The sequence below is a fragment of the Daejeonella sp. JGW-45 genome, assembly GCF_029360805.1.
GTDB lineage: Bacteria > Bacteroidota > Bacteroidia > Sphingobacteriales > Sphingobacteriaceae > Daejeonella.
In genome coordinates this window covers 232,885-290,112 of record NZ_JARKNC010000006.1, presented here as the reverse complement: position 1 = coordinate 290,112, position 57,228 = coordinate 232,885, and the positions used below count along the sequence as shown (strand labels likewise).

At 43.8% G+C, this 57,228-nt stretch carries 60 protein-coding genes and 5 tRNA genes (1 of these 65 only partly in view); 23 read left to right on the top strand and 42 right to left on the bottom strand.

Annotation, left to right across the window (positions count from 1 at the left end; all coding sequences use genetic code 11):
• Positions 1-50 precede the first annotated feature (50 nt).
• The 14 genes from rplJ to rpsU all read right to left on the bottom strand — a co-directional run bounded on the left by rplJ (position 51) and on the right by rpsU (position 6,305).
• Positions 51-569 (bottom strand): 50S ribosomal protein L10, encoded by a 519-nt coding sequence (gene rplJ, locus P2W76_RS08760; protein WP_276347357.1) that lies wholly within the window; start codon positions 567-569, stop codon positions 51-53.
• 2 nt (positions 570-571) lie between these two features.
• Entirely contained in the window at positions 572-1,270 is a 699-nt protein-coding gene (rplA, locus tag P2W76_RS08755) for a 50S ribosomal protein L1 (RefSeq protein ID WP_276347356.1), read from the bottom strand.
• Positions 1,271-1,291: 21 nt separating this feature from the next.
• Positions 1,292-1,735, bottom strand: a complete 444-nt coding sequence (rplK, locus tag P2W76_RS08750; RefSeq protein ID WP_276347355.1) for a 50S ribosomal protein L11 — start codon at positions 1,733-1,735, stop codon at positions 1,292-1,294.
• A gap of 133 nt (positions 1,736-1,868) precedes the next feature.
• Positions 1,869-2,411, bottom strand: coding sequence for a transcription termination/antitermination protein NusG (gene nusG / locus P2W76_RS08745; RefSeq protein ID WP_276347353.1), 543 nt, complete (start codon positions 2,409-2,411; stop codon positions 1,869-1,871).
• Between the two features lie 10 nt (positions 2,412-2,421).
• On the bottom strand, positions 2,422-2,616 hold the full coding sequence (gene secE, locus P2W76_RS08740; RefSeq protein ID WP_276347351.1) for a preprotein translocase subunit SecE: 195 nt from the start codon (positions 2,614-2,616) through the stop codon (positions 2,422-2,424).
• A 17-nt stretch (positions 2,617-2,633) separates the two neighbouring features.
• Positions 2,634-2,704 (bottom strand) — tRNA-Trp (locus P2W76_RS08735).
• A 110-nt stretch (positions 2,705-2,814) separates the two neighbouring features.
• On the bottom strand, positions 2,815-4,002 hold the full coding sequence (tuf, locus tag P2W76_RS08730) for an elongation factor Tu (RefSeq protein ID WP_276347350.1): 1,188 nt from the start codon (positions 4,000-4,002) through the stop codon (positions 2,815-2,817).
• A gap of 58 nt (positions 4,003-4,060) precedes the next feature.
• A tRNA-Thr gene (locus P2W76_RS08725) sits at positions 4,061-4,132 on the bottom strand.
• 55 nt (positions 4,133-4,187) lie between these two features.
• Positions 4,188-4,260 (bottom strand) — tRNA-Gly (locus P2W76_RS08720).
• Between the two features lie 78 nt (positions 4,261-4,338).
• A tRNA-Tyr gene (locus tag P2W76_RS08715) sits at positions 4,339-4,419 on the bottom strand.
• 11 nt (positions 4,420-4,430) lie between these two features.
• Positions 4,431-4,503, bottom strand: a tRNA-Thr gene (locus P2W76_RS08710).
• A gap of 218 nt (positions 4,504-4,721) precedes the next feature.
• Positions 4,722-5,063 carry a ribosome-associated translation inhibitor RaiA gene (raiA, locus tag P2W76_RS08705; protein WP_276347349.1) on the bottom strand — a complete coding sequence of 114 codons (342 nt, stop codon included), beginning with the start codon at positions 5,061-5,063 and terminating at the stop codon, positions 4,722-4,724.
• Positions 5,064-5,160: 97 nt separating this feature from the next.
• Positions 5,161-6,042 (bottom strand): tyrosine-type recombinase/integrase, encoded by an 882-nt coding sequence (locus P2W76_RS08700; protein WP_276347348.1) that lies wholly within the window; start codon positions 6,040-6,042, stop codon positions 5,161-5,163.
• 71 nt (positions 6,043-6,113) lie between these two features.
• Positions 6,114-6,305 carry a 30S ribosomal protein S21 gene (gene rpsU, locus P2W76_RS08695; RefSeq protein ID WP_079700624.1) on the bottom strand — a complete coding sequence of 64 codons (192 nt, stop codon included), beginning with the start codon at positions 6,303-6,305 and terminating at the stop codon, positions 6,114-6,116.
• A gap of 133 nt (positions 6,306-6,438) precedes the next feature.
• Between rpsU and P2W76_RS08690 the strand changes: the two genes are divergently transcribed.
• Positions 6,439-6,639, top strand: coding sequence for a hypothetical protein (locus P2W76_RS08690; RefSeq protein ID WP_276347345.1), 201 nt, complete (start codon positions 6,439-6,441; stop codon positions 6,637-6,639).
• Positions 6,632-6,892 (top strand): hypothetical protein, encoded by a 261-nt coding sequence (locus tag P2W76_RS08685; RefSeq protein ID WP_276347344.1) that lies wholly within the window; start codon positions 6,632-6,634, stop codon positions 6,890-6,892. Before P2W76_RS08690 ends, P2W76_RS08685 begins: the two co-directional genes overlap by 8 nt.
• 19 nt (positions 6,893-6,911) lie before the next feature.
• Here the strand turns inward: P2W76_RS08685 and P2W76_RS08680 are convergent, their stop codons facing one another.
• From P2W76_RS08680 to P2W76_RS08670, 3 genes are read right to left on the bottom strand one after another with little or no spacing between them, the layout of a single operon-like run.
• Entirely contained in the window at positions 6,912-8,099 is a 1,188-nt protein-coding gene (locus tag P2W76_RS08680; RefSeq protein ID WP_276347593.1) for an ATP-binding protein, read from the bottom strand.
• The gene (locus tag P2W76_RS08675) at positions 8,090-8,737 is read right to left on the bottom strand and encodes a hypothetical protein (protein WP_276347343.1); all 648 of its coding nucleotides are present in this window, start codon (positions 8,735-8,737) and stop codon (positions 8,090-8,092) included. Before P2W76_RS08675 ends, P2W76_RS08680 begins: the two co-directional genes overlap by 10 nt.
• A 60-nt stretch (positions 8,738-8,797) precedes the next feature.
• Positions 8,798-9,118 (bottom strand): hypothetical protein, encoded by a 321-nt coding sequence (locus tag P2W76_RS08670; RefSeq protein WP_276347341.1) that lies wholly within the window; start codon positions 9,116-9,118, stop codon positions 8,798-8,800.
• A 163-nt stretch (positions 9,119-9,281) separates the two neighbouring features.
• Here P2W76_RS08670 and P2W76_RS08665 point away from each other — a divergent pair, with 163 nt between their 5' ends.
• Entirely contained in the window at positions 9,282-10,253 is a 972-nt protein-coding gene (locus P2W76_RS08665) for a formylglycine-generating enzyme family protein (protein WP_276347340.1), read from the top strand.
• Positions 10,254-10,263: 10 nt separating this feature from the next.
• Entirely contained in the window at positions 10,264-11,598 is a 1,335-nt protein-coding gene (locus tag P2W76_RS08660) for a Gfo/Idh/MocA family oxidoreductase (protein WP_276347339.1), read from the top strand.
• Between the two features lie 69 nt (positions 11,599-11,667).
• Here the strand turns inward: P2W76_RS08660 and P2W76_RS08655 are convergent, their stop codons facing one another.
• From P2W76_RS08655 to P2W76_RS08645, 3 genes are all read right to left on the bottom strand, one after another.
• Positions 11,668-12,807 carry an acyl-CoA dehydrogenase gene (locus P2W76_RS08655; protein ID WP_346429829.1) on the bottom strand — a complete coding sequence of 380 codons (1,140 nt, stop codon included), beginning with the start codon at positions 12,805-12,807 and terminating at the stop codon, positions 11,668-11,670.
• Between the two features lie 217 nt (positions 12,808-13,024).
• The gene (locus P2W76_RS08650) at positions 13,025-13,552 is read right to left on the bottom strand and encodes an adenine phosphoribosyltransferase (RefSeq protein WP_276347335.1); all 528 of its coding nucleotides are present in this window, start codon (positions 13,550-13,552) and stop codon (positions 13,025-13,027) included.
• Positions 13,549-14,466, bottom strand: coding sequence for a helix-hairpin-helix domain-containing protein (locus tag P2W76_RS08645; protein WP_276347333.1), 918 nt, complete (start codon positions 14,464-14,466; stop codon positions 13,549-13,551). Before P2W76_RS08645 ends, P2W76_RS08650 begins: the two co-directional genes overlap by 4 nt.
• 145 nt (positions 14,467-14,611) lie before the next feature.
• Here P2W76_RS08645 and P2W76_RS08640 point away from each other — a divergent pair, with 145 nt between their 5' ends.
• Both P2W76_RS08640 and P2W76_RS08635 read left to right on the top strand, forming a co-directional pair.
• Positions 14,612-16,363 carry a GNAT family N-acyltransferase gene (locus P2W76_RS08640; RefSeq protein WP_276347332.1) on the top strand — a complete coding sequence of 584 codons (1,752 nt, stop codon included), beginning with the start codon at positions 14,612-14,614 and terminating at the stop codon, positions 16,361-16,363.
• Positions 16,364-16,904: 541 nt separating this feature from the next.
• Positions 16,905-18,059 carry a hypothetical protein gene (locus tag P2W76_RS08635; protein ID WP_276347330.1) on the top strand — a complete coding sequence of 385 codons (1,155 nt, stop codon included), beginning with the start codon at positions 16,905-16,907 and terminating at the stop codon, positions 18,057-18,059.
• A 50-nt stretch (positions 18,060-18,109) separates the two neighbouring features.
• On the opposite strand, the gene P2W76_RS08630 is transcribed toward P2W76_RS08635, so the two are convergent.
• From P2W76_RS08630 to rpsT, 10 genes are all read right to left on the bottom strand, one after another.
• Complete coding sequence (locus P2W76_RS08630) at positions 18,110-19,432, bottom strand: hypothetical protein (protein WP_276347329.1); 1,323 nt, start codon at positions 19,430-19,432, stop codon at positions 18,110-18,112.
• A gap of 102 nt (positions 19,433-19,534) precedes the next feature.
• Positions 19,535-22,375: a TonB-dependent receptor gene (locus P2W76_RS08625; protein WP_276347328.1), complete on the bottom strand. Its 2,841-nt coding sequence runs from the start codon at positions 22,373-22,375 to the stop codon at positions 19,535-19,537.
• Positions 22,376-22,566: 191 nt separating this feature from the next.
• Positions 22,567-23,073, bottom strand: a complete 507-nt coding sequence (locus tag P2W76_RS08620; RefSeq protein ID WP_276347327.1) for an Mpo1-like protein — start codon at positions 23,071-23,073, stop codon at positions 22,567-22,569.
• A 169-nt stretch (positions 23,074-23,242) separates the two neighbouring features.
• Positions 23,243-24,805 carry a ribonuclease Y gene (gene rny / locus P2W76_RS08615; protein ID WP_276347326.1) on the bottom strand — a complete coding sequence of 521 codons (1,563 nt, stop codon included), beginning with the start codon at positions 24,803-24,805 and terminating at the stop codon, positions 23,243-23,245.
• 207 nt (positions 24,806-25,012) lie between these two features.
• Positions 25,013-25,303, bottom strand: coding sequence for a cell division protein ZapA (locus tag P2W76_RS08610; protein ID WP_276347325.1), 291 nt, complete (start codon positions 25,301-25,303; stop codon positions 25,013-25,015).
• 22 nt (positions 25,304-25,325) lie between these two features.
• Positions 25,326-25,634, bottom strand: coding sequence for a hypothetical protein (locus P2W76_RS08605; protein ID WP_276347324.1), 309 nt, complete (start codon positions 25,632-25,634; stop codon positions 25,326-25,328).
• Between the two features lie 159 nt (positions 25,635-25,793).
• On the bottom strand, positions 25,794-28,193 hold the full coding sequence (gene pheT, locus P2W76_RS08600; protein ID WP_276347322.1) for a phenylalanine--tRNA ligase subunit beta: 2,400 nt from the start codon (positions 28,191-28,193) through the stop codon (positions 25,794-25,796).
• A gap of 74 nt (positions 28,194-28,267) precedes the next feature.
• Positions 28,268-29,110, bottom strand: a complete 843-nt coding sequence (locus tag P2W76_RS08595) for an endonuclease/exonuclease/phosphatase family protein (protein ID WP_276347321.1) — start codon at positions 29,108-29,110, stop codon at positions 28,268-28,270.
• Between the two features lie 8 nt (positions 29,111-29,118).
• Positions 29,119-29,823, bottom strand: a complete 705-nt coding sequence (gene radC / locus P2W76_RS08590) for a DNA repair protein RadC (protein WP_276347320.1) — start codon at positions 29,821-29,823, stop codon at positions 29,119-29,121.
• 87 nt (positions 29,824-29,910) lie between these two features.
• Positions 29,911-30,165, bottom strand: a complete 255-nt coding sequence (rpsT, locus tag P2W76_RS08585) for a 30S ribosomal protein S20 (protein ID WP_276347319.1) — start codon at positions 30,163-30,165, stop codon at positions 29,911-29,913.
• A 202-nt stretch (positions 30,166-30,367) separates the two neighbouring features.
• Between rpsT and P2W76_RS08580 the strand changes: the two genes are divergently transcribed.
• Positions 30,368-31,330 carry a zinc dependent phospholipase C family protein gene (locus P2W76_RS08580; protein ID WP_276347318.1) on the top strand — a complete coding sequence of 321 codons (963 nt, stop codon included), beginning with the start codon at positions 30,368-30,370 and terminating at the stop codon, positions 31,328-31,330.
• Here the strand turns inward: P2W76_RS08580 and P2W76_RS08575 are convergent.
• The 7 genes from P2W76_RS08575 to P2W76_RS08545 form a co-directional block, all read right to left on the bottom strand.
• Positions 31,327-31,983 (bottom strand): VTT domain-containing protein, encoded by a 657-nt coding sequence (locus P2W76_RS08575; RefSeq protein ID WP_276347317.1) that lies wholly within the window; start codon positions 31,981-31,983, stop codon positions 31,327-31,329. The genes P2W76_RS08580 and P2W76_RS08575 overlap by 4 nt on opposite strands.
• A gap of 38 nt (positions 31,984-32,021) precedes the next feature.
• On the bottom strand, positions 32,022-32,675 hold the full coding sequence (locus tag P2W76_RS08570; RefSeq protein WP_276347316.1) for a DedA family protein: 654 nt from the start codon (positions 32,673-32,675) through the stop codon (positions 32,022-32,024).
• 82 nt (positions 32,676-32,757) lie between these two features.
• The gene (locus P2W76_RS08565) at positions 32,758-33,462 is read right to left on the bottom strand and encodes a DUF4397 domain-containing protein (protein ID WP_276347315.1); all 705 of its coding nucleotides are present in this window, start codon (positions 33,460-33,462) and stop codon (positions 32,758-32,760) included.
• A 124-nt stretch (positions 33,463-33,586) separates the two neighbouring features.
• Positions 33,587-34,711: a DNA polymerase III subunit beta gene (gene dnaN, locus P2W76_RS08560; protein WP_276347314.1), complete on the bottom strand. Its 1,125-nt coding sequence runs from the start codon at positions 34,709-34,711 to the stop codon at positions 33,587-33,589.
• Between the two features lie 111 nt (positions 34,712-34,822).
• Entirely contained in the window at positions 34,823-36,472 is a 1,650-nt protein-coding gene (gene gldG, locus P2W76_RS08555; RefSeq protein ID WP_346429826.1) for a gliding motility-associated ABC transporter substrate-binding protein GldG, read from the bottom strand.
• 29 nt (positions 36,473-36,501) lie between these two features.
• Positions 36,502-37,230 (bottom strand): gliding motility-associated ABC transporter permease subunit GldF, encoded by a 729-nt coding sequence (gene gldF, locus P2W76_RS08550; RefSeq protein WP_276347312.1) that lies wholly within the window; start codon positions 37,228-37,230, stop codon positions 36,502-36,504.
• Between the two features lie 22 nt (positions 37,231-37,252).
• Entirely contained in the window at positions 37,253-37,966 is a 714-nt protein-coding gene (locus P2W76_RS08545) for an ATP-binding cassette domain-containing protein (protein ID WP_276347310.1), read from the bottom strand.
• Positions 37,967-38,118: 152 nt separating this feature from the next.
• Here P2W76_RS08545 and P2W76_RS08540 point away from each other — a divergent pair, with 152 nt between their 5' ends.
• The 6 genes from P2W76_RS08540 to P2W76_RS08515 all read left to right on the top strand — a co-directional run bounded on the left by P2W76_RS08540 (position 38,119) and on the right by P2W76_RS08515 (position 45,229).
• Positions 38,119-39,579, top strand: coding sequence for a glycine--tRNA ligase (locus P2W76_RS08540; protein WP_276347309.1), 1,461 nt, complete (start codon positions 38,119-38,121; stop codon positions 39,577-39,579).
• Between the two features lie 209 nt (positions 39,580-39,788).
• Positions 39,789-40,790 (top strand): NAD(P)-dependent oxidoreductase, encoded by a 1,002-nt coding sequence (locus tag P2W76_RS08535; protein WP_276347308.1) that lies wholly within the window; start codon positions 39,789-39,791, stop codon positions 40,788-40,790.
• 149 nt (positions 40,791-40,939) lie between these two features.
• Complete coding sequence (locus P2W76_RS08530; RefSeq protein WP_276347306.1) at positions 40,940-41,755, top strand: murein L,D-transpeptidase catalytic domain family protein; 816 nt, start codon at positions 40,940-40,942, stop codon at positions 41,753-41,755.
• Positions 41,756-41,830: 75 nt separating this feature from the next.
• The gene (locus P2W76_RS08525; RefSeq protein WP_276347305.1) at positions 41,831-43,426 is read left to right on the top strand and encodes a hypothetical protein; all 1,596 of its coding nucleotides are present in this window, start codon (positions 41,831-41,833) and stop codon (positions 43,424-43,426) included.
• A complete protein-coding gene (locus P2W76_RS08520) occupies positions 43,423-44,379 on the top strand; it encodes a glycosyltransferase family 2 protein (protein ID WP_276347304.1) in 957 nt (318 codons plus the stop codon). The genes P2W76_RS08525 and P2W76_RS08520 overlap by 4 nt, the downstream gene beginning before the upstream one ends.
• Positions 44,348-45,229, top strand: a complete 882-nt coding sequence (locus P2W76_RS08515; RefSeq protein ID WP_276347303.1) for a lysylphosphatidylglycerol synthase transmembrane domain-containing protein — start codon at positions 44,348-44,350, stop codon at positions 45,227-45,229. Before P2W76_RS08520 ends, P2W76_RS08515 begins: the two co-directional genes overlap by 32 nt.
• Position 45,230: 1 nt before the next feature.
• Here P2W76_RS08515 and P2W76_RS08510 read toward each other — a convergent pair whose 3' ends face one another.
• Positions 45,231-46,193: an NAD-dependent epimerase/dehydratase family protein gene (locus P2W76_RS08510; RefSeq protein ID WP_276347302.1), complete on the bottom strand. Its 963-nt coding sequence runs from the start codon at positions 46,191-46,193 to the stop codon at positions 45,231-45,233.
• Positions 46,194-46,309: 116 nt separating this feature from the next.
• On the opposite strand from P2W76_RS08510, the gene P2W76_RS08505 reads away from it, so the two are divergent.
• From P2W76_RS08505 to P2W76_RS08495, 3 genes are read left to right on the top strand one after another with little or no spacing between them, the layout of a single operon-like run.
• Complete coding sequence (locus P2W76_RS08505; protein WP_276347300.1) at positions 46,310-48,085, top strand: aromatic amino acid hydroxylase; 1,776 nt, start codon at positions 46,310-46,312, stop codon at positions 48,083-48,085.
• A gap of 4 nt (positions 48,086-48,089) precedes the next feature.
• Positions 48,090-48,794 (top strand): SDR family oxidoreductase, encoded by a 705-nt coding sequence (locus P2W76_RS08500; protein WP_276347299.1) that lies wholly within the window; start codon positions 48,090-48,092, stop codon positions 48,792-48,794.
• A 3-nt stretch (positions 48,795-48,797) separates the two neighbouring features.
• Positions 48,798-49,271, top strand: a complete 474-nt coding sequence (locus P2W76_RS08495; protein ID WP_276347297.1) for a hypothetical protein — start codon at positions 48,798-48,800, stop codon at positions 49,269-49,271.
• 69 nt (positions 49,272-49,340) lie between these two features.
• On the opposite strand, the gene P2W76_RS08490 is transcribed toward P2W76_RS08495, so the two are convergent.
• On the bottom strand, positions 49,341-49,676 hold the full coding sequence (locus P2W76_RS08490) for a single-stranded DNA-binding protein (protein ID WP_276347296.1): 336 nt from the start codon (positions 49,674-49,676) through the stop codon (positions 49,341-49,343).
• Between the two features lie 166 nt (positions 49,677-49,842).
• Here P2W76_RS08490 and P2W76_RS08485 point away from each other — a divergent pair, with 166 nt between their 5' ends.
• Both P2W76_RS08485 and P2W76_RS08480 read left to right on the top strand, forming a co-directional pair.
• Positions 49,843-50,205, top strand: a complete 363-nt coding sequence (locus tag P2W76_RS08485; protein ID WP_276347295.1) for a DUF2116 family Zn-ribbon domain-containing protein — start codon at positions 49,843-49,845, stop codon at positions 50,203-50,205.
• Between the two features lie 196 nt (positions 50,206-50,401).
• Positions 50,402-50,884, top strand: a complete 483-nt coding sequence (locus tag P2W76_RS08480; RefSeq protein WP_276347294.1) for a DUF6265 family protein — start codon at positions 50,402-50,404, stop codon at positions 50,882-50,884.
• Positions 50,885-50,895: 11 nt separating this feature from the next.
• On the opposite strand, the gene P2W76_RS08475 is transcribed toward P2W76_RS08480, so the two are convergent.
• Both P2W76_RS08475 and P2W76_RS08470 read right to left on the bottom strand, forming a co-directional pair.
• Positions 50,896-51,711: a hypothetical protein gene (locus P2W76_RS08475; protein WP_276347293.1), complete on the bottom strand. Its 816-nt coding sequence runs from the start codon at positions 51,709-51,711 to the stop codon at positions 50,896-50,898.
• A gap of 107 nt (positions 51,712-51,818) precedes the next feature.
• Positions 51,819-52,304, bottom strand: coding sequence for a CHRD domain-containing protein (locus P2W76_RS08470; protein WP_276347292.1), 486 nt, complete (start codon positions 52,302-52,304; stop codon positions 51,819-51,821).
• 165 nt (positions 52,305-52,469) lie between these two features.
• Between P2W76_RS08470 and P2W76_RS08465 the strand changes: the two genes are divergently transcribed.
• Entirely contained in the window at positions 52,470-53,561 is a 1,092-nt protein-coding gene (locus tag P2W76_RS08465; RefSeq protein ID WP_276347290.1) for a PAS domain-containing sensor histidine kinase, read from the top strand.
• A 66-nt stretch (positions 53,562-53,627) separates the two neighbouring features.
• On the opposite strand, the gene P2W76_RS08460 is transcribed toward P2W76_RS08465, so the two are convergent.
• Positions 53,628-54,089, bottom strand: coding sequence for a YciI family protein (locus tag P2W76_RS08460; RefSeq protein ID WP_276347289.1), 462 nt, complete (start codon positions 54,087-54,089; stop codon positions 53,628-53,630).
• A 139-nt stretch (positions 54,090-54,228) separates the two neighbouring features.
• Here P2W76_RS08460 and P2W76_RS08455 point away from each other — a divergent pair, with 139 nt between their 5' ends.
• The 4 genes in view from P2W76_RS08455 to glp are tightly spaced (at most 13 nt apart) and all read left to right on the top strand, a layout consistent with a single transcriptional unit that may run on beyond the window.
• Positions 54,229-55,344 carry an XdhC family protein gene (locus P2W76_RS08455; protein ID WP_276347288.1) on the top strand — a complete coding sequence of 372 codons (1,116 nt, stop codon included), beginning with the start codon at positions 54,229-54,231 and terminating at the stop codon, positions 55,342-55,344.
• A gap of 9 nt (positions 55,345-55,353) precedes the next feature.
• Positions 55,354-55,959 carry a nucleotidyltransferase family protein gene (locus P2W76_RS08450; RefSeq protein WP_276347287.1) on the top strand — a complete coding sequence of 202 codons (606 nt, stop codon included), beginning with the start codon at positions 55,354-55,356 and terminating at the stop codon, positions 55,957-55,959.
• Between the two features lie 13 nt (positions 55,960-55,972).
• The gene (moaA, locus tag P2W76_RS08445; RefSeq protein WP_276347285.1) at positions 55,973-56,953 is read left to right on the top strand and encodes a GTP 3',8-cyclase MoaA; all 981 of its coding nucleotides are present in this window, start codon (positions 55,973-55,975) and stop codon (positions 56,951-56,953) included.
• Between the two features lie 3 nt (positions 56,954-56,956).
• Positions 56,957-57,228, top strand: the start of a protein-coding gene (glp, locus tag P2W76_RS08440; RefSeq protein WP_276347284.1) for a gephyrin-like molybdotransferase Glp. 922 nt of this gene lie beyond the right edge of the window; the window shows 272 of its 1,194 coding nt (coding positions 1-272); its start codon is at positions 56,957-56,959; its stop codon lies off the right edge, out of view.

Here is a 57,228-nt window from a genome sequence, read left to right as displayed (position 1 = left end):
TTTTTAAAATTTCTGTACTTGAATAAATTACTTGAACTTTCAGGTAGTTCTTAACCTCTTTCTTGTAATGTTTTAACAATTCCTGCAAGCTTGTTTCCGCCTGACTGTAAGCCAGAGATAACATTCTTAGCCGGAGACTGAAGCAATGCAATGATGTCTGCCACCAATTGTTCCTTAGATTTAAGATTAACCAGGGCATCAAGCTGATTGTCGCCAATGAATACCGCCGAATCAATATATGCTGCCTTGAGTACTGGCTTATCACCTGTTTTTCTCAATTGTTTAATCAGCTTTGCCGGAGCATTTGCTGTTTTTGAGAACAATATAGATGAAGATCCTTTTAGCACATCAAAGATTTCGCTATAATCACCCTCAGAAGCTTCCATAGCTTTTCTGATCAGTGTATTTTTAGCGACCTGCATTTTGATACCGTTATCGAAACATTTGCGGCGAATATCATTTACTTTTGCTACAGACAGGTTTGCCGTATCGGTAATGTAGAAATTACCATACTCAGCAATCGTCTCTGTTAAAGCAAGAACAACGTCGTGTTTTTCTTCTTTTTTCATGATTAGATTCCCGCTACTGATTTAGTTTCAATTTCGATTCCCGGACTCATTGTCGAAGACATGTGTATGCTTTTAAAATAAGTTCCTTTTGCTGCTGATGGCTTTAGTTTTGAAATTACCTGAATAACTTCAAGTGCATTCTCATAAATCTTATCTGCGTCAAAGGATACTTTCCCAATAGAGGCATGGATAATTCCTGTTTTATCAACCTTGAAATCGATCTTACCACCTTTTACATCAGTTACTGCTTTGCCCACATCTGTGGTAACAGTTCCTGATTTAGGGTTAGGCATCAGGTTACGCGGACCTAAAACACGTCCGAGTTTACCTACCTTAGCCATAACACTAGGCATTGTAATAATGATATCAACGTCAGTCCAACCGCCTTCTATTTTGGCAATGTATTCATCTAAACCGACATAATCTGCACCTGCTGCCTTAGCCTCTGCTTCCTTATCGGGAGTACAAAGAACTAAAACACGGACAGTCTTTCCGGTTCCATGAGGAAGAGTTGCAATACCACGCACCATTTGATTCGCTTTACGAGGATCTACGCCTAAACGTACATCAAGGTCAACCGAAGCATCAAATTTGGTAGTAGTTATATCTTTAACTAAAGCCGCAGCTGCAGTTAATGAGTATGCCTTTCCAGCCTCAATTTTTGAATGTGCCAATTTTTGATTTTTTGTTAATCTAGCCACTTCTTAAACTGATTTGTATAATTAATTATTCCAGGGTGCATCACCGCTAACGGTAATTCCCATACTGCGTGCTGTACCAGCAACCATCTTCATGGCTGACTCGACAGTAAATGCATTCAAGTCGGTCATTTTATCCTTTGCGATAGTCTCAACCTGTTCCCAGCTCACACTGGAAACCTTCTTACGGTTAGGCTCTGCTGAACCACCTTTCAAACCTGTAGCATCCATTAACTGGATAGCCACCGGAGGTGTTTTGATGATAAAATCGAATGACTTGTCGACATAAACAGTAATTACAACCGGTAAAACTTTACCTGGCTTATCTTGGGTACGCGCATTGAATTGCTTGCAAAACTCCATGATGTTCACACCTTTCGCTCCCAACGCGGGACCTACTGGTGGAGATGGATTTGCAGCGCCGCCTTTGATCTGTAATTTTATTAAAGCACCGACTTCTTTTGCCATTTTAATTGATTTATTTGTAACTCAATGTTAGTAGTGGAAGCTATGTAACATTTAAGACCTTTTGTGAGTTGTACGTTTTACGTATTACGTTCTAAGTGTCGCATGCGACGTATAACTTAAAACGTATAACGTATTACTCCTTCTCGACTTGCATATAATTCAACTCAAGCGGTGTCCTTCTTCCGAAGATCTTAACCATAACCTTGAGTTTTTTCTTTTCTTCATTCACCTCTTCAATGACTCCGGTAAACCCGTTAAACGGACCATCCATCACTTTCACATTCTCTCCAACGTAGTAAGGAACATTCATAGACTCGCCCTGCTCAGCCATTTCATCTACCCTACCCAATATCCTGTTAACTTCTGCCGTTCTCATTGGAACAGCGTTCCCGCCTTTATCGCCAAGAAAACCAATAACACTATTGATTCCTTTAATAACGTGCTCGAGCTCCCCGTCTAATGCAGCCTCAATCAGTACATATCCGGGATAGAAATTACGTTCTTTAGCAATCTTTTTTCCATCCTTCATCTGATAGAACTTTTCCATAGGGATAAGCACCTGAGGTAAAAGATGTGAAATACCCAAACGGTTTATTTCCGCTTCGAGATATTGTTTAACTTTCTTCTCTTTGCCGCTAACCGCCCTAACCACATACCATTTTAATTGATCGCTCATAGTGCCCTAATTATCCAAGAGAATTATAAAACATTTTCAGTGCTCTACCAACGCTTTCATCCATAGCCAGGATCACAAGTGATATGATCACGGATGCGATTAATACCAATACAGCTGAATTTTGTAATTCTCCCCAAGTCGGCCAGGTAACCTTCTGGGTCATTTCGGTATATGATTCCTTTATAAATTCTACTACGTTAGCCATCTTCTATTTAGCGTGAGCACGGGAACAAGGATTCGAACCCTGATCAAAGGTTTTGGAGACCTCTATTCTACCATTGAACTATTCCCGTTAATAAGAACTGTATTCCCTGCTGAAATCCCAGTCCGTGTATTATAAGAAAACATAAGTCCGCAATAAAGGGACTTATGTTATCCAATTAACCTTTTATAAGAAATTGATTTACTTTACAATTTCAGTTACTTGTCCGGCACCTACCGTTCTGCCACCTTCACGGATAGCGAAACGAAGACCTTTCTCCATCGCGATAGCGTTGATCAACTTTACGTCGATAGTAACGTTATCACCCGGCATAACCATTTCTACTCCTTCTTGAAGACTGATCTCTCCGGTAACATCTGTTGTACGGAAGTAGAATTGAGGACGGTATTTGTTAAAGAATGGAGTGTGACGTCCACCTTCTGCTTTTGACAATACATAGATCTCTGCTTTGAAGTCAGTGTGCGGAGTTACCGAACCTGGTTTACAGATAACCATACCACGACGGATATCAGTTTTCTCTATACCACGTAACAATAAACCAACGTTATCTCCTGCTTCACCTCTATCTAATATCTTACGGAACATCTCAACACCAGTAACAACTGATTTCAAGTTCTCAGCACCCATACCCAAGATATCAACAGCCTCTCCTGAGTTAATAACTCCTCTTTCAATACGGCCTGTTGCTACAGTACCACGACCAGTGATCGAGAATACGTCTTCAACCGGCATAAGGAAAGGAAGATCAGTCAGACGTGGAGGGATTGGAACGTAGTTATCTACAGCCTCCATAAGCTCCATGATCTTGCCTACCCATTTTGGATCTCCATTTAATCCACCTAATGCAGAACCCTGAATTACAGGAATATCATCACCAGGGAATTCATAGAAGCTTAACAGTTCACGGATTTCCATTTCTACCAGTTCAAGTAGTTCAGGATCGTCAACCATATCCACCTTATTCATAAAAACAACCAATGAAGGTACACCTACCTGACGAGCAAGAAGGATGTGTTCACGAGTTTGTGGCATCGGACCATCGGTAGCAGCAACCACAATGATAGCACCATCCATTTGTGCAGCACCAGTAACCATGTTCTTCACATAATCCGCGTGACCTGGACAGTCAACGTGAGCGTAGTGACGGTTAGCCGTTGAATACTCCACGTGAGAAGTATTAATGGTGATACCTCTTTCCTTTTCTTCCGGTGCAGAGTCAATTGAATCAAATGAACGTGCCTCAGAAAGACCTGCATCAGCCAACACCTTAGTGATAGCAGCTGTAAGTGTAGTTTTACCGTGGTCAACGTGACCGATAGTACCGATATTCAAATGCGGCTTGCTCCGGTCAAATTTTTCTTTTGCCATTTTGTTTTATACTAATTATAGGTTAATTTTATTATTGTTCTATTCTAAATTAATCTTGAGCCAACGATGGGACTTGAACCCATGACCTCTTCCTTACCAAGGAAGTGCTCTACCGCTGAGCTACGTCGGCTAATTTGCTCTCCGGTTCATGCGTTCCATTTTGAAGCTAAACCAATGAACCTTTGAGCGGAAGACGAGGTTCGAACTCGCGACCTATAGCTTGGAAGGCTATCGCTCTACCAACTGAGCTACTTCCGCATATTCAATTACGTTTACGAATGATCAATTACGAATGCCGCGCACGTAATTCGTAACTTACAATTCGTAATTGAATTGTGGGGGGGGAAGGATTCGAACCTTCGAAACCGAAGTAACGGATTTACAGTCCGTCCCATTTGACCGCTCTGGAACCCCCCCAAACATTTCTGAGCCTCCTATCGGGATCGAACCAATGACCTACTGATTACAAGTCAGTTGCTCTACCAGCTGAGCTAAGGAGGCATTTGAGACTAAACCAGCTAATGCCGGGAAAGTCGAAATGTTTAATTAATTATTATAAGAACCTACCTTTTCAGAGTTAATTATCACCCAACGATAACCCCCTTCTGAAAGGGACTGCAAATCTACGAAAATTTAGAGTTGGACAAAATTTTTTAGCAAAAAAAATCGGCAGTCTTTTTGACTGCCGAAAAAGTGCCTTATTACTAAGTATTTATAGATTAAATTATTTCATCGGCTGCAAGTACCGTTTTATGATTACTCATTCGAGCCCTCACTTTTTCTTTGTGTTTGTCGATTTGGTGCTTTAATGATTCTATCGCCTTGTCTGTCGCTTCCTCAAAGGTTTTGCATTGCTCTTTTGCAAAGAGGTCGTTTCCCGGTATCAGAAGTTTAATTTCCGTTATCTTATTAGCTTCGTCTGCCGTGTTTTCGAGTTTTAGATAAACTTCACCACTAATTATCTGGTCAAAAAACTGATCCAGTTTGTCGGCCTTCCTTTGGATAAAATCCAATAATTTAACATCTGCTGAAAAATGGATCGATTGCACTCGGATTTTCATGTTTCCTCCTTTTAAAAATTTAGAAATTAATTTATCCCCGTAGGCCGGAGATCTTACATTGGTAAGCGTAGAGTTAGTTCATAGTCCTGGGGTTTATTTATGCTTTAGGGTGTGCCTGTTTATAAACAGCCTTTAATTTCTCCACTGAATTGTGAGTATATACCTGGGTCGCTGCAAGACTTGCATGACCAAGAAGTTCCTTAATTGCGTTCAGGTCAGCACCGTTGTTTAACAAAGCGGTTGCAAAGGTATGCCTTAAAACGTGCGGGCTCTTTTTATCCTGGGTAGTTATGTTCGACAAACTTGACTTCACAATCCGGTAGATGAACTGGGGATATGCATTCTTCCCTTCATTTGTAACAATTAAGGCCGTTGCTTTGTTGTCGAAATTCTGACTTAATTTTTCTTGTAAATAATCTTTGATAAGTTTCACGAGCGGCGCCGCTACCGGAATAATACGCTCTTTGTTTCGCTTGCCCAACACTTTAATATATTGCTCGTAGAGATTAACATCCTGGTCCTTAAGACCTACCAGTTCGGCGAGACGCATACCTGTACCATACAGCAATTCAAGGATAAGCCTGTTTCTGATACCGCTAAACCCTGTATCAAATATAAGCTTGCTGTCTAGTAACTGATCCATTTTCTGTTCCTCGATTACTACCGGTAAACGCTTTGGAATCTTGGGCGCCTGAATATGCGTCATAGGACTAGCATTCACCAGCCCCTCGCGTTGAAGGAACTTATAAAACGATCGAAGTACCGATAACTTCCGGTTGACGGTCTTTGGTGTAAAACCCTGTTCCGTAAGCTCCAGCATCCAACCGCGAACATCCTGGCGCGTGATTAGCAGCAGGTCAAGGTTTAGAGGAACTAAGAAATCAGTAAATTGGTGAAGGTCTCGCCGGTAGGCGGCGACAGTATGCGGCGAGAACCGCTTTTCAAACTGAAGGTATTGTGTGAATCTCTCTATAAACATCAAAAAACCATTTGCACATCAATAAATTGAATATACAAATAGTTTTAAGATTTTATATGCTTAAAGAAAAATTAAACAGATTCGATGTTTAATCCTTGCTTGTAGATAGCTTTTTTTACTTCTGTACGGCGGGTAATAGATTTCTTCTCGTAGGCCTGACGGCTTCTGAGTTCTCTTAATACACCGGTTTTTTCGAATTTCTTTTTGAAGCGTTTTAGTGCTTTGTCTAATGATTCGCCGTCTTTTACATTAATAATGATCATAATATACAGATACCCCCTTTCAGAATTGGATTGCAAATGTACAAAAAATATTAAAGATCAAAAGATCAGATAAATAAAATTCTGAACATTTACGTCTGCGTGGTGTTTAATTCATGTACCACTTATTAATATTATGAACACTACCAAGAGCAAAGGACGAAAAGCTTCGGATACTGATAAGGCAATTGCCCGGGCAGGACTTGAAGCTCCGAAAAAGACGGGTAACATCACATCTGACATATCGCCTGATACAATCATCGCAGAAAAAGACGAGGTAAAGAAAGCTGAGGAAAAGCTCAGACAAAGAACAAATAAAAAACGCAATAATGGCTAAATGTAATATATCAATAGACTTCAGCGGCGACCCGGAGCAACTGATCAGATCGGCAGAACAGGCAATATCTGGTGCAGGGGGAGCATTTACCGGAAACAATTCGGATGGCAAGTTCTCCATTAATTCACCGCTTGGGAAAGTTTCAGGCACGTATATAGTTCAAGGGCAATCCTTCAACATCAGCATAACCGATAAACCTTTCCTTGTTAGCTGCAGTCGTATTGAAGATGAATTGAGAAAACAGATACGCTGACTTTGTCAGGAAGTTGATATCAATCCTTTAATTCCTGATTATACGACCTGGCTTTTAGGTTTGACAGGGTAGCCAGCCTGTTTTTGAGATCAAGTGGATTAAAGGGCTTAGAAACGTAGTCGTCCAATCCGGCAGAAGCTATTTTGTTATATATATCGTTGGCAACAGATGCTGTAAGGGCGATTATCCAGGGTTTCTCGTCGTTATTTTTATAAATATCCAAAATACGTTTTGAGGCTTCATAGCCATCCATAACAGGCATATGTATATCCATGAGGATCACGTCGTATAAATTCTGTTCGGCCTTATCTACTGCTTCCCTGCCATTGACAACAAAATCAGCATCAACTTCCCAACTTGAAAAGAGTTTCTTCATTAGCAATACGTTCATGGCATTATCCTCAGCAACAAGTATTCTCAAATCAGACAAATCTGAGTTTGCAGACTGGAACTGGGGAGTGAAGCTGTCCATGGTTTGTCCCTTTCCTGCACTCCGGTATTTTATCTGAAATTCAAATGTAGTTCCCCTGCCCACTTCACTATCCATCCGGATGCTACTGTTATGCAGATCCAACAGTTGTTTCGTTATAGCAAGCCCGAGACCCGTTCCGCCGAACTTCCTGGTGATATTGCTCGATGCCTGCGAGAAAGGTTCAAATATAACATCACGCTGATCGCTCGAAATCCCTATCCCTGTGTCCTGAATAGTGAATTTGAGTTCAGAAAAGTCGCCCGGCTTCCCGACAATATGCACCATCAGTGTAACCTTACCTTTGGAAGTGAACTTAATTGCATTCCCGATAAGGTTAAATAATACTTGCAGTAAACGGGTAGAATCTCCGATCAGGTTGGTAGTATGCAACCTATCGTCAAGCTGTAAAGTAAAGTCCAGCCCTTTTTCTTCAGCCTGGAATTTCAAGCCGGAGTAAATACTGGTGATCAGCTCTGCAGGATTAAACGCGATAGACTCCAGTTCAAGTTTGCCATATTCAAGCTTATTAAAATCAAGAATGTCATTGATTAGCGAAAGTAAGCTCTCTGCAGAGAAATGAAGCACCTTCATATTCTCTTCCTGGTCTGCACGAGGGTTATCAGCCAGCAATACGTAACTCATTCCGATCACGGAATTAAGGGGAGTCCTCAATTCATGAGACATCGTAGAAAGAAAATCTGATTTAGCCCTGGAGGATGCCTCGGCTACCGAAATAGCTTCTTGAGCTTCTCATTTAGTAGTTTCTCATCCTTCTGCGATTCCTTCATCAGATTTATCGCAAAATGAAAAGCTCTCAGAAAATGATAATTAATGAAGATAAGCAGGAAGAAGTTAAACATCATCACAGTAACAAACACCGGATCACTGGCCTGCTGGGAACTTACTGATACTTGGATATTATTTGTTCCGCTTAATACAACATGCAGTATCACCGGGGCCATGACAACTATTGAGTATATCATCCCAGCCCGGCCATTAAGCATGTAGAAACTACAGGTTATGGTCATCAATACATACTGGATAGTGACAATATTAATGGCGTGAATTATCAGGAAAATATTAGACCAGACCAACATAGCCAGGAGCAGGATCGCAATATGTGCTGCCGGTTTGTAATCGTGCGAAGCAAATATCTTATACACCCCGTATACCATGGCGGCGCAAATAAAAGCCGATCTTATGAGCTGGAAGAGGGGACCATTAAGCGCATAGGCAACCACCAGTCCTGCTGTAAACACAGATGTAATGGTCATGGTGTAAAACAGGATGTGCATCCTCGCCCTGTTGATAGGGTCCGAATCAGCATTTAACACGCTTTTTATATAATTCAGGATGCCCGAGATGACCTTCATTTCGGAAATGAAGATGCATAAATTTTCTTGAAATAAAGACTGATTCTTTTAAAGAACCTGTTATTCAGAGACGCTTCCGGTGAGCGCGTCTGTGCGCGGATCAGTCCTAAGTATCTCCATGTCAGGTTTTTCAATGTGTCCGGCATACCAACGTATAGCATCGTCCATATACGCGTATGAAAGCTCGTCATCAAGGCTCACCTCAAAAGCATACAATCCCGGGTGGCCGTTACCATATAACTCGATACAATTCTCAGCAACGATATAATCCGTATCAGTAAGAGAATAAACCTTTAACTCAAAATCGGTTCCCCACATTTTTATTACGTCCAGGCAGTTGTATTTAATTTCAGCCGACAGGTAAAATTCTTTGTCTTTCATGTTATGTTAACAGGTCCGGTTTATGGGCAGTGCCCGGAAGTATCCTACAAAACATATTCCATTCTTATCAGAACTGCTGTGAATAGTAAAAAAAACTTCCAATTGCAGATTATTCACCATGAAAGACTAAATTTATTCCGAATCGCAAATACCTATTAGATTAATGAATTATAAAATATCCATCTTACTATCTGCAGCTACACTATTTATACCCGCAATTGTTACCGCACAGGAAAAGAAGATTGAAACCTACACTCAACGAATCCCCGGTGTAGAAGTAAAGTTTGACATGAAAGCCATCCCGGGAGGAGAATTTAAAATGGGGAGCCCTTCTACAGAACCCGGCTATAAAGAAGACGAAGGCCCTCTTCACCCGGTAAAGATCAGTCCGTTTTGGATGAGTACTCATGAAATAACCTGGGATATCTACGAGCTTTTTGTATATGAAGACTATGACCGGACCAAAAGCCTGGGTGTGGATGCGATAAGCCGGCCTTCGAAGCCGTACCTGGATATGACCTTTGGGATGGGCAAAGAGGGCCACCCTGCCGTGGGCATGACCCAATACAATGCCCTGCAATTCTGCAAATGGCTTTACACCCGTACCGGTATATTCTACAGGTTGCCCACAGAAGCTGAATGGGAATACGCCTGCAGGGCCGGTACACAAACCTCCTATTCTTTTGGAAACGATGCCAGCCTGCTGAACGACTTTGCATGGTCAGCTTCTAACAGCCAGGAAAAAACACATCCTGTCGGCAGCAAGAAGCCTAACCCGTGGGGCCTTTATGACATGCACGGGAACATCGCCGAATGGACATTGGATCAATACTTCCCAAGCTTTTACTCACAGTACGGCGGCAAGGTGGTAAGTGATCCCCTGGCCAGGCCGGAAAAACTATACCCCCATTCCGTACGCGGAGGATCATTTGAAGATGGTGCCCAATTGTTAAGGTCAGCGGCCCGGCGCGGGTCAGACCCTGAATGGAAGAGGATCGACCCTCAGATACCAAAAAGTAACTGGTGGTTCCCTGAAGCCCGTTTCGTGGGGATCAGGCTGGTCAGGCCCGCCACACCTCCATCAAAAGAAGAGATAGAGGCATTTTATAATCAACAACCTATTGCAGACTTTTAAACTGAAGATAATGAGTGCAAACAAAAAAGACGTAGCTCTATCGCCGCGCAGAGACTTCCTTAAAACCTCAGCTATTATTGCCGGCGGCGCCATGCTGAGCAACATCCCCTTCTCAGGCGTTTATGCCAACGAAGGCGGAACCATAAAGATCGCCCTGGTAGGGTGCGGCAGCCGGGGAACCGGGGCATTGTTCCAGGCCTTGAGCACGAAATATAATATTAAAGTTGTGGCCATGGCAGATGCCTTTCGTGACCGGCTTGATAAGAGCTATAACGATGCCCTTGCAAAATTCGGCAAGGACAAGGTGGATGTACCCGAAGAGCGAAAGTTTGTAGGGTTTGACGGTTATAAACATGCCATTGCCGCAGCAGATGTTGTTCTGCTGGTAACCCCTCCGGGCTTCCGCCCTGTTCACTTCGAGGAAGCTATTAAACAGAACAAACATGTGTTCATGGAAAAGCCGGTAGCTACCGACTCTCCAGGTATACGGAGTGTATTGGCTACTGCGGAAGAGGCGAAGCGTAAAAAGCTGAATGTTGTTGTTGGCCTGCAGCGGCGTTATCAGAATGCATACCTTGAAACCATTAAGCGTATTGAAGATGGTGTCGCAGGAGATATTGTATCCGGACAGGTTTATTGGAACAGCGGCGGTGTGTGGGTAAAACCGCGTGTTGCCGGGCAGACAGAAATGGAATACCAGATGCGTAACTGGTATTATTTCAACTGGCTCTGCGGCGATCATATCACCGAGCAGCATGTTCACAACATCGACGTGGCTAACTGGGTTAAGAATGCCTACCCGGTCTCTGCACAGGGAACCGGCAGCCGCTTCCTTCGCACAGGCAAAGATTATGGGGAGATATTCGACAACCATACGGTAGAGTTTATCTACGCCGATGGCACCGTTATCCAGAGCCAGTGCCGGCATCATGAAGGAACCCTGAACCGGGTAGATGAAAGCTTCCAGGGCACAAAGGGCAGGGCTTATCTGAATGCCAATAACAATTCAGGTAAATTGTGGGACACCAAAGGAAACCTGCTTTTTAACCATGATGGTAAAGGAAACCCCAACCCCTATCAAACCGAACATGATGAGCTGTTTGCTGCAATAGACAAGGGCGAATATAAGTTTGCCGATGCCGAGCGTGTAGCTAAAAGTACATTGAGTTCCCTGCTTGGAAGATACGCCACGTATTCTGGCAAAGAAGTGAAGTGGGAAGAAGCATTGAACTCACAGATCAACCTGATGCCTGAGAAATTGGCCTGGGATGCCCTGCCTAAGATCTTGCCTGACGCTAACGGGATGTATCCTTTTGCGATACCTGGTAAAACGAAAGCCGTTTAATTTCTAAATAATAAAGCCCCGCTTGATCGCGGGGCTTTAATTATTATCCGGGTCAGGAGGTAAACGATACTATCGCATAATCTCTCTGGCAATAACAATCTTCTGGATCTCTGAAGTGCCCTCTCCTATTGTACATAACTTGGAATCGCGATAGAACTTCTCAACCGGAAAATCCTTGGTATAGCCGTAGCCGCCAAAGATCTGCACGGCTTCTGTTGCAGTTCTGACACATACCTCCGAAGCAAAATACTTAGCCATTGCCGACTGCTTTGTCACGCTTTTCCCCTGGTTCTTCACGTCTGCTGCGCTCATGATCAGTAATTCGGCGGCTTCTATCTCGGTGGCCATATCCGCTATCTTAAATGATATCCCCTGGAAATTAGAGATCGGCTGCCCAAACTGAAAGCGTTGCTTTGAATATTCTACTGATGCCGCCAGTGCTCCTTTAGCCATGCCCAGGGACAATGCCGCTATAGAGATCCGCCCACCATCAAGCACATACATAGCCTGTTTAAAACCCTCTCCCTCTTTCCCCAGCAGATTCTCTTTGGGCACGCGACAGTTGTCAAAGATCAGTTCTGTCGTCTCTGACGCCCGCATTCCCAGTTTGTTTTCTTTTTTACCGTGCGTAAATCCTGGTGTACCTTTCTCTATCACGATGGCGGAGATACCTTTGGAATCGCCTTTCTCTCCGGTACGCACCATAACCACCGCCACATTGCCCGACTTCCCATGAGTGATCCAGTTCTTGGAACCGTTAATCACATAATGGTCGCCGTCCTGGACGGCCGTAGTGTTCATACCCAGGGCATCCGAGCCAGTATTGGCTTCCGTCAGTCCCCAGGCTCCTATCCACTCGGCAGTAGCCAGTTTAGGCAGCCACCTGCTTTTCTGCTCATCATTGGCAAAAGCCAGGATATGCCCGGTACAGAGCGAATTGTGCGCTGCTACCGATAAGCCTATTGAGCCGCATACTTTTGAGATCTCAGCTATCACATGAACATACTCCTGGTAGCCGAGGCCTGCTCCTCCATACTCCTCGGGAACAAGGACGCCCATCAGTCCCAGTTCTCCAAGCTTCTTAAAGGTTTCCACAGGAAAAGTCTGTGCTTCATCCCACTCCATCACATGCGGCCGGACGTGCTTTTCAGCGAAATCGCGCACCATACGGATGATCATCTGTTGGTTTTCGGATAAATGAAAGTTTATCCCCCCTTGCTCAGGGGCTAATGTTGATTGCATAATATTATAATTGGTTATATGCAAGGTAGTAATATTAGGTTGTACGTTGTACGTTTTACGTTATAAGTTTCTAAACGCTGTGCTATCCACCCAGACGTATAACGTAAAACGTACAACATACAACTCTAAACGCTGTGCTATCCGCCCAGACGTATAACGTATAACGTACAACGTAAAGCCTAACTCAGTACGAAGCGAGAATAATGATATTTTCAGATACAGCTTTAAGTTTCTCCTTTCCGTTTAGGAAGTCGAGACTGATGACGAATGAGTAACCGGCAACTGTTCCGCCAAGTTTCTGCACCAGGCGGGTAGCTGCTGATACGGTCCCGCCGGTTGCCAGTAGATCGTCATGGATCATTACACGCTGGCCTGCCTGCAAGGCGTCCGCATGCAGTTCCAGGATAGCTGAGCCATACTCCAGTTCGCAGGGCTCCTGTATAGTTTTGGCAGGCAGCTTGCCCTGCTTTCTGATAGGTACAAAAGGGATCTGCAGACGGTTGGCCAGCATCAGTCCGAAAAGGAAACCCCGGCTCTCGATACCCGCGACCACGTCTATCTTATTTGTCCCCATACGGCTGACAAATGCCTCGATCACTTCCGAACAGAGCTTAGCATCCTTAAGGATGGGAGTAATGTCCTTAAATATAATACCCGGCTTGGGGAAGTCGGGAATATCCCTGACAGCGTTTTTCAGTTCCGTACTGATCATAGATCAAATGCTAAATAAGGCTCAATTTTACGGATAATTTCTTCATCCAGAATAAGAACTTTCCTTAAATCGGCCGGGCTTGAATAATAACCATGTTGCCTGCGATACTGAATAATAGCGTTTATTTGTTTATAAGTAAGATAGGGATGAGCTTTCAGTTGCCCGAACGTTGCTGTATTTACATTGAGCTTAACAAGCAAAGCCTGGTTAACAGACACCTGACCGGCAAGCTGCGAATACCTTAACGAGTCCATGCCGTATACCTCCCTGAGCTGTTCCTCATGATGAAAGCCACCCAGCCTGGTCCGGTAGCGGATGATCCGTGAGGCAAAAGCCGGCCCAATACCACGCAAGCGCTCTAACTCTGTTGAGTCGGCAGAGTTGAGCTCCACCACCAGCACTTCTGGTTTCTTGCTGTAACTGGTCTGGCCTGGTTCAGGTTGCCGGTATGCCCGGTCTTCTCCCCCATCCGGAGCGATCCTGATATAAGGCTTCAGGTTGTTATACTGCTTCTCTGTGATCGAGTAAATCTTTCTGAGATCTTCATCCCGGTAGAACTTCCCACCCTTGCTGATATAGTTACGAATAACCCCTGCCTGTCTTGATGAAAGCCCGAGACGCTGCCATCCCGGTTGGGGCAACGTGTTAGGATCAAATGTGAAATAAGTTGGCTGCTGTTCGCTTTCTTCCATTTTTTTCTTGACTGAGCGGTAGCTACCCTTTGTCCGGACGGCTGATGCCCTGAACTCAGCGATCTCCTTTTGGTAGCTTTCCAGGTCGTAAGTTTCCGGTTCATCAAACAGTCTGTAAGCAAAGGGGAAGCCCAGGGTAAGGACGATGATGATGAAGAGGACAAGCATCCCATTCAGCTCCTTTTTGCTGAACGATAAGTAGGATTGTATCTGTTTTCTCATGGCAGTGGTATTAAACTCTGCCAGGCATCAGTAAGAATGTAATCAATATGTACTAAAACATATAATTAAGCGAATAGATCAGATGATTGTCTAAATTTAACGGAATATTAGCAAATTTACATAATCATTATTCTGCCCGCCTGGTATGAAGATCATTACTAAAGAAGATTTCTCTAAAGCTGCCAGGATCGACCGGCTGCATCTGCCGGGACTCGCTTCCCTGCTTATGGAAGTGATGAAGATTAACGAAGTTAACGAGGTTTTTCAGAAAGCAGAACACCTCAAAGGTCCTACCTTTGTAGATAAGATCCTGCAGATCATCGGCATTACTGTGGAGTTCGATGAGAAGGATCTCAGGAATATACCCAAGGACGGTGCGTTTATCGCGATAGCAAATCATCCCTATGGCGGCATTGAGGGGCTGGTATTACTGAAGCTTTTGTGTATGGTCAGGCCCGATGCAAAGCTGATGGCAAACTTCCTGCTCAAAAAGATACCCAATCTCAGCGATTACTTTATTGCGGTAAACCCATTCGAGAATATAGAGCATTCGTCGAGTATTAGCGGCATTAAGAATACGCTTGAGCTTTTACGCTTAGGTACCCCGATCGGCATATTCCCCGCGGGCGAGGTATCTACATTTAAGTTTGAGACCCAGCAGATCACTGATAAATTATGGCACCCGGTAGTGGGCAAGATCATCGCCAAAGCGAATGTACCGGTAGTTCCGGTGTATTTCCACGGCAATAACGGCCTGCTGTTTAACCTGCTGAGCCTTATTCACCCGGCTTTGAGAACCGCCAAGCTCCCCTCCGAACTGTTTAACAAGCATGGCCACAAGATCCGTGTCCGCATTGGAAAACCTATCTTGCCTGCCGACGTATCCTACCAGAACAATACCACCCGGCTGCTCGACTTCCTCCGCGCCAAAACCTATGCGCTTGGCACCGGCCTGGAAGACGAGAAGAAGATATTCGATCCGCGCAACCTGTTTAAGATCCGTAAAAAGCCAAAACCGATAATAAGCGCTACCCCGGCGAGCATTCTTGAAAAGGAGATCAGCACCCTGGAAGAATTTAAGGTATGGACCGAAAAGGATTACGAAGTTTATATATGCCCCACTTCCAGCATCCCTAACATCATGAAAGAGATAGGCAGGCTGCGTGAAATCACCTTCCGCGAAGTGGGAGAAGGGACCAATAATGCTACTGACCTGGATGAATACGATATCTACTATAACCATTTGTTTATCTGGGATGCCGAAACGAAAATGATCGTCGGCGCATACCGCATAGGCAAGGGCGATGAGATCTTTTACAGCATGGGCAAGCGTGGCTTTTATATCGCCGAGCTGTTTAAGATCAAAGACCAGTTTTACCCGGTGCTGAGACAAAGCCTGGAGCTGGGGCGTTCATGGATCAGAAAAGAATATCAGTTGAAACCGCTCCCGCTTTTCCTGCTATGGAAAGGCATACTGAAATATCTGATGGAGAACCCGCATTACCGCTACCTTATCGGACCGGTGAGCATCAGCAACAACTTCTCGAGGTTTTCCAAGTCCCTGATAGTGGATTACATTAGCACCAACCATTTCGACCATGAACTGGCACAATACGTAAAGCCGAGGAAGGAGTTCAAGATCGACTTCTCAAAGATCGACAAAGACTTGCTTCTGGAACCAGGGGATAGCCTCAAAGACCTCGACGGCCTGATCTCTGAAATAGAAACCACGCACATGAAGGTACCTGTTCTGCTTCGCCAGTACCTGGCGCTGAATGCCAAGATCATCTGCTTCAATATCGATCCAAAGTTCTCGGATAGCCTGGACGGATTCCTGGTGGTCGACCTGGAAAAGATCCCCGCAGAGATGCTCGAAAAGATCGGGAAGAACTTCTAAGTGTTGAAGCCGTAGCTTCCCGGTGTCTCTATAGGGCTTAGGTACAGTTTGGGATGCATCATCCTACGCTCATCCTACGTTTATCCTACGTTTATTCTACGTTTATCCTACGTTTTAGCAATAGCTTAGGAAGGTCTTTTATATAACTTCCTCATACGTACCAACCGAAACTTAAACGCAGAGGACGCAAAGTACAACGCCCGCCCGGCTGAATCGTTCGGACAGGCAGAGTTCGCAAAGGTTTGCAAAAATGTGCTTGCCCTAAAACTTCGTTTTAAGCCATACTCGGCGTCCTTTGCGCGGGACTTTGCGGCCTTTGCGTTAAAAATAGACGCCTGACCAGTTCTTTAAGTATACAAGATAGGGCTGCCCTATATCATACTCTGCAAGTACCACCACAATAACCCGCTTACGAATTTGCTTCTTACATTATCTTTCCGTATATTTAATATTAAGTTAATGTTAACAAGTGCCTCCAGCCATTAAGTACACGTATAAATTAGTCCTGATACTTTTCCTCACGGTATCACCGGACTCTCTCATGGCTCAGAATTTCAGTTTCGAATTCTATGATGGCACCTTCAATTTCGAGCTGGATAAAACAACAGATATAGCTATTCCCGAAGAGCTTTCCAGAGAGACTGTCGCCGGCTTTTATGCGGCTATGGAGTCGGGCAGGTACCAACCCTTAATGGACAGGCTGCTTAATTACAAGGAAAAGTACGGCCTTAACGATTGGATCTACTACCAGCTGGTACGGAAAACGGCCCAGCAGATCAGCCCGAAAGCAGACAACTATCACCGGTACACTTTATATAAGTGGTTCCTGATGGCCAAATCTGGCTATGATACCCGCCTGGGTATTGCCAAAGACCGGCTGATATTCTATATCCGCAACGATGAGAACATCAATGATATTCCATTTTTTATGGAAGACGGGCGGAAATATATGTGCCTCAACGTCCATGATTACGGGTACCCGGACCTCACATCAGAATCTATGATCCCGCTGGGCATACCGGTGCCGGGTGCTAAAAATTCCTTTTCTTACAAGGTTACCCGCATGCCCGACTTCAAGCCCGAGACCTATACCCAGAAGGATATCAGCTTTCAATACGGACAGAAATCGTATCATTTCCAGGTAAAGCTGAATAACGCGGTTGAGGGTATATTTGCCAATTACCCCGGAGTTGATTTTGAAACCTACTTCAATATACCGCTGAGCAAGGAGACTTATGGCTCGCTTATCCCTTTGCTGAAGAAAAACGTGAACGGTATGAGCCAGAAAAAAGGTGTGGACTACCTGATGCGTTTTACCCGGTATGCCTTTCTTTACGAAAATGATGAGAATAATTTTGGCCGGGAAAAGCGCCTGTCGCCGGAGCAGACCTTACTTTCGAGGTATAGCGATTGCGATGACCGGGCGGCATTGTTCTTTTATCTTGTCAGGGAGATCTACGACCTGCCAATGATCGCGCTGATGTATCCTACCCATATCAGTATGGCGGTGCAGTTCGACAAGCCTACCGGGAAGTCTATTTTGTATAACGGAGCCCGGTATTCTGTATGCGAAGCAACGCCACAGAAAGAGGATTTAAAAGTGGGTCAGATCGCTGCTGATTTTAAGAATGTGGCTTATGATATTGTTTATCAGTATAAACCGTTGGGCAGGTCAGGCAAGAATAGTATAAACTGAAAAGGCCCCTTGCTCGCGCAAGGGGCCTTTCTCATAGACAGATAGACGAATTAATATGCTTTGTTATTTGGGTCCCAGTTGGTCCAGTCTTTGGTCCAGTCAGTTGTACCAAATGCTCCGCGGTAAGTTGTTGAGCTGGCGCCGGTAACAGCAGCGAAAGTACCTTGTAAAGCTGGCGAACCAGTAGCAGGCAGGAAATTCGGAGCCGTTAATTTAAACGGATCAGTTAATTTAACATCAGCAGGGTTAACTCCAAGAGTCACATTACCTTCCGCCTCTGCTTTTAACTTCATAGCTGCAGCTGCATTAGCTATGTCGCTATTATAAGGCTTATCTAAAGCTTGAACAATATTATTTTTGAACTGTGATACACCAGTGGTATAATCGCTGTATGAGCTTGCTGATTCAATTGAGAAACCAGCTTTCGGCCACGCCATTATGATGGAGTTGTTAAAAGTAAAGTTAGTAGCTCTTCTCCAACGGTTTCCGAACCCTATAATACCTTTTTCCGGAGTAGCTGTATTCGGACCTATCAGTGTAAAGTTCGATAACTTAGGGTGAGTTCTTAAAGTGGTCACTGTACCCTCACCATTGTTATCGCATTCGATACCATTGTTTTGGTCTGTATCTCCGATTTTTTGATTACGAAGTGAAACAGCATATTGGATAGAACCTGTATAACCAAAGTCGAAATCATAATCATCATCAGCAGTTGCAAATGCTATCAGGTTTTTACCGTTAACGGTTCCGCCAAAGAACTCATAGGCGTCATCATTTGCGTAGGACACCTGGATGTTCTCCAGCACAGTGCCGCTACCAACCGCACCCAGAGTCAATGCATTGATCTCAGAGTTCTGGAAAGCAGATATACCTGCAAATTCAATACGAACATACTTTAAGGATCCTGAATTATCTGTATCGCTTTCGCCACCATAGTATTTGTCAATACCGCCTTCTATAAGTACCTCAGCCCCTTTATTGGTTTTAGCTTTTCCCAGAAGAACAATTCCACCCCAATCACCGGGAGCACGTTCGCCAACAGGCTTGCCGGACGTAAAGACAATTGGTTTGGCAGCAGTACCATTAGCTATTAATTTAGAGCCTCTTTCAATAATCAGGGCACCCTTATTGGTAAGATCGCCCTTGATTACAGTACCCGCTTCAATAGTTAATGTTGCATTACTATTTACAAAAACATAGCCTTTTAAAATCCAAACCCGATCAGCTGTTAATGTTTTATTTGCTGTTATAACGCCTGTAACAGTCTCAGGAGCTTGTGGAATGATAGGATCGTCATCATTATTATCTTTCCGGCACGCGCTTATTGCCAACACGCTACATAGCAGAAGAGCTACTAATTTCAGTTTTTTCATTTTAATCTGTTTTGTTTATTTATTACAAAAGTAGAATGGCACAATTACCTCTTGATCAACTCTATGTTAAGTTATCCTTAAGTTACCCCGGTAATTTCCGGATTATCTTGTCCTTGAATTCAGATTGTAGGAAAATGAAAGCGAGACAGATGTTCCGGGCTTATAGGTATTCAGATGATTATCTATGTTGGACTCATACGTCTTTTTGCCGTTCTGGTTTTGATAGAACACAATGTTCTGATTTAACAGATCCGAAAAGTTAAGTTTAATCTCAGCCCTTGATTTCAGGACTTTCTTACTTACCTGAGCATCAATCAGATCTCTTGAGTTTTCATAGATCGATGGATAACCTTCAAATCCTACGTCAGAGATACGCTGACCAATACGGTTGTACATCAAACTTAGGCCAAAGTCGCCCCTGGTATTATTGTATTGAAGACCGGCATTGATAAGGTAAGGTGATTGGCCTTGCAACGGACGTTTTCTCTCGGACGCTGAAGTTGTAGTATTCGATAGATCCACATCCGAAACGATATAAGAGTAGTTAGCAAAGAGGATCAGATTCTTTAACCATTCCGAAGAATCGTCAAGGAAATTCAATCGCTTGCGCATTTCGACCTCGAAGCCGTAGTTGCTCGCCGAGTTGGCATTCGCGTAAGTTCTCAGGCGGTTATTAGCATTACTCCCCGCCGGGATAACCTGCTCTATTGGATTATTAAATTGCTTATAAAATATTCCACCGGATAATAACTCTCCTCCCTGCGGATAATACTCAAACTTGATATCTCCGTTATAAATATTCGTACGGATCAGGTTAGGGTTTCCGGAAGTAGTACTGTTTGAAATAAAATCATAATACTGGAACGGAGCCAATTCCCTTAATTCCGGGCGTGCAACAGTTTTCGAGCCTGAGAAACGGAAATTTGACTTATCGGTTACGTTGTAAGTTAAATTAAATGACGGCAAGATGTCCAGGTTACTTACGTCAGCATTCACCTTCTCATTAGAGAACCCTCTGGCATCCAGATCCTGGTTATAATACTCTAAACGGGTACCCCATGATAAGCGCAATTTGTTGCTTAAACGGTTGTCCATCAATAGATAACCTGCATATAGATCGGCTAACGCCTTGTATCTGTCATTATTATTGGTGATCTCATTTAATACAAATCCATTCTCATTAATATTCTCCGGAGAAAATATCATATCAGGAGCCAAATTGCGTAGAGAGTTATCGAATTGGCTGGAAGCACCTACGTAACCTAAAACCCTGGCACTAAATGTACGGTCCTTTAGCAGCGCTGAACCTCCGACTTTAAAGATGCTCTTCTCCTTGTTGAAATTGAACGGTATAGCTAAAGACGCTGACGCTCCGTAAGCATAGTCGTCCAGGCGTGAAAAGAAACGGCTCAACGGACGGCTTGCAGAAGAACCACTTGGCATCTCTGCCCGAAAAGGTACGGATGCATCGTTCGCAGCATCCAGCGGCTTTGCGTAAGATTGAACTCGCAGATCCGGTTGATCACGGTATGTGAACGTGTAATTAGCATTCCAGTTTAATTTCCAGTCGTTCTTGCCAATCGCGTGTTCGCCATCTACCTGACTATTCACCAGGGCCTTATCAGTCAGGTCGATAGTGTTACTTCTTCTCGCAACGGCATTATCATTGTTTATTCCGTTACGGAAAGTATACACATCGTCGAAAGACTTATTGATGATATTTCTGAAAGAGAACCTGCTCCGGTTTTTCTTATAGGAGAAGTTAGCTAAAAGACCAACGTTAGTTGAATACTTGTAAATATCATCTCTGAAATCGTACGCCGCATGCCCGTCAGTCTCGTAGTCAAGCCTGTGAGAATTGTTGATACTCTCTGAGTTCCTGTATGAAAGAGAGATGATGCTTCCAAATGTGGATAAATTCTTAAACTCCTTAACGGCACCCCAGGTCAACTGATAATTCTGAACCGGAGAGGATGTTCCGTTATTAATATTAAATGAGTTTGAGAATAATTTAGTTTGTGCAAGCTTTTGCGATAAAGACAATGTATTAAAACGTGAGCTGCTTGCAAATCCGTTGGGAATTTGTCTGTCACCGTTGTCGAATCCTAAGATATCTAAACCACCTCTGCTGCCAGATTTAAAATCTTTAAATGTAGACTGGCTATTATAGCCGAAACCCACACTAAAATTTAAAAAGCTTTGCTCAGGAAAATCTTTGGTATTTATCGTTACCAATCCGCCTGTAAAATCACCCGGGAGATCCGCACTGGCAGTTTTATTAATGATTACATTGTCGATCAGGTTAGACGGAACGATATCAAAAGAAAATGCTTTACGGTCTGGCTCTGAACTTGGCAGGGTTGCGTTATTTAACCTGGCAGAGTTATATCTATCGCTCAAGCCTCTGACCACTACAAACTTATTATCCTGAATACTCGTACCGCTGACGCGTTTTAGTACCTCCGACGTATTTCTATCCGAAGATCTGCGTATTTGTTCAGACGATATTCCGCTTGAAATACTAATACTGTTCTTCTGTTGGGCATATAAAGCGTTCAGGCTTTCCTGTCTGAGCGTCGCGGTAATTACAACCTCCTGTAATGTCTGTGAGGTCGCCTCATCCATAATCACATCCAGGTTCGTAGTCTTGCCCGCCCCAACCTCTATATCAGTGATATTCTTTGACTGGTAGCCTATATAGGAAAAGGTAAGGCTATACTTTCCCGGATTCAAATTACCGAGCGTGTAGCGGCCTTCAACATCAGTCGAAGCGCCCATGGTGCTGCCGGTAATTTTAACCGTTAAACCTATTAGCGTTTCACCGGTTTTTGTATCAGTTACCTTTCCGGCTATTTTACCGGTTTGCTGGCTGAATGCCGAATGTGAAATTAATAAGAATGATAGGAAGAAGCCTAGATTTAAAAGAAATAGCTTGTGTTTCACTTTGTTGAGTTTTAATTTCAACAAAAGTATTACCACAATATTAACTCATGGTATTATTAGAGTTAAGTAACATTTACCAAAATGTGAAGGATAGGTTAATAATGTTAAGGGAATGTTAAGGCTTTAGGGGTTAGGTATTAGGCATTAGGACCGACCCTGACTTCTAAAGCCTAACCCCTAATACCTAATACCTAATACCTGATCCCTACCCTCTTAAACACAAAATGAACCAGCCAGATGGGACCTATGAGCAGAAATTTAACATCATCAAGGAATGACGGCTTCTTACCTTCAATCTTATGCCCGATGAATTGCCCCATCCAGGCTACGACGAATATAACCAGGCATACATGCCACATCTCAGGCCAGCCGTTAAGGCGATGTGCCTTTTCAAGTGATACAACACCGGCGCTGAAAACCATGATGATCAGCAGCATTACGTAGGATAAAACAGGCGATAGCTTATAATAGTAATAGACTGCAAAGGCGATCAAAAAAGAAGCCCAGTTTACATAGCCGTTATACTTGCCCAGGAATTCAAGATGGGGAAAAGGAATAGCCCATATCAGTCCGAATAAACTGAAAACGATCAAAGGTACGCAGATCCAGTGGATCAGTTTATTGGTTGGGTTCTCATGGCTTTCGGCGTATTTATCAAAGTATACGTCGACGAGCCGTCTTGTGGGTTGGCTTTTCATATAGTTATACGTTGTACGTTTTACGTTTTCTAAACGCTGTGTTATATATTGTATTCTATGTGGTACGCTTCCAAACGCTGAATTATCAGTATAATGGAGTTATAGGTTTTTTTAACCACCATACTATCCGCCCAGACGTACAACGTAAAACGTACAACGTATAACTAATTTACTTCGCGTACGATACCGACCTCGTCTCCCTGATCACCGTCACCTTGATCTGTCCCGGGTAGGTCATTTCAGTTTGTATCCTGTTAGAGATATCGGCTGCTAGTATTTCTGCGGCAGCATCAGTGATCCTCTCACTTTCCACAACTACACGGAGTTCGCGCCCGGCCTGGATGGCGAATGTCTTCTCAACTCCAGGGTACGACAGTGCAAGGGCTTCGAGCTCTTTTAACCTGCGGATATAGCTTTCCACAACCTCACGTCTTGCTCCCGGGCGGGCGCCTGAAATAGCATCACACGCCTGTATTATCGGAGAAATCATCGAAGTCATTTCCACTTCATCGTGGTGAGCGCCGATCGCGTTGCATACTTCAGGGTGCTCCTTATACTTTTCAGCAAGTTGCATACCTAAAATTGCGTGAGGCAATTCCGGGTTATCATCAGGCACCTTGCCTATATCATGTAACAGTCCGGCACGCTTAGCCATTTTTACATTCAGCCCAAGCTCTGCGGCCATAGTGGCACAGAAGTTAGCAACCTCGCGTGAGTGCTGCAGCAGGTTCTGGCCGTATGATGAACGGTAACGCATTCTCCCCACCATGCGGATCAACTCGGGATGCAGACCATGGATACCCAGATCAATCACCGTACGCTCCCCGATCTCTACGATCTCATCTTCGATCTGCTTCTTGGTCTTGGCAACAACCTCCTCAATCCGGGCCGGATGGATCCTGCCGTCCGTAACAAGGCGGTGCAAGGCTAATCGGGCAATCTCCCGTCTTACCGGGTCAAAACCGGAAAGTATTATTGCTTCAGGAGTATCATCCACAATGATCTCTATACCGGTAGCTGCTTCAAGCGCCCTGATATTACGCCCTTCACGGCCAATAACACGTCCTTTAATCTCGTCATTCTCGATATTGAATATCGATACAGTATTTTCAATCGCGCTTTCGGTAGCGGTCCGCTGGATAGTCTGGATAACTACTTTCTTCGCTTCTTTACTCGCTGTTAGCTTAGCCTCATCTACAATATCCTTGATCTGGATCATCGCCTGGGTACGCGCTTCTTCCCGTAGGGAATCAATCAACTGGTTCTTCGCATCCTCAGCAGACAAACCGGCGATAGCCTCCATTTGCTGAATATGTTGGTTTTTTAAGGCGTCAACTTCGTCCTGCTTATTGCGGGCAATTTCAATCTGCTTCTCAAGACTGGCTTTAACTCCATCCAGTTCCTGCTCCTTTTTAGTCAGGTTGTCAAGTTTCTGATTGATAGACTGCTCCTTTTGCTTTACCGAGTTCTCACGCTGGTTTATCGTATTGTTTCTATTGTTGATCTCCTGTTCGTGATCAGCTTTCATCTGAAGGAACTTTTCCTTTGCTTCCAGAAGCTTATCCTTCTTTAAGATCTCTGCGTTGGTCTCTGCGTCTTTAAGTATCTTTTTTGCTTTATTCTGTGCACCTGCTTCCTGGTTCTTCAGCAGCTTTCGAAGGAGAAACCTCCCTATCACTATGCCGCCGGCAAGTCCGAGTAAAACATAAAGTAGTATTTGTAATATGTCCATAATTCTTTAGGTATAAAAAAACCGCAACTAAATTTAAGCATCATGTATTATAAGCTTCGTTCTTGAAGTAGGGTTAAACCTTTAGCCAGATGCCCGAGCAAATGACCGGCTTTATGCCCTTCAATATTGAAGTGTTAAGCTTTAAATAGTGAAACCTAAAATTTAACTGCGGTTAAATCTTTAGTGCTCTATGTATAAAGAACGATATTACTTTGCAAAAAAATCAGTTAACAGCTGGTCTAATTCATAAACTTTCTCGGCCACGTCCGTATCTACATTCATTACCTTTTTCTCTGCCTTCAGCGTAGCTGTAGCATAATGTAGTACACACATGGATAACAAATCCTGTTTATCCCGAACCGCATAATTGTCCTGGTATTCCTTTATGCGGTCATTTATTATCTTCGCTGCCCTTCTAATAACCTCTTCTTCTTCCATGTTTACCTTTAAGGGGTAAACTCTGTCAGCAATATTTATTTTTATGGAGATTTCTCCCATTTGAGCTTGATTTCACTATGTATTACTTCTTGAGCAACACAATACACTTATCTATTTCGCGTACAAATTCGGTAATTTTTTGCTTTATGTCAAGAGTTTTTTCATTCACTCCCAAATCTGCAGCAGGTATACCTTCCAATGAGCGCGCAAGGGTAAGAACACGCAGCTTTTCTTCCAGATCTTTATTCTTGCTATCCGTGTTCTGAATAACTTTCTTCTGCGACTCGTTCTCTAATTTCAACAACTCGTTTTCTTCCTGCAGGGCCGCGCAGAGGTCGATCAACCTGCTGGTTTTATCTATTACTTTGCTGAGCTGATCGGCGACATTCATGAGTTGTACGTTATAAGTTGTACGTTATACGTTATAATTTAGGGTTAACTAATAATTTAAATCGCAAGAAGAAAAATACGTTATGCGTTCTAATTCAAACTAAACTATCCATTTCAATATTAGGAGGAAAGAAACTTACAACGTATAACTTACAACGTACTACTTCCTGATCTCCGCGCCCGCCTGCTTCTCGAAATTAAGAATTAATTTTTGCATGATAGCGTCAATCTGCTTATCTGCAAGAGTTTTTTCTTCATCCTGAAGTACAAAACTTAAAGCGTATGATTTCTTTCCTTCAGGAAGCTTGTCGCCGACATACACGTCAAAAACGTTAACTTCCCGGAGTATACTCTTTTCTGTCTTCAGAGCAATTTGCTTTAACTGTTCAAACGATACTTCCTGATTAAGAAGCATAGACAGATCGCGCCGTACCGATGGGAACCTGGAAACCTCCTTATGAGATATCTTGTTGTTTCTTACCGACCGGATAACGAGATCCCAGTCGAAGTCGGCATAAAATACCGGTCCCGAAATATCAAGCTGCTTTAGGGCTGGCTTTGAAACTGCACCGAATTCAACTAATGTCTTCTCACCTTTACGGTAGGCTATCCCTGAAGAAAAATTGCCGGCAGTGGCATCATCAGAAATAAGACCCTTGATGTTTAACCTGGCAATGATCATATCTACCGCTGACTTCAATTGATAGAACCCAGCCGCTGAAGGCTTCGCGTTCCAGTTCTCAGGCTCAATGGAGCCCGTCAGGAAAACGGACAAACGCTGGCTCTCTTTGTAATTTTCGCCATCCAGACTATACACTTTACCGAATTCATACAACTTAAGGTCGGCGTTCCTGCGATTCTGATTGTAGGAGATAGCTTCAAGTCCTGAAAACAACAGGTTCTGCCGCATAACATCGAGGTCGCTGCTTAAGGGATTGAGTATTTTTACCGCCAGTTCCGGCTTCGAAGAATAGCTAAGCTTAGTCAGTGAATTACTTAATATTTCTATAAAGCCATTCCCCGTAAGCATATCTGCAACCTGGTTCTGCAAAACCTCCTTGTCTGGTTTGGCAGTGTAGTTTAAGGAAGCTTTTATCTGGGTCGGAATATCAATATTATTGTAGCCATGGATACGGAGGATCTCCTCGATGATATCCACCTCCCGGGTTACATCCACTTTATAAGGCGGCACCTTCAACGACATTCCCTCGCTTGTTTCAGCACTAATGGCAATACCCAGGCCGGTTAAGGTTGCCCGGATCTCTTCCGGAGAGATATCTTTACCGATTAGCCTGTTAACATTCTTAAAAAAGATCTCAATATCAAATGGCCTGGCCGGAACCGGATAAATATCCGATACTTCCGAAGAAATGTACCCTCCTGCCAGCTCCGTGATCAGGATCGCCGCTTTTTTAAGTGCTGTCACAGTCATATCAGGATCTGTTCCGCGCTCAAACCGGAATGAAGCATCCGTTTTAAGACCATGCCGTTTAGATGTCTTCCGGACAGATACTGCATTGAACCAGGCGCTTTCCAGGAAAATGCTGGTAGTAGACGAAGTCACTCCTGAAGAAATACCTCCAAACACACCAGCGATGCACATTGGCTCTTCGGCATTACAGATCATCAGGTCGTCGGCCGACAACTGGCGGTCAACTTCATCAAGAGTTGTGAAAACTGTCGCTGAAGGACAGGTCCTGACAAACACTTTGTTGCCTTTTATCGCTGCTGCGTCAAAGGCATGTAACGGCTGACCAAGATCGTGAAGGATATAATTGGTCGCATCCACCACATTATTTATGGGGCGTACTCCAATTGCATTCAGTTTGTCCTTAAGCCAATCCGGTGACTGGCCGACGGTGATATTGCTTATTGTGACCGATGAATAGCGAGGGCAGGCCTCTTTATCTTCTACGCTTACTGGAATATTCAGGGACTGTTCCTGCACATTAAAAGCTGAAATATCGGGCAATGTCAATGGGATCCGGAGATATGCCGCCAGGTCGCGCGCAACTCCCAGGTGCGACGCCGCATCGGCACGGTTTGGTGTGAGCCCTATCTCAAACACGAAATCATCTTCAAGCTTAAAGTACTCCTTCGCTGCTGCCCCGATCCGCGCATTCTTATCAAGAACCATAATCCCATCATGATCATGTCCCAGGCCGATCTCGTCCTCGGCACAGATCATTCCTTCAGATACCTCACCCCTGATCTTTGATTTATTGATCTTAAAAGGTTCGCCACTTACAGGATAGACCGTAGTATTGACCGTTGCGACCACAACTTTCTGCCCGGCGGCAACATTGTTGGCACCACAAACAACCTGAAGGTCCTCGGCCTGTCCTACATCAACTTTTGTGACCTTTAAACGATCTGCATTAGGGTGCTGCACGCATTCCTTTACATAACCTATCACCAACCCCTCCAACCCACCGGGTACTCCCTCAACTTTCTCAAGACTCTCAACTTCTAATCCAATATTGGTTAAAATGAGTGAAAGTTCATCCGGCGTCTTATCGGTTTGAATAAATTGCTGCAGCCACTTGTACGAGATCTTCATGTTCTAAAAATGATGAACGACAAAGATAGAAAGAGATGTGAGAATTGAGACGCGGCAAGCGAGAATTTCCTCGGTTAATCAATCCTGATCCGTGCCAGAACAGGTAGATGATCTGAGGGATAACGCTGATCTTTCGAATCCGACAAGATGCCAAATTTAAGTACTGAAAAATGCTTGCTTGTAAAGATGTAGTCTATCCTGTCTTTCAGAGGAGCGTCAAACTTAAACCCATTGAACGAACCTGCCGGGCCGTAGGCAGGCTCCCTGGAGACTTCACGCGCATCTTTTAAGAATGTCTTTATAAGGTCCACTGCCCCGGTTCCAGGAGTCACATTAAGATCGCCGGCAAGGATCACGGGAAATTCGCCGGCTATAAGCGGGATCTGTGTTTGCAGAAGCTGGCTTGACTTGTACCTCGCGACTGTTCCCAGATGATCATAATGTGTATTGAATACATAGAACTCATGCTTACGTACCTTATCAAATAAGCGGATCCAGGTACAGATACGGGTTATTGCTGCATCCCAGCCTTTGGATGGTACCTCAGGACTTTCTGATAACCAAAAGTTCCCCGAGGCCCTTTTCACGAAGCGTGAGGGATTGTAGTATATCGCAGTGAACTCACCGGCCCGCTGACCGTCATCGCGGCCCACACCCTCAACTGCAAAACCTATAGCTGTTTTAAGATAATCTACCTGGTCTGCCAGACCCTCCTGAATACAAAGTATATCGGTATCGTGGAACTTAATAAGAGAGGCAACCCATTCTTTTCTGTTAGGCCATGCGTTCACGCTGTCAGCAGGATTATTATATCTTATGTTGTACGACATCACGTTTAGTGAGCCATAGTTTACTTGCTGTGCCTTCAGTACCGGGCCGGTACTTATAAGGGCAAGCAGGATTAAAATCTTCTTCATAGGTACCATCAGGTTAGGATGCCTTCATCCGCGAAGCTCAGAAAGCCTTGGTCTGTAATTATCAGGTGATCTAATACCGGCAGGTCCAGAAACTGGCCCGCGGACCTGAGCTTCCTCGTTAATTCGAGGTCAGCATGGCTTGGTTTCAAATTACCAGACGGATGATTGTGAGCTAATATAATGGAAGCTGCATGATTTTCAAGGGCTATATTGAAAATGATCTTCGGATCTGCTATAGTCCCTGCCTGTCCGCCTTTGCTTACCAAATGTTTTGATGTGATCCTGTTTGCCCGGTTTAGCAATAGTATCCAGAATTCTTCGTGATTGAGATCTTTAAACTGGGAAGATATCACTTCATAAACATCTATACTGGTGGCTATCTGGGTGAGTTCAGGTGAAGCCTGGACCTTCCGGCGCCTGCCCAGCTCGAGGGCAGCAATGATGCTGATTGCCTTTGCTTCACCGATCCCTTTAAATCTTGATAATTCTGCGATACCTAACCTGGCTAATTGGTTCAGATTATTATTGCAGTTATAAAGAATTCGCTTGCTTAATTCAACGGCACTTTCGTTCTGGCTGCCTGAGCCGATCAGGATCGCCAGGAGCTCTGCATCACTGAGGCTTCGCCTGCCTTGTGTACTCAGTTTCTCCCGTGGACGGTCTTCTTCCGACCAGGATTTGATGCTTATTTTGTGTTCATATGTTGTCTCCATAACTAAACGTAGTCCAAAACATATAAAAACAAGAAAGGGGTACCGATATGCTCGGAACCCCTTAGTTAAAGGTCATTATAAAAGCTCTTACTTTAAACCGTTAACGAACTTCGTCAATTTCGATTTATTATTTGATGCTTTGTTTTTGTGTATGATGTTCTTTTTAGCCAAACGATCAAGCATAGAGATCACTTTACTCAAAAGCGGAGTTGCTTCTGATTTTTCAGTTGCAGTACGTAATCTTTTTATAGCGGTTCTTGTAGTTTTCGCCTGATAGCGATTACGTAAACGCTTAGCTGCGTTTGATCTTATTCTTTTTATCGATGATTTATGATTTGCCATTTGTTAAGCTGTTTTTTCCGTCCCTCTTTTAAGGACTGCAAATATATGGCGATTTTTTTAAACTACAAAGTGAAATTCAAAAAAACCTAATGTCGTATCTATTGTTGGTAAATCCAGTAAATAGGACTTCCCGGCTATAACCGATGCATAAGTGCTTTGCTCCAAACACCCGGGGCTAGCACAAACTGGCTATTTTTAATGAATGCAACGCAATCTATATTTTCTGATGCTGATCCTGCCATGCCTGCTGAGTTTCAGCTGGGGCTTCTTCGCCCACCAGAGCATTAACCGCCTTGCTGCCTATACCCTCCCCTCGGGGATGATGCGTTTTTATAAAAATAATATCCTGTTCATTACAGAACACTCAGTCGATCCGGATAAACGAAGGTATGCAGACACCTCAGAAGCGGCAAAGCATTTTATTGATATAGACCGTTATGGTACTTCACCGTTCGACAGTATCCCACTGAAATGGAAAGATGCCGCCGGAAAATATGGTGAGCAGGTATTGCTGGAGAATGGCATAGTGCCCTGGCAAATAGAACGGGCATATTATTCCCTGACTGAGGCTTTCCGGCTGAGAGATTCACTGAGAATCCTCAGGGCCTCTGCAGATCTTGGGCATTATGTTTCCGATGCCCATGTTCCCCTTCATACCACTGCTAACTATAACGGCCAGCTGACCGGCCAGATTGGAATTCATGGCTTCTGGGAAAGCAGGCTTCCGGAACTATTCCATACGGAATACGACTTCGTAGTTGGCCGGGCCCAATACATCAGCGATCCGCTGAAAGCAGCCTGGGAAATCGTTAAGATCGCACAAAACTACACAGATTCTGTACTGCTAATAGAAGCCAGGCTAAGCAGGTCATTCCCTTCAGGCCGCAGGTTTACGTTCAGTGAGCGCAACGGTCGCATTGAACGGCAATATTCGGAGGAGTACTCAAAGGCTTACCATACGGCCATGAAAGGCATGGTTGAAAAGCAGATGCGCTCATCCATCCTCAAAACGGGAAGTTACTGGTATTCTGCATGGATAGATGCCGGCCAGCCTAACCTTAAAAACCTGGCAAAGGCGGAACTAACTACCGAAGAGCGATTAAAACAGGAAACGATAGAAGGCCTTTACGGGAAAGGGGCAATTATAGGAAGAAATGAAAATTAAACTTCTTTCTCGCCCATAGTTCTGCGCGCTTTGATTGCCGCAAATACTGCCGGCATGATCGTCAGCACGATGATCACGAGCATCACGTAGGTAAAGTTATCCTTAATGAACGGTATATTACCGAATATAAAGCCTAGCCCCAGAAAGCTGACTATCCAAAGGACACCTCCAACAACGTTGTAATAAGTAAACTGGCCAAAGTTCATTTTACCAACGCCGGCTACAAAAGGGGTTACTGTTCTGAAAATAGGCATGAAGCGACTAATAATAAGCATACTACCGCCTTTTTTATCAAAATAGTCCTGCGTCTTATTATAGTAATCGACCTTAAGAACGCGGTTATTCGGCTTAAACACCTTAGGACCGAAATAATTTCCCAGAAAGTAGTTAACAGTGTTTCCCATTATGGCCCCGGCAATTAAAAGTAAGCCCATTATATAAATATCCAGGCCGGTACCCCCTTTAGCGATAAGCGCCCCTACGGCGAAGAGCAGTGAGTCGCCGGGAAGAAAAGGCGTTACTACAAATCCAGTCTCGGCAAATATGATAAGAAAGATTATCAGATAGGTCCAGGTCTGGTAATCGTTAACTATTTTAACAAGGTACTTATCAATATTAAGAATGATATCAAAAAGCTCGATTATAAATTCCAAGGATTCGGGTGATTAATGATTAACAGAAATGTGAGGTGCTATATCCCGGCAGACTTCCTGCGTCGTTCCCGGAATATTTCTACGATCGGCGGCAGAATAGATAAGATAATAATTCCGAATATGACATAAGTAAAATTGTCCTTTATTACAGGAAGTCCACCGAAAAAGTATCCGATAAATAAAAATGATACAACCCATATCACTCCTCCTACCACGTTATAGGAGGCGAAGCGGCTGTAACTCATAGTTCCGATACCGGCTACAAACGGTGCAAAAGTCCGCACTATCGGGATAAAGCGGGCATATATGATAGTTTTGCCGCCATGCTTGATATAAAACTTTTGGGTTTTCTCAAGATATTCGGTTTTAAGCCATTTGTACTTACCGCTAAAGGCCTTCGGGCCAATGTAATTACCAATGTGGTAGTTCACAAGATCTCCCAAAATGGCAGCTACAATTAAAAGCAGGCACATAATGAAAATATTCAGTCCGCTTTCAGGCTTTGCAATTATTGCGCCCGCAGCAAAAAGGAGCGAATCGCCCGGCAAAAAGGGCGTCACCACAAAGCCCGTTTCTGCAAAGATTATAAGGAAAAGTATGAGGTAAGTCCAGGTTTGGTATTCCCGAACAATTTCAATTAAATGCTGGTCGATATGGAGAATAAAATCGAGAAGCTGTTGAATTAGTTCCAAGAGTCGTTTTTAAATTTTGACAAAAATAGAAAACTCAGGCTAAAAGACCTGAGTTTTCTGTTTTATTGCAATTTGATTATAATTAGTTATGTGTAATCAGGGAGGCAGTTACGCTGCTTGTCAGCGAACCCGACGTATAGATCGTATATATCTTACCGGGTTGCAATGTAAAGCTTCCAAGATTGACGGCTGCTGTTCCTCCTGCCGCCAGACCAGTTTGCAGGCTAAGGGTCCCCGGATCTACATCGCTAAAACTTGACGCTGTACCAAATGCTATATTTGAAGCGATCGTAGCTCCGTTTGCAATAAGCAGGTTAGCTGTCGTTAGCCCGGAAGCGGCGTTTACAAATCGAACCCGGGCCTTGCTCGGAGAAGGGCTGGTTGTTTCATCTCTGAACACGGCGCTGCTGTTCCCTGTTCCATCAGCTGAGGCAGTATAGAAAAATGTGTAGTTTTGATTAGGTAAGATGTCCACATAGCCGGTAAAGTTTGCTGTGGTCGACCCTGTATTTCTAAATTCTGCCTTACGATCGTAGCCAACAGGCACAGAAATGTAGGCCGTACTTTGTGAATATGCTACCGCTTCGGTATTTACTTTAGTACCTTCAAGATAAAAATCCTGGGCCGCGGAACCGGATGCTGAGTTAACGATCATAACTTTGGCCTGTCCTGTAAGCACCTCATCGTCATCATTTTTACTGCATGATGTTAAAAAAACTGTCAGGGCCGTTAGGGCTATAAAGAAAATACTTGCCCGTTTCATTCTGCTTAAAATTGATGTTTTCATAATTTGATTTATTAATAGATTATCTAACTAGTACGCGTTAGATGCATAGATTATTACAAACGCGCACAAACAAAAAAGGCCTGATTCAAAAATCAGGCCCGTTTTAAGTCAAGTTAAATTCTCTTTATGCGTAGGTATTAAGCATTACCGGCATAACCAGCATCAGGACATCTTCCTGTTCATCATGGGTCTGCGGCATTAATAGTCCGGCACGGTTAGGGCTGCTCATCTCAAGAAGAACTTCCTCACCACTCAGGTTATTTAACATCTCAATAAGAAATTTCGCATTAAATCCGATCTCCATATCCTCTCCCTCATACTGGCAGCTCAGGCGTTCATGGGCTTCATTCGCAAAGTCGATATCTTCGGAAGATATATTGAGCTCGCTGCCGGTGATCTTCAACCTTACCTGGTGAGTTGTCTTATTTGCAAAAATAACAACCCTTCTCAGGCAATTCAGGAAAAGTGACCTGTCTATCACTAATTTATTCGGATTGTCTTTAGGAATTACAGCTTCATAGTCAGGATACCTTTCATCTATCAGACGGCAAATAAGATTAATGTTACCAAATCTAAAGAAAGCACTTGTGCTGTTATACTCCACGGAAACAATGACATCGTCAGAAGGCAGTGACGACTTTAGTAAAGTCAGCGCTTTTTTGGGTAAAATAAAAGTTGTAGCCGAATCAGATTTTGTATCCAGTCGACGGTAGCGGACAAGCTTATGCGCATCGGTTGCTACGAAAGTAATATGCTCAGGACTCAGTTGACAGTAAACGCCAGTCATAGCCGGGCGGAGCTCATCACTACTCACGGCAAAAAGCGTTTTATTAATAGCCTCTGCAAGTACAGAGGCAGGCATAGTAACAGATGAGGCATTTTCCACAACCGGTATTTTAGGGAAGTCCTCACCATTTTCGCCGCTCAGTTTATACTTACCATCGCCAGCACTTATTTCAATCGAGAAAGTTTTATCATCGACAGAGAAAGAGATGGGCTGATCGGGCAATGTTTTCAGGGTTTCCAGGAGGATCTTTGAAGGAATCGCAACCTTCCCGTCTTCTTTAGATTCTACCGTCAGCGAGGTCGTCATGCTGGTTTGAAGGTCTGTTGCCGAAACCGTCAGCGTCCCGCCTTTAATCTCAAAGAGGAAATTCTCGAGAATAGGCAAAACTGTACTGCTGCTGGATGCTCCGTTAACCGCAAGCAGCTGTTTTAATAAGGTAGATGTAGAAACTATAAATCTCATGTTCAAATATCTGAAAAACAATAATAGTAAAGCTTTTCGGTAGTTCCTAATCAGCTGTTAACCGGTAAAATTTAGGTAAATTGGTAAATAATACCTGTAAAAATATACAATTTAACGAGCATACTTCCTAATACGGAAGTAATGTTGAAAAATACCGCAGGCTATCAACATTATCAGGGGCAAACCTAGATTTATTACCTGCCAAAACGTTTTATCGGCTTTAATTTTGGCCTTATCCAGTAAGCGCAGACGGACTTCCTTATTTCTTAATCCAATAATCCCCGAGTCGTCCATCAGATAGTCCGCTGTATTCAATAAAAAGTTCTTATTGCCATACTGTTCTTGCGTATACCGGTCAAAGCCTAGGGGATAGTGCGAACCATCTGTTGTGTTCACTTGGTTTTTAAAGATATCACCGTCGGCGATGATCATCATCTTTCCGAACTTGCTTTGCGCAGGAATTTTTACCCGCCCGTTTATTCCCGAAGGAACCGGCCGGTTCCTGAAAACAGATGGAAATTCTCCTTCAAGGAGCACACCGGCAACTCTTAAGGGACCCTGGAAGAGCTTGGGATCAGGTTCCTGGTCTACCATCTGCAGGGATAGTAATGTGGGAACGTCCAGCTTGCGGTTATAAGGCGACGAAGAAAGGATGATTTCGCTTTTTACACCCTTTACGTCAATGATATCTACACTTGATGGAAATTCCGAACGGATACCGTCCAGGTTCTTAACAATGGGATGAGCAGTTACCGGTACAAATACGGGGTAAAAAAGCCAGGGTACCAGCTCAAACTGCGACTGCCCCCCTGCGTCTCCCATCTTAAGAGGAATACGCGAACTATTCATATCCAGGATCAGGTCATAATTGATCCTGGCACCATACCTGAAAAACATGTCATCCAGGTTTAGCTTCCGGGGGAAGGCCAACTGCTCCTCGGCACCGCGCAGGCTATCCAGTTCGGCGTAGACCTGGTCTATGGCCCATAAAACACGGCCGCCATTCATTACAAAATAGTCGATCTTATATTTTTCAGCCTCGGTAAACTCGCTGCTTGGCTTGGCTACAATAAGCAGTTTTAACTTGTCGAGACCCTCAAAAGTTATTGTGCTCAGGTCCACACGTCCAACTTCCGACCAGTTTGCAAGAGAGTTCATCGCATCGCTCAGCTGCAGATCGCTTAACTCGCCATGGCCCTCAGTAAAGCCGATTCTTTGTGCGCCGCCGCTGTTAACTTTTTTTATTGCACTGGCAAAAGCATACTCAAGATTCTGGATTGAGTTATTAAGCACCTCCTGCGGATCGACACCTGCCTGAGGCTGCAAAAGCTTTACAGGAAGCTGTACCCCTTTATAGCTGATCAGCGCAGACGGGAAGACGATCTTTTGAGAGTTTCCACTCTCAGTGGTAATATTCAGGTTCGTTGCTTCAATACCCTGTTCTAATAGCTTCTGATAGTTTTCCTGTTGCTCCTCTTCGCTTCCAGTCATCGGGTTTACGAAATCAAAGCTCAGGTTGTCATCCGAATAGGCTTTCAGATCTGTAAGGATATCAAATGTAGAGCTTCTCAATCTCTTAAAGCCCGCAGGAAAATCATCGCCCTCCAGATACACCGTAACCTGTACCCTGTCGTCTAACTTTTGCAGAATATCGCGCGTTAGCGGAGAAAGGGTATATCGCTTTTCACTTGTAAAGTCAATCCTGGTAAAGAAAAATGAAGAGATGATATTTGCCAGGGCAATAAGTAATGTAAATGCCAACGCATAAATTAAATCCTTTTTCTTCTGCCTTACCATTTCCTCGCCCCCAGAACAGTCTTGGTAAATAATAAGAATATGGCGTCCAGACTCAAAAAGTAAATGAGGTCGCGCGTATCCAGCACCCCCCTGCTGATGGACTGATAATGCTGATTAATGCCTATTACAACTAAGAAGCTATCCAGGCGACGTAAGGATAGCACCTGGCTGAACGAATCAAATCCACTGAACCATATAAAGCATAAAAACACCGCGATGGTAAATGCGATAATTTGATTTTTCCCTAATGACGAAGCAAACAAGCCTATACTAACAAATGCGGAGCCCAGCAATATCAGACCGATGTACGAGCCTATCACCGCCCCCGTATCTACATTACCCTTAACAACGCCCAGTTGGTATACTGTGACATAATACACAAGGGTGGGCAGCAAGGTAAGAATAACGATCACCAGGGACGCAAAAAACTTGCCAAGCAGGATGTCCCAGTCTGTAACCGGCCTGGTAACTAATAGCTCGAATGTACCATCTTTTCTTTCCTCTGCAAGCGAGCGCATGGTGATTGCCGGAATCAGGAACATAAAGATGTAAGGAGAAATATTAAAAAAGCTGTCTAAACCCGCATATCCATAATCAAGAATACTTGATTCAGGAAACACCCATAGAAAAAGCCCGGTAACAACAAGAAATGCGGCAATGGTAATGTAGGCTACCAGCGAGCTGAAAAATCCTGATATTTCTTTATACAGTATGGCTAACAATTGATTCCAGATTTAATTGGTACTAATTCACGTTCGTTAACTCGATAAAAATATCCTCCAGGCTCTTTCCCTGATATTTCTTTCTCAGTATGCCTAACTCGTCATCCGCTACTATCTGTCCTTTATTGATAATAATGACCTGGTCACACACAGCCTCTACCTCCTGCATGATATGTGTAGAAAGTATCACAGTTTTAGTTTTACCGAGCTGCTTAATTAAGCTTCGTATTCCCACAACCTGATTGGGATCGAGACCCGAGGTAGGTTCATCCAATATCAGCACCTGGGGATCCGGCAAGATGGCCTGGGCTAATCCTACCCGCTGCCGGTAACCTTTCGATAAAGCCCCTATTTTTTTAAACTGTTCGCCCGTAAGTCCGGTCATTTCTATAACTTCATTGATCCGGTTTTGCTTGTCGGCAATATGATGAATATCGCAAATAAACCCAAGTGCTTCCTTTACATACATTTCCAGATATAAAGGGTTATGTTCGGGAAGGTATCCTATGTTCTGCTTAACCTCCATAGGATTATCATTCACATCAAATCCGCAAACCTTTACAGTACCGGATGTCTGAGGAATAAAGCACGTCAGGATCTTCATCGTCGTTGATTTCCCTGCGCCATTAGGGCCTAAAAACCCGAGAACCTTCCCGGCAGCAGCTTCGAACGAGATCCCGTTCACAGCTTTCTGCAGACCATAATCTTTGCTAAGATTCGTTACGGAGATGCTCATGGCTCAAAGTTAAGGATAGAAGCGAGAATCGAGACATGAGACACGAGATTTTTCGGAATCGGGTAAAGACATTCCGTTATATCAAGCCGTGCCTCAGATCTTCTCGCTTCTCGCATCTCGTTTCTCGATTCCATTACTATCTTTGTCGTGTTATGAGCAAAAACAACGACGAACTATTTAAAAACGTTATATCCCACACCAAAGAGTATGGTTTTGTATTTCAATCAAGCGAAATATATGATGGATTAGGCGCCGTATATGATTACGGACAACTGGGTGCTGAACTAAAAAACAACATCAAGACTTACTGGTGGAAATCCATGGTCCAGCTTAACGAGAACATCGTGGGTATTGATTCAGCGATCTTTATGCATCCAAAGGTCTGGAAAGCCAGCGGCCACGTGGATGGCTTTGCTGACCCGATGATCGATAATAAAGATTCCAAGAAGCGGTACCGTGCCGACAACTTAATTGAAGATAAGATAGCCCGTTATGAAAAGGACGGTAAGGCTGATAAGGCAAATAAACTGCAGTCTGATATGGATGCGGCCCTGGCTGCTGATGATCTTCCGGCATTAAAAGCGCTAATCGAACAGCATGAAATAGTGTGCCCGGTTTCCGGTACTCGTAACTGGACTGATGTCCGTCAGTTCAATCTGATGTTTTCTACGCAGATGGGAGCTATGGCAGAAGACTCCGATCAGGTTTATCTGCGTCCGGAAACTGCCCAAGGTATATTTGTAAACTTTCTTAACGTGCAAAAGTCAGGCAGGATGCGAATTCCATTTGGAATTGCCCAAATTGGGAAAGCATTCAGAAATGAAGTTATTGCCCGTCAGTTCATCATGCGTATGCGCGAATTTGAACAGATGGAAATGCAGTTCTTCGTAAAGCCCGGAACAGAAATGCAATGGTACGCACATTGGAAAGAATCCAGGCTAAAATGGCATCTCGCTGTAGGTACCAAGCCGGAAAAGTACCGTTTTCATGATCACGTTAAGCTTGCACATTATGCAAATGCTGCGGTGGATATTGAGTTTGAATTCCCCTTTGGATTCAAAGAAGTTGAGGGAATTCACAGCAGGACAGATTTTGATCTGAGTCAGCATGAGAAATTCTCTGGAAAGAAGCTCCAGTATTTTGATACTGTAGAGAATAAGAACTACGTTCCCTATGTTATTGAAACTTCAATAGGATTGGACCGTATGTTTTTGCTCACCATGTGTAATGCATATGAAGAACAAGACCTCAGCACCGAAGAAAAACAAGATTCAAGGACTGTCTTAAGACTGCACCCTTGCCTGGCACCCGTTAAGGCTGCGGTATTGCCGCTTACAAAAAAAGACGGCCTTCCTGAAAAAGCGAGAGAAATAATGGATAACCTGAAGCTGGATTTCAACCTTCAGTACGACGAAAAAGACTCCATAGGAAAACGCTACCGCAGGCAGGACGCCATTGGTACACCTTTTTGTATCACTATTGATCACCAGACATTGGAAGATAATACCGTTACTATAAGACATAGAGATAGCATGCAGCAAGAACGTGTTGGCTCTGATGAGCTGGAGAAGATCATAGGCGACCTTGTCAGCTGGAAGAATTTATTAAAATAAAACCAGATTAACACAAGAAACGCCGCTCCTGTGAGCGGCGTTTCTTGTTTATTACCCCTCCGTTTTTTCTTCGTCATAATTCGCATCTTAATTAAAACATTCTCATTCATTTAATGTAATAGTAGAATAAACTCGAGGAAATATTTAGTCTTGGTTGGAATCCTTCTATTACTTTGGCAGAAGTACTGCTTTTGAAAATAATTATAGAAATGAAAATAGCGATCACTGGTGCCAATGGATTCGTAGGGGCTGCTCTTTGCAGATATTTTCATTCAGAAGGGCATGAGATCCTTGCGATCGGGAACCGGGAAACACCCAATCGAAATCTACTGAAAGTAGCAGGATATATTAAGGAAGATATAACGGGGGTTATGAACCTTATCGATGCTGATGTATGTATCCATGCGGCCGCTCTGGCTTCTGATACAGATACCTACAAAAACCTTATTCTAAGCAACGTAGAAGGCACGCTTAACGTCGTAGAAGCGGCCAGAAATTGCCGGTTTTTCATCCACATTTCGTCCTCATCTGTTTACCAGTTCAAAGGCCTTCCGGTTACAGAAGACGATGCTAGCATACAATCTGAACTAAGCGATTACGGCGAAACCAAATTGCTGGCAGAAGACATTGTGGAATTGGACATACCGGAGCATCAAAAACGCCTTATACTTCGCCCAAGGGCTATATATGGCGTTGGAGACCGCATTTTATTACCTAAACTTCTCAGCCTGGTAAAAGGTAATTTCCTATTATGCCCGTTTAAAAAAGAAACACAGAGCTCTCTCACCCATATTGACAATATTGGTTACGCAATTGACCTTTATTTAGCCAGAAAGGATCAAAAGCAGTTTCAGGTATTTAATATTACCGATGAAAAACCGTACTTGCTATGGGAGCTGGCATTAGAATGTGCCTCTGCGGTTAAGAAAGTTAACTTAATCCCTCTGGGGCTGCCCGCGCCTCTTGTCCGGATGTTTCTTCTGCTTAACACTAAAAAAGGGGTTGTCAGAAACATTAGTAAGCCCGTTCTACAATCAATGGAAAATAATTCTGTGCTGGACATTTCTCTAATTAAGCGGGAACTAAATTACAGACCTACCAAAAACTTTCATAATTCATGTTCTGAGATCGCCAGCTGGGTGCATAGTTTCGGAACACCCAATAGCTATCTGAAACAGCTTATAGATGCCCCGTGGACGATAACTAGCTGAAATTCTTCTACTTTCAGATGACAATTGACTTTTCATAAAATCGTATATTTGTATATCACAAAAGCCAAAACTATACCTAATTCATATCCTTACTCACAACAATATTTTAATAAACTGTTTCGTTTAATAAACATTAACTGAGGAAATCTATGAAGAAATACACCGTGTGGGCGATTGGCATGCTCTTACTTATTTGTACCTTACCTGCTATAAGCTGGGTATCGGCAAAAAAATCACAATTGCAGTTCTTTAATTCAGCAAAAGACTCGGCCGCCGTTAAGGTAACTGCTAATTATTCAAATACCCAGATCTTCGATCAATATGTTAATTCGGCATATGAAAAAATTGGCCTGGCAGCCAGAGATCTGGATGCAGCGGTTTTCAAGAAAGCGTTAATTGGCTATTATAATCTTAAAAAAACAAATCTGATTTCCCCGGAACGTCAGATCCTTACCATCATTGATTTTAATCTGAAAAGTACGCAGAAGCGTCTCTGGATTGTGGATCTTGCCAGCAACAAAGTCTTATTTAATACTTTAGTAGCGCATGGCCGGGGAAGTGGCGGCGATATGGCGACAAGTTTTTCTAATCTTGCAAATTCACATCAAAGCAGCCTTGGTTTCTATATTACAAGTGAAACTTACTTTGGAAAACATGGTCTTTCAATGAAGCTGGAAGGCATGGACAAAGGATTTAATACCAACGCCAGGGACCGTGCAGTAGTAGTTCACGGAGCCGATTATGTAAGCCAATCGTTCATAGATAAAACTGGCCGTTTAGGCCGAAGTCATGGTTGCCCGGCTCTTCCTGCAGAACTGACAAAAACGATCATAAATACGATCAAGGGCCAGACCTGCATGTTCATTAACGGGCCAGGAAATGATTATACCTCAAACTACCTGGATCAGGAGATTGCGGTATCAAATTTTGTTTCGTCAGGAAATACAGTCCAGGCCAGCATATAAGAATATTAAGCGTTAAAAAAGAGAGATCCTGATCCCCGGATCTCTCTTTTGCTTTTTATATCTTTGCCGTACTGTATGGAGAGACTGGAAAACTTCCTTGACCGACACCCCGAGAGAGGGTTTTTCCTTCTGTTACTAGTCGCTTTACCTGTATTTTTTATCAACCTCGGCCTCCTCCCCCTTTTCGCTGACGAACCAACACGCGCAAATGTGGCGCTGGAAATGATCCTTACGAAAAACTACTCGGTACCAACCATCGGCGGCGAGTATTATTATAATAAACCTCCTTTTTATAATTGGATATTAGCTGGTGTTTATCAGCTTAGCGGAGCCTTTACGGAGTTTAATACGCGGCTGCCGGCTATAATCCCCATGTTTTTCTTTGCGATCACTATTTTCTATTCGGTCAGCTATTTCCTTAAAAACCGCCATATCGCCCTTCTAAGCGGATTATTATTCCTGGTGAATGGCCGCATGCTTATTTACGATTCGATGCTGGGGCACATTGATATTTTTTACTCCTGGTTAACCTTTGGCTCATTTATGCTGATATTTTATTTTTTTCAGCAGAGAAAGTGGTTTTGGCTGTTCTTTATCTCCTATCTTATTACCGCTGTTACCTTTTTATGCAAAGGCCTGCCTTCAGTAGTATTCCAGGGATTTACACTAGTCGCCTTGCTCACCTACACTGGCAATTTAAAAAAATTGTTCAGCTGGCAGCATATCCTTAGCGGATTGTTCTGTCTGACGATCATCGGTGGGTATTTTTTAAATTATTACCAGTATAACCCAAACCTTGAGGGATATTTTAGCACAATATGGGATCAAAGTAGCAGGAGAACAGCCACCGAGTTCGGCTTTATTACTACTGCGTTGCACATGCTGTCTTTTCCTTTTGAACATGCCGGGCACCTGTTCCCCGCGAGTATCCTTTTGATTTTTTGCTTTCACAAAGACTTTATACGGGGGATCAAAGCAAACCCTTTTCTTAAATATATCGCAATTGTCTTCCTTGCAAATATCTGGGTATACTGGCTATCGCCCCAAACCAGGCCCAGGTACCTGCTGATGCTCTATCCGCTGTTATTTATCATCTGGAGCCATGCATATTACACTTATCGCGATAAGCTACCAAAAACAAAGCGTGTCTTCGAGATATCCCTGATGGTTCTCGGCACCCTTGTCACACTCGCTATGCCCGCCGCCTTATTGTTCGATCTTTCGGAATTCGTGGATCATATTGTGTTAAAAGTTTTCCTGCTTATTCTGATCAGCGCTTTTTTCGCCCTCCTCATCTACAAATTAAAAAGCCAAAAGATAGTGGCGTTCCTGGGCTTAATGTTAATTGTCCGCCTGGCATTCAGCCTTTTTATCCTTCCCCATCGCGCTCATCACAAAGTCGAAAATTATTACAAAAGCGCTGCTATAGAAATGGGAAGGGTTAGCAAAGGAGCACCCTTCTTTTTCTACCAATATCATCCCCAAGAAGCGGGAATCCCGTTCCACGACCGTCTGATCTTTTACATCCAACGAGAGCGTATGGCACAAGTGAAATTCACTGAGGATGCTTCGAAGCCAGGTTATTATTTTACCTTTGACAGGGAGTTGGAGCATCCAAAAGCGTTGTTGATAAAGAACTACCAGAACTTAAAACTCTACGAGCTAAAATGAGAGAACTCTCTGTTGTGATCACTGTCTTAAATGAACGGGATAATATTGAGCCTTTGCTGGCAGAGATCCGTGCCGCTTTGAATACCATTGATTATGAGGTGATTTTTGTAGATGACGGATCGGAAGATGGCACTCAGAAAAAGATCAGGGAGAATGCTGATGAGCGCAACAGTTTAGTGGAACTGCGCAAAAACTATGGTCAGAGTACGGCGATGACTGCCGGAATTGATCATGCCAGCGGCAAATACATTGCTCTGATTGATGGTGATCTCCAAAATGATCCCTCAGATATTCCTTTTATGCTGCAGAAGCTTAAAGACGAGGATTGGGATGTAGTTGCAGGCAACCGGGCGAATCGCCAGGACGGTATGTTCCTGAGAAAAATCCCATCCAGAATTGCCAACGCTATCATCCGCCGCATGACCGGCGTATATATAAAGGATTATGGCTGTACGCTAAAGATATTTAAACGGGAAATAGCTGAAGACCTCGGTATTTACGGGGAACTTCACCGATTCATTCCGGTACTGGCTAAGCTTCAGGGCGCCAGCATTACCCAAGTCGATGTAAAGCATCATGCCCGTATCCACGGTACCTCTAAATATGGCTTGGGCCGTACCTTCAAAGTGATGGCCGATCTTGTCACGATGGTGTTCTTCAGAAAGTACATTCAAAAGCCTATGCATTTGTTTGGAACACTGGGCTTTATATCATTTGGCCTGGGACTGGTGATAAACTTATATCTCCTGACATTAAAACTCATGGGCCAGGATATCGGGGGCAAGCCGTTGCTTACTTTAGGATTGATATTTCTGCTGGCAGGCATTCAACTAATAACTTTCGGGATATTAGCCGAAATAAACGTACGTACTTACTTCGAAGGAACTAACAGAAAAACATACCAGGTTAGAAGAATATTTAATGGACAAAACGAAAAGCTGGAAAATAGTTAAGCTGCTTTTGAAGCTGTTAGTCACCGGCCTATCTTTGTACCTGGTATCAAGAAAAGTCGAATTAAAAGACCTCAGGGAAGCTTTTGTTGAATCTGATCCGGTTTATCTTCTATTTGCCTTGGTGGCCTTTGTCATTTCCCAAATAATCTCAGCGTCGCGTTTAAATACTTTTTTTAGAGGGATAGGCTTAAAAATATCTGGTGTTTACAACTTCAAGATCTATCTTCTGGGAATGTTCTATAATCTTTTCCTTCCGGGTGGGATTGGAGGCGATGGATATAAGATTTTTTTACTGCGAAAGAAATTCTCCATAAAGGGCCGGAAGCTTTTTCAGGCTATATTCTTTGATCGTCTGAGCGGTTTATGGGCATTAGGATTGATCATATCAACGCTCGTGATTTTTATCCCTTATCTGGGTGTACCCAACTGGATTCCGATAATAGTCGTTCTGGTTGGAACTGTTGCGTATTATCTGGTGATGACCCGCTATTTTCAGGAATACAGCCGCAACTTTTTACTTATTCATAGCAAAGCACTGCTCGTCCAGTCCATGCAAGTTGTTTGCGTAATTATAATTCTTTACGCACTGAACTATGAGGGGAAATTTGCACCGTATTTGTTTATGTTCCTTGCTTCGTCTTTGGTAGCTATTTTCCCGTTCACCGTCGGCGGCCTGGGAGCAAGGGAATTAGTATTTCTGTATGGTGCCCAATACTTTCAGATGGATCAGCATCTTGCCGTGATTATAAGTCTTTTATTCTATTGTATCTCTGCGATACTGTCTTTTAGCGGTATCTATTTTGTGTTCTATCCAAAAGAACTCGGGGAGAAGAAGATCGAACTAAAATAATCTACAATGGATCTTGTTCTTGGGTTTGCCTGTACCACGAGTAGAAATTGTCAAGGCCGGTCTTAAGATCGGTTGAGGGACTATATTGTAAAATCTTCCTGGCTTTAGCAATATCAGCATACGTCTGCGGCACATCGCCTGGTTGTTCGGGCTGCCGGTCAATTATCGCTTTTTTACCACATGACTCTTCTATAGCTTCAATAAGTCCTTCTAACGTAATCGTACGATGATTGCCCAGGTTAATTACCTCGAAATCGGATGATTCATACAAGATGGCCGCTTCAATACCCCTTACAGTATCCTCAACATAGGTATAGTCGCGGCTCGTGGAACCGTCGCCAAATACCGGGATAGGCTGACCACTGCTAATTGCCCTGAAGAATTTGTGAATAGCAAGATCCGGTCTCTGTCCAGGCCCGTAAACCGTAAAGAACCTCAGAGCCAGAAACCTGATCCCATACAAATGACTATAAACGTGGCCAAGCATTTCACAGGACAACTTGGTGGACGCGTATGGACTGATCGGCATTAATTTATCATCCTCCGACCAGGGAACATGAGCGTTAATTCCATAAACACTACTGGACGATGCGAAAACAAACTGCTTAATGCCCCGCCTGCGGGCGAATTCTAAAAGATTTTGTGTGCCGCCAACGTTAACATCCTGATAAAGGATGGGATCTTTAATGCTCGGCCGTACTCCAGCCTTTGCTGCAAGATGTACGATCACATCTATATCATCCAATGCATCCAGATCGGCACGATTTCTGATATCCCCCTCATAAAATCGAAAGTTCTTATCCTCAGCAAAGGGGGCTATATTTTGTTCCTTTGCGGCACGCGGATAAAAAGCATCAAAGTTATCCAAACCAATGACACAATAGCAGCCAGTCTTCAACAACTTATGTATCAGGTTGCTTCCGATAAAACCCGCAGCGCCAGTTATAAGAATTCGCTTTTTCATAGCAATGTTATCGTCAAAAGTACAAAATTATCCACGTTATAGGCCAAAAATGCCTGGGGCAAAACAAGAGGCTTAAAAAACCTTAACTTTATACCGGGTACTCTACAACCAATACAATGACAAGCTTTAATGATTTTGGCAATCCACAGGTAAGAAAATTACCGAATCATCTGCGTCAGTTTATAGTTGAACAGCAGTATGCACACTATACACCAGTTGACCATGCTGTGTGGCGATATGTGATGCGTCAAAATTATAGCTACCTGAAAGACATAGCATACTACCCTTATATTCCCGGACTTGAAGCCGCGGGCCTGACCATTGAAAAGATTCCCGACCTGCAGGACATGAACAATGCCCTGAAGAAAATAGGATGGGGCGCGGTAACTGTCGATGGATTTATTCCGCCTTCTGCGTTTATGGAGTACCAATCGTACCGGGTTCTGGTAATAGCTGCCGATATCCGTCAGTTGCATCATATTGAATATACTCCCGCTCCGGATATTATTCATGAATCTGCCGGCCATGCACCGATAATTGCCGACAAAGATTACCACGAGTATTTGAGCTATTTCGGATCAATTGGCGCCAAAGCGATGTTCTCATCGAAAGACTTTGAATTATACGAGGCTATCAGGCAACTCTCTATACTCAAGGAGATGCACGATGCTGATCCGGCAGATCTAAGGAAAGCTGAAAAGAAAGTTAATTTTTGTCAGAAGAATATTGGCGAACCATCGGAGATGGCTTTGCTCAGCCGTCTGCATTGGTGGACTGTTGAGTACGGCCTTATCGGCACCATCGACGATCCTAAAATTTATGGTGCAGGTTTACTTTCGTCTATCGGAGAAAGTACAAGCTGTATGGATCCGAAGGTCACAAAGATCTGGTACACAATCGATGCACTCAACTATCCTTTTGATATAACCAAACCGCAGCCCCAGCTTTTTGTCACCCCCAATTTTCAGAATCTCATTGATGTATTGGAACGATTTGCAGACACGATGGCATTCAGACGAGGCGGCTCTGAAAGCGTACTTAAAGCTATCGAATGCAGAAATGTCTGCACAGCGGTATATAGTTCGGGACTGCAGGTCACAGGGATATTCACTGATATGGGCATGGGCTCTGACGACGAGCTTCAGTTCATAAAAACCAGCGGACCCAGCGCATTGGCTTATCACGACAAAGAGTTAGCCGGTCACGGTAAGAATTATCATGCCGAAGGCTTCTCATCACCGGTTGGAAGACTTAAGAATTTCAATAAGCCTCTGGAAGATGCAACTGAAAACGAACTGGAAAACCTCGGACTAATAGAAAACAAGGAGGCTTACCTCTCTTTTGAAAGCGGTTTGACCCTAAAAGGAATTGTGCAGTCGGTGACCAAAGAGAACGATAAGGTTATTTTGATTAGCTTTTCCGAATGTACAGTCAGCGACGAAGCCGGAAATATATTCTTCAAGCCAGAGTGGGGAGCTTATGACATGGCTGTCGGCGAAAAAGTAATATCTGTTTATTGCGGCGCCGCGGATAAGGATTCTTTCGAACAGGCAGCGCCTGTTTCAAAGACAAGTACCTTTCATCCGGAATACGACGGCCCAACGAAGAAATATCATGAACTTTTCGCTATTGTACGGGATTGCCGGGAACATCATCGGTTATATGAAAAATTAGTAACCGTTTGGGAGACCCTGCAAAAGAACTTCCGTAGAGATTGGCTCTGCTCAATGGAAATCCTGGAGATCCTCGTCCATGAAAACATCTTTCCTGATATTGCCCGCGATATCAGAATATACCTGGAAATGAAAGCCGAGAGTGAGCCCGGGCTGAATAAATTGATCCGTGACGGTTTTTACCTGATCAAAAATCCGGTAAGGCAATTAACAAATTAGTAAAATGAATATTGTAATTACAGGTGCAAGTAGCGGTGTCGGCTTTGAAGCAGTATTGGAGCTCACCGGATTCAGTTCAAATAAAGTCGTTGCGCTGGCACGATCTGAAGATAAACTAAGTAAACTGCAGGAAATTGCCCTTGCACTTAATCCTGAGTGTTTCCTCTATAGCGCCAAATTCGATATCGCGCATGATGATTACGAAACAGGACTTGTTCCATTCATCAAAGAGCGAATGGGTACGGTTGATGTTCTGATCAACAACGCTGGTTCTCTGATTAACAAGCCTTTTATGGAGATCTCGCAGCTCGATTTTGCCGAGATGCTTCAGAATAACCTGTTGGGCCATGTAAAGATGATCCAAAACATGGTGCCTTTAATGCCACCTAAAAGCCATATTGTTAATATAGGAAGTATGGGAGGTTTCCCCGGAAGCCATAAATTTCCTGGCTTGTCCGCATACTCTGCAAGCAAGGGCGCCTTGCACGTATTGACAGAATGCCTGGCCAGAGAACTAGCTGATCGGGAGATCAGCGTCAATTGCCTCGCTCTGGGTTCAGCACAGACAGAAATGCTGGAGAAGGCTTTCCCCGATTACCAGTCGCCGGTCATGGCATTCGAAATGGGAAAGTATATCGCTGATTTTGCACTGACCGGACATAAATTCTTTAATGGCAAGATCATCCCTGTGGCACACACTAACCCTTAAAAAATGAAAAACCTCATATATTTAAGTATTGTCGCACTGTTTATTTTATCCTGCCAGGGTGAACCCACAAAAACAATAGACCTAAAAGAAGAACCTGTAAACCTGGACCACGAAAAATCACTTGTACTTCCATGGAGTGTGCAAATGAATGACAGTACACAGGTTATGGAGATCCGAAGAGATCCCAATGCAGATACAAACAACCTGCAGCCCGAAGATATGGTCGATGCTTTAAATTTAAAATACCCCCAAATCATCCTAAGCTGGAACAAGCAGGAGGGAGACAAGGCCTTTGTTAGTATCGCCGACGCCACATACCTTACGCAACAGTCCGGAAGCGGGGGTGCCGAGGCATACCTTGCCGAGGCCACCTATTCGCTAACAGAGATAGCAGGAATAGCTGTCGTTGAATTCAGTTTTAAGGAAGGCGATCACGCGCGGCCCGGAATTTATACCAGAGAGGATTTCAAGTTTTAGTAACGTGAGGCTCAGTCCCAAATAAAAAGGACAGGAGACTGGCTCCTGCCCTCCCATCTAAATCTACTCCTACTTTTTGCCAAGCATGAGTACCTCATTCACCACGATTTCGGTGAAATACTTTTTAACTCCTTCCTTATCGGTATAGGAACGGCTCGTTAACTTACCCTCGACAGTTACTTCAGAGCCTTTGTGCAGGTATTTCTCTGCGATAACTGCAAGCCCGTCCCACATCACCAGATTATGCCACTGCGTTTCCTCTACTTTCTCACCCTTGTCGTTCTTGTACGAATCATTTGTGGCAATAGTCAGTTTAGCAAGTTTTTTCTTTTCTCCGATTATTTTAATCTCCGGATCAGCGCCGAGAAATCCAATCAGGCGCACACTGTTTCTTAAGTTACTCATTTGTTAAAAAATTTAAAATATCCATTATAGAATACTGGTCAGCCATCGTCCAGCAACAAGTCAAAGATGCGCAGTAGAAGAAAAATTTACCGGAAACTAAACGGATATACACGGCTATATCCGTTTCTAAACGCCGAGTGTTAAATTCAGTCTAAATATTTACCCTATGGAACGTCCGTGTTTAGACTGTGGTACCGCACTGCGAGGCAGAACTGATAAGAAATTCTGCGATGATCATTGCCGCAGTAATTACAACAATCATCGCAAAGCAGGCGCTGCCTCTGCCCTGCGACCGGTAAATGCGATACTTCGCAAAAACCACTCTATTTTATCCCGGCTGTGTACCCGGGATAAGATCAAATTAAAAAGAGAGGACTTACTCCGAAATGGCTTTGATCTAAATTATCATACACATCTTTACAATACTCAGACTGGTAATACTTACTATTTTTGTTACGACTACGGATATATGAGGTTGGATGGGGAAGTATTTTTGGTAGTAAAAAAACACAGAAAACCACTTAGCTAGAATTACAATTACATGACAGCCGGTATTCTGGTGGGGCATGTCTCCAAAATCAGAACAATGGCAGCACAGGAGGTTTTACCCTTGCTGCCGAGAGAAATGCAGACCCATTCTCAAGCACATGCTGTCGGGCATATCGAACGAATAGATCTTCTATATCAGTTTTTATCGCTATCTTAATATACCCATTTTATACCTAATGATTCGCCCGATCAAGACCCTTGTACTTGCCGCTATAACGGCATACCTGCTAAGCGGCTTCGTAGCGCTACCGCACCTGCAAAACGGAAGGCCCGACTGGCTGGTGGGGACCTGGGAAACCAAAATGGCCAGAGGAAACCTGTATGAGACCTGGAAAAAAATCAGCAATGCGGAATTTTCCGGGAAAAGCTACATGATTAAAGATAAGGACACACTTGTATTTGAGACCATCCAACTGATAGAAAGGAACAATGTGCTGCATTATATCCCGACAGTTAAAGGCCAGAATAATGACAAGCCGGTCATATTTCCACTAAAAACAAATACCGCAACGCAACTGGTGTTTGAAAATCTCGCACATGATTTTCCACAGGTAGTTTCTTACACCAGGATCACGGCAGATTCTTTGTACGCTGAAGTTTCCGGAACTAGTAATGGCAAGACGCGGAAGCAGAGATTTGGTATGAAAAGGGTCTATTAAAGCTGCAGGGCCTAAAAGACGTTGAACAAATTGTATTCTATTCTTGCTAAATACAAATTCTTAAATCTCCTTTCCATATTTCCCCATAGCTGAACCCGCTTCGAAAGGTCGAGCCTGAGTTTACTACCTATTATGAATTGCAGCGAAGGGGAAGCATCCATAAAGTTTCTGCCGGATCCGGTATGAGAATCACCCATGAACTCAAGATATAGATTTGTGTTCAGCTGCTTATAGTTTTTATACTCCCTCGGGAACAAAAGGTAGCCAGAAGAGAGTGTGTAAACGAAGCTGTTATGAGCATTGTCGTGCATCATCTCGTGGCCGGGAGCAAACTTATCGAGCGACTGTGTATAAGAAACTGAGCCGGAAAGAGCTAACTTATGCATCAGTTGAGTGAACACAACTCCACCCTGCAAACCATTATTTTCGCCCGCGAGATTGATCTCATCATGCACGATCGGAAATTTAACAGTTGTATATTGGCCAAAGACAGCGCCCCTGAAATGCTTTTGCACATTGTCAACATTAAGGAAACGGTATTTGGCATAGAAAGAATAACCGCTGATTCGCTGCTTTCTCTGATAGAAGTCGGCCATATAAGCATTCGCGTTTATCATCAGATCGCTGCTGAGCCCATACATCACTCCCAGGCTGTTGCGGCTCTTAAGGTCTGATTCGTTAACGCCTTCGTTGGTCAGCCTGACGCGTATGGAGTTCTTCGGCATATTACTTGCAGGCTCCGTAGTTACAAATAGCTCCTGGCTACTTGAACCTGTTGACACAGCGATAAGAAAACTACAGCAAGCAATCTTGAAGGTACTGATCAATGCGAAGAGGGATTAAATGTGAATCCTGGCGAACCAATACAAAAACTAAACAGGCAGGATCATAATCCCACCTGTTTAATTGATTAACCCTTATGAGCTTGCGTTAATTAGAAATTGATGTTCCCTCTTAGTTCGCCCGCCGGTACGGTTGAACTGTGAATATTGAGGTACCATTTACCGGCGAGTAACTGTGCCACTTCGACATCTGTTAACACCCTGGTAGTTCCCGAAATTGTTCCCGTGTTAGCTGTGGTAAATCCAGTAATCCCAATTATAACTCCAGAACTCTTTGTCGGGGAACCATCCTCTGCACCATGAAAGTGCATATTGGTTGTGGTAGCCGAGGCAGAACCGAGGGTCCAGGTCATATTATAATTAATGGTTTTCAGCACCGGGTCGAACACCAATTTAGCAGAACCTGTCCCTGAAGATGTAACAGCTGGTACTTCCTGGGCTCCGCTAAGAGTAACTGTCACCCGTTTCATCGGATCCACTTCCTCATCGTCATCCTTCTTACAACCGGAAAACGAAACAAGCAGAATTGCGCCTATCGCAATCAGCGAAAACAATTGGCTTTTCAAAATAGCTTTCATAAAATTAGTTTGATTAGTGTTAGTTATAGAGACTACGTCAGCGTATGGCAAAGGGTTGCTTCCATCTTTTTATCATCTTTATTTAATTGCTCAAGTTGAGCTTTAAAGATTTTGAGAAATCAGTAACTTTTCATTTACTTTATAGTGCATTTTACCAAATGACAGATGAGCGATACCGATCATAGCCAAGACCCATTATATAAGTTTGAGCACTTTTTTGAGTTATCGCCGGATCTGCTTTGCATAGCTGGTTTTGACGGCTATTTTCGGCGTATAAATCCAGCCGTGTCTAAGCTCCTCGGCTATACCAATGAGGAACTTTTATCCCAGCCGATCAGTACCTTTGTGTACGACGAAGACAAAATTATTACCAAGGCATCAAGGGAGATTGTTCTCAGCTCTAATCCACTGCTTAACTTCGAGAACCGCTATCAAACCAAAAGTGGCGAGATCGTCTGGCTCGCATGGACATCAATGCCATCCCCAAAAGATGAGTTAGTATACGCCATCGCTAAGAATGTTACCGCAAAAAAGAAACTGGAAGAAGAAAGAAATCTGCACCTCGCCAATCTCACCAATATCAATAAAGAACTGAAGCAACTCAGTTATACCACGTCTCACGATCTCAGGGCGCCGGTAAACAATCTACTTTCCCTGTTCAGTTTGCTGGATCCTGCTAAGATATTTGACGAAGAGACAAGAGAATATATGGCGGTTCTGAGGGCTACAGCAGAAAATTTAAGCGAAGTCCTGAACAACTCAGTTGACACACTTATCCAAAAAGATAAGCTTCCTGTAACAGTGGAAACTGTACAACTTAACGAGAGCCTTCAATCGGTACTTACGTCGATAAAATCGCTTATCCAGGTGTCAAATGCCGAAATAACATCCGATTTCTCTGCATTTGGCGAAATCAAATTCAACCGGGCATATATGGAAAGTATCTTTCTCAACCTGATCACGAACTCCATTAAATATGCACAGCCGGGAATAACACCGGCCATTTCAATAATAACGGCAATCAACAACGATAAAAAACAGTTGATAATAAGTGATAATGGGATGGGCTTTGATATGGAGCGCGTCAGCGAGAGGATCTTTGGCCTCAACCAAAAATTCCATGATCATATAGATAGTAAAGGCATAGGCTTATACCTCGTCTATAATCATGTAACGAATTTAAAAGGCACCATTGAGGTAGTTAGCGGTATCAATGAAGGCGCCAAATTCATAATTACTTTCAAATCATCATGGTAAGCCCGCACTCATTTCATTGTCACTGTTGTGACGAATCCATAATTTATCGGCGAACTTTGTAGCTTCTCAGAAGGTTTTCCTTTTTTGCACCTTGTCGTGGTACGGTAAATATTCAGACAAAGCAGCAGAACCATACCAGGGGAACAAATCCGCATCCAGCATTCCGGCCTTTACCGCAGGATCTGTATCCACAAGCGCCCGGGCCTCTTCCACCTTAGGTACGTTCAGTATAAAAATACCACGGTAGTTCTTGTCGTTTTTCCCTATCGGACCAGCTACCACAAGCTTTCCTTCGCCAGTAAGTTTCTGCATATTACTGAAATGCCCCCTAAAAAGACTGTCAACCACCTTTTTGTCGGTAATACCCGCCGTACCCGTTTTAAGCATTACGAGCACGTACCTTTTCATACCATAGTCGTCAGCGCCGAGCTTGGTTGCCAACGCCTGGTCAAATTTAAAATTGTCTGATTGCGCATTCGCAGTTAGGACGCAGGTAAGAACTGCCGCTATTAGGATTAATCTTTTCATTCGGTTTATATTGGCTTAACGAATTTGCAAAATACCTTTCCAAGTTTCACATGTATCAATGTTGGTAATAAAATAATACAAGAAGTTTTTCTGTTAATTTTATTCCGCCTGTTACCAGACGAAAAAAGGTATTCCCTCAATGAAAGAGATAAAAGCAATTATCAAAGCTTACGAAGCGATAGAACCAGGAATCCATGCGGCATTAGCCACCGTGGTACGGGTTGAAGGCTCTTCATACAGACGCACAGGGGCGAGAATGCTGGTGCTTGATAATGGTTCATGGACCGGGGGCATCAGCGGCGGCTGTCTTGAAGGAGATGCCCTCAAACGGGCGCGTCTGGCTATAAACAGTTCCAGGCCAACCTTAATAACCTACGACACCACGGAAGACGACCCTCATCAGATCGGTGTAGGCCTCGGCTGCAACGGCATTATTGATGTCCTCTTCACTCCGCTTGATCTGAATGATGCGAATAATCCTGTGGAGACATTGAAGAGCTGTACAGCAAACGGCAGGGACACCCATACTCTGATTACGATAACCAACGTTGAAGGCAAATGGAATCACATCCAACGCGGCGACGTGATCAGGTATACCGGGCCTGATAATCTGAGTAAGCTCTTTTCTGATGACCTCGCACGAGAGATCAATGATCGCATCCACCTCCAGATGTCGGAAGCAAAGTCTGCCCCGGCCCAATTTAAAAGTGCTGATAGAAGACTTGAGCTCTTTATAGAGATCTTGCCTCCGGAAATTCATATTGTTTTAATGGGGCACCAATATGATATTTATCCCATGAGCCGGCTGTTAAAGGAATTGGATTGGCGCGTAAGCGTCTGCGGTGATGTGATGAAGATCAACCCCCTGGTGCTGGCTCATACGGATGTCATTGTAGCGCCCGCAGGCCTTTCCGATCTCACCATTGATGAGCATACAGCAGTCGTCCTGATGTCGCACGATTATAAAACCGACAAAAAAAACCTTTCCAGGGTATTGGCGACTTCTGCTTCTTTCATTGGAATGCTGGGTCCAAGAGTGCGTTCAGAAAGGATCTGGAGGGAACTTGAAGAAGAAGGTTCTGCAATAAGCCAGGCTGATATGGATCGTATCCATGCTCCCGTTGGCCTGGATATCGGTGCGGTGACTCCCGAGGAGATTGCTCTTTCCATGGCTGCGGGAGTCAAAGCTGCCTTCGCAAAACGAAACGGAGCTTTCCTGAAATTCAGGGATACCCCTATCCATCCCAGGACTTAAAGACCACCCATGAAATTGTCTTATAATGTAAAGAACTATTCGGTAATCATCCTCGCTGCGGGCAGATCTTCACGACTCGGGCAAGCGAAGCAGCTTCTGGCTTACAAGGGCAAAATGCTTTTACAGCATGCTATAGACAGCGCCAGGCAAGTCCACCCGCAGCAGCTCATCGTGGTACTGGGAGCCAATAAAGAACTTATCCTGAATCATATCGAACTCCAGGAAGGATCCGTCGTCGAAAACCCGAAATGGGAAAGCGGCATTGCCTCGTCTATTAAAACCGGCTTAAAGGCATTAAACAGCACCTACCCCGCTGCAGATGGTGTAATACTTATGGTTTGCGACCAACCCTTCGCCGACTCAACTATCCTGCAAAAATTAATTGACGCGCAAAAGACGACGGGGAAAACTATTATAGGATGCAGCTATGACGGGGCGTACGGTACTCCTGCCCTTTTCCACTCCAGCCTCTTTCCCGATCTTTTGGAGCTTACAGGAGACAGCGGAGCTAAAAAGTTATTCGAGAAATATCAAAGCCAGTCATTCTTCGTTTCTTTTGACAAAGGCGGTATCGACATAGATACAAGCGAGGACTACCAGAAATTGCCTAAATAACTTAACTTTATACATGCTTATTGATTCATTCAACAGAGCTCATAATTACCTGCGGATATCTCTTACAGATAACTGCAACCTTCGCTGCTTTTACTGTATGCCGGAAGAGAACTATGAATTTACGCCGGCAGCAAGGTTAATGCAGCCGGATGAAATTGAGTCGCTCGCAAAAATATTTGTAGAGAATGGGGTAAATAAGATCCGTCTTACCGGCGGTGAACCACTTGTCAGAAAAGATGCTGCAGATATTATAACCCGCTTGTCACGCCTTCCTGTCGATCTCACGCTTACGACAAACGCAACCCGCCTTCACGATTTTGCAGATGTTCTTACAAAAGCAAAAGTAAGATCTGTCAACATCAGCCTCGATACCCTGGACGCCGACAAATTCAACATCATTACCCGCCGTGATGGTTTTGCGAAAGTGATGGATAATATCCATTTGATGCTGAGCTGCAATATCATCGTGAAGATAAATGTTGTGGTAATGAAAGGATTGAACGACGGCGAGATCAACGACTTCATCGCCTGGACTAAAGACCTGCCGTTGCAGGTGAGGTTCATCGAATTTATGCCCTTTGATGGAAATCGCTGGACGAGCAACCAGGTATTTACTTGGAAGGATATGCTGGAACAGATAGAAACTCAGTATACTCCCCTGCGTTTGCACGACGGCGTTCACGATACTGATAAAAAATACAGGATTGAAGGGCACAAGGGAAGTTTCTCTGTCATCAGCACAATGAGCTCCCCTTTCTGCAGCGGATGCAACCGCATGCGCCTGACAGCAGATGGAAAAATGAAGAACTGCCTGTTCTCCGATAAAGAAACAGACCTTCTTTCCGCGCTGAGAAACAAACAGGATGTACTCCCGCTGATCCTGGAAAGCATACATTCCAAGGCAAAGGAACTTGGCGGGCAATTCACCAAAGATTTTGAAAAAATAGACGCTGATGACCTTCACAATAGAAGCATGATCAGCATTGGGGGATAAGCCATGGGGGGAGAATTTATCTCAGTTTCAGAAGCTAAGAACTTAATAGATAAATACACCGGGCTGCTCAATCCGGTTATCGTGCCGCTGATAGATGCCGGCGGTCACGTCCTTTCCGAAGATGTCTTTTCTAAAACCGATGTACCGCCTTTCAACCAGTCGTCAATGGACGGCTACGCCTTGAATTACAGCCATTGGAAACAATTTGGCAAGCTTGACCTCAAAGGTGAGGCTGCTGCCGGCTCGCGACAACTAGCACCTCTTGAGCCAGGGCA

Bases quoted from the DNA above. Each gene is read 5' to 3' on its own strand.
- rplJ (WP_276347357.1), bottom strand. From the start codon at position 569: ATGAAAAAAGAAGAAAAACACGACGTTGTTCTTGCTTTAACAGAGACG.
- rplK (WP_276347355.1), bottom strand. From the start codon at position 1,735: ATGGCAAAAGAAGTCGGTGCTTTAATAAAATTACAGATCAAAGGCGGC.
- nusG (WP_276347353.1), bottom strand. From the start codon at position 2,411: ATGAGCGATCAATTAAAATGGTATGTGGTTAGGGCGGTTAGCGGCAAA.
- secE (WP_276347351.1), bottom strand. From the start codon at position 2,616: ATGGCTAACGTAGTAGAATTTATAAAGGAATCATATACCGAAATGACC.
- tuf (WP_276347350.1), bottom strand. From the start codon at position 4,002: ATGGCAAAAGAAAAATTTGACCGGAGCAAGCCGCATTTGAATATCGGT.
- raiA (WP_276347349.1), bottom strand. From the start codon at position 5,063: ATGAAAATCCGAGTGCAATCGATCCATTTTTCAGCAGATGTTAAATTA.
- P2W76_RS08700 (WP_276347348.1), bottom strand. From the start codon at position 6,042: ATGTTTATAGAGAGATTCACACAATACCTTCAGTTTGAAAAGCGGTTC.
- rpsU (WP_079700624.1), bottom strand. From the start codon at position 6,305: ATGATCATTATTAATGTAAAAGACGGCGAATCATTAGACAAAGCACTA.
- P2W76_RS08690 (WP_276347345.1), top strand. From the start codon at position 6,439: ATGAACACTACCAAGAGCAAAGGACGAAAAGCTTCGGATACTGATAAG.
- P2W76_RS08685 (WP_276347344.1), top strand. From the start codon at position 6,632: ATGGCTAAATGTAATATATCAATAGACTTCAGCGGCGACCCGGAGCAA.
- P2W76_RS08675 (WP_276347343.1), bottom strand. From the start codon at position 8,737: ATGAAGGTCATCTCGGGCATCCTGAATTATATAAAAAGCGTGTTAAAT.
- P2W76_RS08670 (WP_276347341.1), bottom strand. From the start codon at position 9,118: ATGAAAGACAAAGAATTTTACCTGTCGGCTGAAATTAAATACAACTGC.
- P2W76_RS08665 (WP_276347340.1), top strand. From the start codon at position 9,282: ATGAATTATAAAATATCCATCTTACTATCTGCAGCTACACTATTTATA.
- P2W76_RS08660 (WP_276347339.1), top strand. From the start codon at position 10,264: ATGAGTGCAAACAAAAAAGACGTAGCTCTATCGCCGCGCAGAGACTTC.
- P2W76_RS08650 (WP_276347335.1), bottom strand. From the start codon at position 13,552: ATGATCAGTACGGAACTGAAAAACGCTGTCAGGGATATTCCCGACTTC.
- P2W76_RS08645 (WP_276347333.1), bottom strand. From the start codon at position 14,466: ATGAGAAAACAGATACAATCCTACTTATCGTTCAGCAAAAAGGAGCTG.
- P2W76_RS08640 (WP_276347332.1), top strand. From the start codon at position 14,612: ATGAAGATCATTACTAAAGAAGATTTCTCTAAAGCTGCCAGGATCGAC.
- P2W76_RS08635 (WP_276347330.1), top strand. From the start codon at position 16,905: ATGGCTCAGAATTTCAGTTTCGAATTCTATGATGGCACCTTCAATTTC.
- P2W76_RS08630 (WP_276347329.1), bottom strand. From the start codon at position 19,432: ATGAAAAAACTGAAATTAGTAGCTCTTCTGCTATGTAGCGTGTTGGCA.
- P2W76_RS08620 (WP_276347327.1), bottom strand. From the start codon at position 23,073: ATGAAAAGCCAACCCACAAGACGGCTCGTCGACGTATACTTTGATAAA.
- rny (WP_276347326.1), bottom strand. From the start codon at position 24,805: ATGGACATATTACAAATACTACTTTATGTTTTACTCGGACTTGCCGGC.
- P2W76_RS08610 (WP_276347325.1), bottom strand. From the start codon at position 25,303: ATGGGAGAAATCTCCATAAAAATAAATATTGCTGACAGAGTTTACCCC.
- P2W76_RS08605 (WP_276347324.1), bottom strand. From the start codon at position 25,634: ATGAATGTCGCCGATCAGCTCAGCAAAGTAATAGATAAAACCAGCAGG.
- pheT (WP_276347322.1), bottom strand. From the start codon at position 28,193: ATGAAGATCTCGTACAAGTGGCTGCAGCAATTTATTCAAACCGATAAG.
- P2W76_RS08595 (WP_276347321.1), bottom strand. From the start codon at position 29,110: ATGAAGAAGATTTTAATCCTGCTTGCCCTTATAAGTACCGGCCCGGTA.
- radC (WP_276347320.1), bottom strand. From the start codon at position 29,823: ATGGAGACAACATATGAACACAAAATAAGCATCAAATCCTGGTCGGAA.
- rpsT (WP_276347319.1), bottom strand. From the start codon at position 30,165: ATGGCAAATCATAAATCATCGATAAAAAGAATAAGATCAAACGCAGCT.
- P2W76_RS08580 (WP_276347318.1), top strand. From the start codon at position 30,368: ATGCAACGCAATCTATATTTTCTGATGCTGATCCTGCCATGCCTGCTG.
- P2W76_RS08565 (WP_276347315.1), bottom strand. From the start codon at position 33,462: ATGAAAACATCAATTTTAAGCAGAATGAAACGGGCAAGTATTTTCTTT.
- dnaN (WP_276347314.1), bottom strand. From the start codon at position 34,711: ATGAGATTTATAGTTTCTACATCTACCTTATTAAAACAGCTGCTTGCG.
- P2W76_RS08545 (WP_276347310.1), bottom strand. From the start codon at position 37,966: ATGAGCATCTCCGTAACGAATCTTAGCAAAGATTATGGTCTGCAGAAA.
- P2W76_RS08540 (WP_276347309.1), top strand. From the start codon at position 38,119: ATGAGCAAAAACAACGACGAACTATTTAAAAACGTTATATCCCACACC.
- P2W76_RS08535 (WP_276347308.1), top strand. From the start codon at position 39,789: ATGAAAATAGCGATCACTGGTGCCAATGGATTCGTAGGGGCTGCTCTT.
- P2W76_RS08530 (WP_276347306.1), top strand. From the start codon at position 40,940: ATGAAGAAATACACCGTGTGGGCGATTGGCATGCTCTTACTTATTTGT.
- P2W76_RS08525 (WP_276347305.1), top strand. From the start codon at position 41,831: ATGGAGAGACTGGAAAACTTCCTTGACCGACACCCCGAGAGAGGGTTT.
- P2W76_RS08520 (WP_276347304.1), top strand. From the start codon at position 43,423: ATGAGAGAACTCTCTGTTGTGATCACTGTCTTAAATGAACGGGATAAT.
- P2W76_RS08515 (WP_276347303.1), top strand. From the start codon at position 44,348: ATGGACAAAACGAAAAGCTGGAAAATAGTTAAGCTGCTTTTGAAGCTG.
- P2W76_RS08510 (WP_276347302.1), bottom strand. From the start codon at position 46,193: ATGAAAAAGCGAATTCTTATAACTGGCGCTGCGGGTTTTATCGGAAGC.
- P2W76_RS08505 (WP_276347300.1), top strand. From the start codon at position 46,310: ATGACAAGCTTTAATGATTTTGGCAATCCACAGGTAAGAAAATTACCG.
- P2W76_RS08500 (WP_276347299.1), top strand. From the start codon at position 48,090: ATGAATATTGTAATTACAGGTGCAAGTAGCGGTGTCGGCTTTGAAGCA.
- P2W76_RS08495 (WP_276347297.1), top strand. From the start codon at position 48,798: ATGAAAAACCTCATATATTTAAGTATTGTCGCACTGTTTATTTTATCC.
- P2W76_RS08490 (WP_276347296.1), bottom strand. From the start codon at position 49,676: ATGAGTAACTTAAGAAACAGTGTGCGCCTGATTGGATTTCTCGGCGCT.
- P2W76_RS08485 (WP_276347295.1), top strand. From the start codon at position 49,843: ATGGAACGTCCGTGTTTAGACTGTGGTACCGCACTGCGAGGCAGAACT.
- P2W76_RS08480 (WP_276347294.1), top strand. From the start codon at position 50,402: ATGATTCGCCCGATCAAGACCCTTGTACTTGCCGCTATAACGGCATAC.
- P2W76_RS08470 (WP_276347292.1), bottom strand. From the start codon at position 52,304: ATGAAAGCTATTTTGAAAAGCCAATTGTTTTCGCTGATTGCGATAGGC.
- P2W76_RS08465 (WP_276347290.1), top strand. From the start codon at position 52,470: ATGAGCGATACCGATCATAGCCAAGACCCATTATATAAGTTTGAGCAC.
- P2W76_RS08460 (WP_276347289.1), bottom strand. From the start codon at position 54,089: ATGAAAAGATTAATCCTAATAGCGGCAGTTCTTACCTGCGTCCTAACT.
- P2W76_RS08455 (WP_276347288.1), top strand. From the start codon at position 54,229: ATGAAAGAGATAAAAGCAATTATCAAAGCTTACGAAGCGATAGAACCA.
- P2W76_RS08450 (WP_276347287.1), top strand. From the start codon at position 55,354: ATGAAATTGTCTTATAATGTAAAGAACTATTCGGTAATCATCCTCGCT.
- moaA (WP_276347285.1), top strand. From the start codon at position 55,973: ATGCTTATTGATTCATTCAACAGAGCTCATAATTACCTGCGGATATCT.